Origin of the sequence: Pseudovibrio sp. W64, assembly GCF_001623145.1 — a bacterium.
Classification (GTDB): domain Bacteria; phylum Pseudomonadota; class Alphaproteobacteria; order Rhizobiales; family Stappiaceae; genus Pseudovibrio.
Genome location: NZ_LMCI01000005.1, coordinates 68,724 through 126,394 on the forward strand (window position 1 = coordinate 68,724; position 57,671 = coordinate 126,394).

Below are 57,671 nucleotides of genomic sequence, written 5' to 3' on the forward strand. Positions count from 1 at the left end.
CCTCCCGCTCGCCAGCGGGCCGTCGAAAGCCTTGTTGTCGCGCGGTTGTTCAACACCCTACTTACAGAGGGATTGAGAATGATCGACTCCGCATGTGCCTGTGGCACCACAAATACTTTCCAAAATGAAATTGACGAAGTCATCGTCGCTGTCTCGGATTTGCAAAACCTCTCGTATATTCAGCATCTTGTGCTGACAGAGAGAATGCAGCACTCCAGTGAGCGCGATGCCCTGTTCACTCTGCATCACGCCTTCCGCGATCGCCTCGAAGCGCTCAAGAAAAGCTGCGGAATGTTAGAGCGAGTCGCTCATCCGCAGCCAATAAACACAAAAACTCCGCTTCCTGATTAAGCCGTGCAGCTCTTTGCTCGCTGGCACCCGCCCGAAAACCCCCATCGGTTTTCAATCAGGGAGATGCACAGGAGCAAAGAAAAAAGCCAGCCTCGTAAAAAAGGACTGGCTTAGAAAATGGCTTGATCGTGCAGCGCGCTCTACGTGATCGGTACCCCTGACCACGCAGAGCTCGTTCAACAGCACTGTGATGGGTAAATAGCACGAACCCGTGCCACTTGCCTCCGGTACCAATGGCGAAACGCAAATACACCCCGCATCCTCGCCAATTGGTGCCCTGCTGGTCTGCGGCAATACCACCCCGCTGCAGGCCAGCGCCTCCCTAAAAATACCAGTGCCACCCACATGACGTCCACCCCCTGAAAAATCAGGGGTTACGTTCTCCCTAACGTGCCCACCCACTGGATCCCGCATCAAGTGCGGGAAGACGGCATTGAAGCAATCGCAACAGCGTCACCAATACATTATTGTCGAAGCAGATAATCAAAACGCAGATCTCAACTTCTCTTTTGCTTGGACTGAGTACGTGGGCCACATGAGGTACTCACAGAGGTAAGGCGTGATTTCGATAAACTGAGATAAGTAGTAATGGCCAGTTAATTTACTTCCCCAATAACGTGTGATATCCGCCGGTATATTACCTATGGGGAAGTGTTATGAAAAAGCAATTGTTCGCTTTATGCGCTGCTTCTATGTTGATTGCTGGCTGTTCTAGCAGTGGAAGTAATAGTGTAGAAGTCCGCGCTCGAAAGGCTGCCAACCTTTCTATCTGGAAAACCCGTCAGGAGGTTCGCTTTGCAGGGAAGCCATTTGAGGTGGCCGTTGCAAAAGATAAAGCCTTTTCATTTGTTGCTCCCAAAGGCTCAGGATTTCCTTATTCGCCTGCTGAGGTTGAAGGCGTTGCACGCGCTGTAACTGGATGTAAAGCAGAATTTGGGGCAGGAATACTGGCTTTTGTTGGTGGCTTCTCAAAGAAGTCGGATCTGCGAGAGATTCAATCTAAATACTCAGGCTTTGATTATTGGCGTGTGGATCTCAAATGTTAAAAATATTGAAAGCAGTGGGCCTAACTGTTCCATTTATTATGATTGCAGGACTAGTTGGGTGTTCTAATCAATCTCGACCAGCCTTTGAAGATGTGGTGGACCGCGAGATAGTATTTCCTGAGTACCCGAGTAGTGGTTGGACTTATTTAAGTTTCTCTCAGGCTCATGGATATCAGGTCAACTATCTTGGCAAAAATGGTCGTGCTTGGTTATGGTATCCGGGGAACTCAGTGGTAGTCCCGGAGGAATGGAAGCGTGATACTGTTGCAGGACAACAAGCTGTTTGTTGGCGGCATCCAGCGAAGAGCTATAACCCAGTCACGAATCGATATGGTGGGTCTTTTGCATGCCAGTCGCTGGCATTGTCGCAACGAAGAATCATCGCAAGACTAAAGGGTGATCCTTTTGCGCTTTCTTCTGACAAAATTCCTTATCGGCTCTCGAAGTGTTCCGCACCTAAAGAGTTTGACTTCAATCGTGACCAGTTTCGATGCTGATTAGCGATTGAGCTCTGTGTTTCTGGCTGCAGGTTGGTTTAGGTAAGCGCAAATAATCCGGCACAACCTGTTGCCAACTCACCCCAAATCAAACCGCTTACAAATCCGGTCTACCGGGGTGCCGTCAGAGAGCGGGATGGCTTCCAGCACTTTGTAGTCTTTGAAGCCGCGGGAGGTGTAGTAGGCGCGGCCGCCGGTGTTGTCGGCGCGGATGGTGGCGTTGATGGCGACGAGGCCTTTGCCCTCCAGATTAGCAAGGGTCGCTTTGAACAGCGCACTGCCAATGCCGCTTTTGTGCAGACCCGGTTTCACAAAGGTGCCGATATCAACCCAGTCAGCGGGGATATCTCCGTAATGGCTGGCGATCTGAAAGCCGAGTGGCTCGCCGCTGTCACGGTCAATCGCGCAAACAGTGCTCTCCAGAATTTTGGCTTCAAGAAACCACTCGATGAACTCACCTTTGTTCAACGGCTTCTCGAGTCCAGTTGTTCCCCCGGTCTCAATAATCCGGTTAAGCAGAGCGAGCAGTTCGTCCACATCGTTGCGTTGGGTTTTGCGAATGAAAAACTGGGTTGGTTTGGCGGAAGACGTGTCCATTTTCAAAAATCCTGTTCAACGCAATAAATACGCAAATCTTTCAAATCAACGCACATAGCAACGCAAACGACTTATGCGGCGGAAATGCCCGCATAAGCACAGAGCAAGAAACCTGCTAAAACTTTGTTCTTGCTCGCAAAGCCTGCGCCAGAGTGCCTTCGTCAAGGTAATCCAATTCCCCGCCAACCGGCACGCCGTGGGCAAGACGAGTCACTTTCACATTCTCAAATCGCGCAAGCTGGTCCGTAATGAAATGCGCAGTGGTCTGTCCTTCAACGGTCGCGTTAACGGCGAGGATAACTTCGCTCACTGCACCGCCTTCAATCCGCTCAACCAGCTTGGAAATGTTGAGGTCATCCGGCCCAATCCCGTCCAGCGGAGACAGGGTGCCGCCGAGGACATGATAATGCGCGCTGACAGCAGATGCCCGCTCCAGCGCCCAAAGGTCAGAGACGTCCTCAACCACCACGATGGTTGCTCCATCCCGGCGCGGATCAGAACAAATCGTGCAAGGATCACTGGTGTCGACGGTGCCACACTCAGAGCAGATGCCGACCTGATCAACCGCCACGCCCATGGCTTCGGCCAGCGGGATAAGCAATTGATCTTTCTTCTGAACCAGATGCAAAGCAGCACGTCTGGCCGAGCGCGGGCCGAGGCCGGGCAGCTTGGACAGCAGCTGTATCAGGCGTTCAATTTCGGGACCAGCAACCCTGCGTGTACTCATCTAAAATCTATGCTCTCTGCGAGAAAGAAAAGGCACCCGCAAAGCAGTTTTGCGAGACAATGCCAGATAAACTATGCCCGCCTGAAGAGGCGGGCAAGAGGGAATAAATCCGTTTCAGGCCTACCGCCAAATCTGCGCAGGACCGCGGTGATTTGGCAACAGATAGCCTTGAAGATATTAAGAGCCGAACGGGAGTTTCATGCCAGCTGGCAGACCCATACCGGACATCATGTCCTGCGTACGCTCCTGCACCAAAGCCTCGCCTTTTCCCTTAGCATCGTTATGCGCAGCGAGGATAAGATCTTCCAGGATCTCAACTTCATCCGCATTGATGAGAGAAGGATCAATTTTCAAACCAGTCATCTCACCTTTACCATTCAGCGTAACGGTGACCATGCCTGCGCCTGAGGTTCCCTCAACAGAAAGGTCGTTTACAGTCTCCTGAAGCTCGCCCATTTTTTCCTGCATCTGCTTGGCTTGCTTCATCATTTTAAGAAAGTCCATCGACTCGCTCCTTAAACGTCTCTTGAGCGCACATCAGCGCTCTATCAATTCGGTTCATAAGGTTTCCTAGCACAGAAGCCTTAGAAATCTTGGGTGAAATCCATAGAGTCCATGCCTTCTATGTCGACAGACTCGGACGCCGCTTCAAGGGGGAGATCTTCCTCCTGCTTCAATATGCGCACGTCAACAACCTTAGCCCCGGGAAAGGCAGAAATAAGTTTCACCACTTCCGGATCAGAATGCGCGTCAGAAACCAACTGTCTTTGGTTAGCTTCTTTTTCTTCATGCAAAGTCGGTCGGCCCTGGTCACGACTAACCGCAACAATCCAGCGACGACCCGTCCATTCTGTCAGTTTTCGGCCCAGTTCTCCAGCTGCATCAGCTGTCGCAATCTCAGTCGGCTGCACTTCAATACGGCCCGGCTGGAAGTTGACAAGACGCAGTGCGCGCTCAACCGAAACCTTGACTGGAATGTCCTTCATGCGGGCCGCAAGTTGAGCAACCTCAGCCCAGGAGCGGATCGCAATCTTCTCTTTAAGTTCCTCAGCCTGTCGCATCTGAGGGGCTGATTGCGGTGCAGCGCCAATAGCTTGCGTCATCGGCTGGCCGCCAGCTACAGCACGTAACTGGGGGGCTGAGCCGCCACCGGATGGAACAGCGCTGGCGCTTGATCCGCCACCGCCCTGTGGCGCGTTACCCGCAGGCGCATTGCCACCAGCAGGGGAGAACTTACCAGATTTCAGCAGCTTCAGTGCCTCTTCCGGATCAGGTAAATCAGAGGCGTAGCACAAGCGCACCAAAACCATGTCAGCCGCAGCCAGCGGTTTAGGAGCGTTCTGTACTTCATTAATTCCCTTCAGCAATATCTGCCATGTCCGGGAAAGAACGCGCATCGATAGCTTTTCAGCAAAGTCCCGCCCACGTTGCCGCTCACTCTCAGTGACAGAGTTCTCTTCACCCGCCTTCGGCACCGCTTTCAGGCGAGTCACCAAATGGGTAAAGTCTGCAAGGTCAGAGAGGACAACTGCCGGATCGGCGCCCACATCGTACTGGGCTTTGAGCTCATCAAGAGCGCTGGCAATGTCGCCGCGCATCACGTGCTCAAACAAATCTATCACCCGGCTGCGGTCAGCAAGGCCTAGCATCTGGCGCACTTCATTCGGCTCAATGCGGCCTGCACCATGCGCAATGGCTTGATCCAGAAGGGATAAACTGTCTCGCGCAGAACCTTCGCCAGCGCGTGCAATCAGAGCCAGCGCCTCATCAGAAATTTCTATCCCCTCTTTGCCGGAGATCTCACGCAGCAGAGAAACAAGCGTAGAGCTCTCAATCCGGCGCAGGTCAAACCGCTGACAACGAGAGAGGACAGTCACAGGAACCTTACGGATTTCTGTGGTCGCAAAAATGAATTTCACATGCTCCGGCGGCTCTTCCAGCGTCTTCAACAACCCGTTGAACGCCGACTTGGAGAGCATATGCACCTCATCGATGATGTACACTTTATAGCGCGCACTCGCCGGACGGTACCGCGCTGCTTCGGTAATCTCGCGAATGTCGTCAATGCCGGTATGAGAAGCCGCATCCATCTCGATCACATCGACATGACGGCCTTCCATGATCGCCTGACAGTGAACGCCGGGTTTATCTAAGTGTATGGTAGGTTTATCAATTTCGCCGGGGATCTCGTAGTTCAGGCCACGGGCCAGAATACGCGCAGTGGTCGTTTTACCGACACCGCGAACCCCGGTCAGCATCCAGGCTTGAGCGATACGTCCAGTCTCAAATGCATTCTGCAGAGTCTGAACCATCGGCTCCTGACCATAAAGATCATCGAACGAACTAGGTCGGTATTTACGGGCGAGAACGCGATATGCACCATCGCTGCTGGAAGAATTATCTTCCGCGCCTGTTGTTGTCTGGTGCTCGTCTTGAAGGTCTATTCCGTCCATATCGCCCAAATCCTCAGCCACTTCAAAGGCAAGGTAAAACTTACTCCCGGCCATTCAAGACGAAGACCGGCCGCTTGTCGAGTATGGGCGCGGGGAAAATTAGGTGGGAGGCTGGCACGATGACCCGTGCCATGGACTCGTTAGGGCTGCTTCCTTCCGGATCTGACCCGGTTGGCGAGTGGCTCGTCCACCACCAACCTCCCGAAGGTGTATATGGTCGTTTTACCTGTATTTTGCAAGCGTTCATTGATGTTTACCGCTTGCTACTGTGGACGAGACTGTGAATCTTCTAAGAGTTCTGCCAAATCTTAATTCAGAAAATATCGCCACAACATTGCATTTCAGTGCTATCTCGGGTTCACTTTACATAAGTTTATAGTTTAAGGAATTCGAAATGCTGGCTGAAACAACTGAGGTGTACGACGCCTCTGCATCTCTTTGTTACTCTGCCAACTCGCTTAATCGCTGTGGTGAAAAACGTAAAGACACTGAATGGGTTAACTCATTAAGGGTGCGCTCGGATACCCGCTTTTTAATTCAGGCAAACGATGCTTTCGTCTTCAACAAAGAGGTCATGACTGAGCCTTTCATCCATCCTATTGAGATGCTCAACCGATTACAAGTCACGGATGCGACGACCATCTTTCTTGGTATTGACGAGACCGACGGAGACCGCCCATACTTTGGCGTGCGTTACACAGCAGATGCTGAAACGCTTGATGAGGAGCTGGAAAAACTCGGATCATTTGCAGCCTATGGACTGCGCGGAATCGCAATGAAACGAGCAACCAGCCAGAGAGTGCTTGGAATGATGGCACAGGCTGCTTCTGTAGGCCGGTGGCATTCCTCCCATAAGATGTGTTCTCAGTGTGGTAAGCCAACAGAACTTGCCGAATCTGGCTATCGACGGGATTGTCCGTCTTGTTCAGCTCAGCATTTCCCAAGAACGGACCCCGCTGTGATAATGTTGATCACTCACGGGGACAAATGTCTGATGGGGCGTCCTTACCATCTGATGGAAAATGTCTACACAACACTCGCTGGGTTTGTAGAACCGGGTGAAACCTTTGAAGACGCCGTCCGCCGAGAAGTTTTTGAAGAAGCGGGCGTTAAAGTCGGCAAAGTAGAATACGTCGCCAGCCAACCATGGCCATTCCCATCAAATATTATGATCGGGTTTCACGGTGAAGCGCTGACGACTGACTTGAATATCGACTATGAAGAAATGGAGGATTGTCAGTGGTTTTCTAAAGAGGAGACACTGAAGATGCTCCAAGGCGAAGCAGAGTCGGGATTAATTTGCCCCCCTGACATCTCTATCGCGCATCATTTGATCAAGAAATATATCGAGGAAAAATGACCCATGGACGAGTAGAGCCAGTGGTTATTTAACAGGTGCCTGATGGCACCGGGGAGGTGCCATGACTTACTGTATATATTTGACCCACCCAAATGTTGACATCGACCCGGCAACCCCAGTTCCGCACTGGGATTTGTCGGATAAAGGCCGCGAGCGTCTAGAACAAGGTCTACGCCAGCCGTGGCTTCTGGAAATTGATCACGTCATTTCCAGTCGCGAGAAAAAGGCAATCGAAACTGGTCAGATTATCGCGAGCCACCTGGGTATGGAGCTGATCACATCCGCAGGCCTTCACGAAAATGATCGCAGCTCAACCGGTTTTCTTGAGCCAGATGAGTTTGAGTGTGTCGCTGATGAGTTCTTCAGCCGCCCTGCTGTGAGCGTTCGTGGTTGGGAACGGGCGTTGGATGCGCAAAGTCGTGTCGTCACTGCAATTAAACAGGCGCTCACCGCGATTCCAAGCGGCGAACCTGTTCTATTCTCTGGCCACGGAGGCGTGGGAACGCTGCTCAAATGTCACCTCGCCAACAATGCAATCGACCGCGCATTCGATCAGCCTCCAAATGTTGGAGGTGGTTGCTGGTTCCGTTTTGATCCAGTCGATCTTGAGAAGTGTTCCGCTAGTCTCGAGAACCTGAAGTGGCAGCTGATCGATGAGATGGAGCTCGCGCAGTAAACTTGGGAATGTTCTGGCGCAAAGAATTGAAGCAGCCTGTTGATCCTGATGGGTGGCAAGCTGCTTTACAAGCGTCAGCTCTTGTTGCGGCTCGGGGAAATGCTTATCTAAGTGCCATCTGTTTTCATAAATTTGGCACAAGAGATGTTATCGGCAGCAATAAAATCATTTTCGCAGGTTTTTGAACCGCATTTCAGAAGCATCTTTTTCAAAGCCTTAGGGCTAACATTGCTTCTTCTTCTTCTTGTCTGGATCGCCATTCAAGGCGTAGTCGGGTATTTCATAGACTTACCACAAGACTGGCAGGATACGACCGTTAGTATCGTAACAGGCATCGGCGCATTAATCGGTCTCGGCTATATCCTAGCCCCGGTTTCAGCGATGGTTGTAGCCTTCTATCAAGATCAGATTTCCGAACTTGTTGAAGAGCACTCTTATCCCAATGAAAGGCGAGGCAAAGCGCTGCCGCTTGGCGAGTCTATTGTAACGGCTCTCCGTTTTGTCGGCGTTATCATTGTCGCCAACATTTTCGCTCTGATGCTGTTCTTCATTCCTGGTATCGGCCAAATCGCATTTTTGCTCGTGAATGGTTATCTGCTGGGCCGGGAATATTTTGAGTTTGTCGCAATGCGCTTTATGTCGCCGCAAGAAGCAAAGGCTTTTCGTAAATCGCAAGGCGGAACCGTATTTGCAGCTGGACTCATTGTTGCATTCGTTCTCGCAATTCCAATCGTGAACCTGATCACGCCACTCTTTGCGACGATCTTTATGGTGCACGTTTTCAAGACATTGCGAACAAAACGCAATCTATCCGTCTAGACTCAAAAATAACTACAATTTTAGGAAATAACAGGAAGTAGCTACGTTGCCTATTCGAAGCTTTATTGCTGACGATCTAACCTGGACGCACGCCCTGAACGAAGAGCATGCTGTCGAATTGTCCTCTCTGACACGTGATGGCTTTGCAGAGCTGATCAAGAAAGCAACCTATGTAAGGATTGCTGACAAGGAAGCTGGCCTTCTCATCGCATACGACCAGGACGGCGAGTATTCTTCAGTTAATTTCAAATGGTTCTGCGTAGCTTACGATAATTTTCTCTATGTCGATCGGATTGTGATTTCTAAAGCTGCACGAGGACAAGGCATTGCAGGCAAACTCTACGATGACCTGTTCAACTTCGCGAAAGTGAAGGGATACGAGCGCATTGTATGTGAAGTAAACTCAGATCCTCCTAACCCGGCATCAGACGCATTCCATGCTTCACTAGGCTTTCAAATCGTCGGGGAAGCTAAGCTGGAAGGAAAAGGAAAGACCGTCAGATACATGGAAAAAGCGCTCTGAAGAGTGTTGTTCTATGAGATTTAAGGGAGCGAAGCTTGGCTGTCCCTTGTTACTCAAACATCACATCAACTCTCTTTTCCCCCCATTTGACTGCTCTTCGTATCGTGCAGGTTGATCCGGAGAGAAATCTGTTTCAGCATGTAATCCGGCAATGAGGAGGACTCTGTCGGTGAACAACTAAGGCAACACAATTCTGTTGAACAGCACTCCCACAATCAACGTGGGTGGTGTTTGATGCCTGTCTGTTTTTGATGGAGTCTTTATGAGACGCGTTATCTATGACGTCGCCGTTAGTCGCGACGGTTTTATTGCTGGCCCGAATGGCGATGTTTCAATCTTCCCCCATACTGGTGATCATGTAGACGCTTACAAAGAGCGATTAGCGACCTATGATACTGTGATCATGGGACGCCATACCTATGAGTTTGCCTACCAGTATGGTCTTCCCGCAGGCGCTAAAGCTTACCCGCATATGCGGCATCTGATTTTCTCAGAAGGAATTCAGCTGCCTGAAGACACTCAGGTTGAGGCAGTGCGAGCAGACTTCACCACGCACATCTCTGCGCTGAAGAATGAGCAGGGTGGCGATATCTACCTGTGCGGAGGAGGGATGTTTGCAGGTTTGCTGGCTGCGTCTAAACTGATCAATGCCCTACGCCTGAAAGTTGCACCTATCATATGCGGGGTGGGGACACCGTTATTTGCGAATGTCTCTGAGCTGATCGATCTCAAATGCACCTCTTCAACGCTGTATGATAGCGGCGTTGAGTATTGTGAGTTTGATCTGCAGTAGCTTATTACCAACACGGGGCAGGCCATACCTGCTCCGTCTCTTTTTACCAGTGAATAGAGCACGGGATAGTTGCCTAAACTGGAAATCAAGATCGGCTGCTCTAAATTTGAAGTAGAGGGTCGCGTCAGCTCGCTCACATTAAATAAAATTTACGTAAACGTAATTTGACTTTAAGTGATTTTCTGAAAAATTTCGCACAATTTCAGTAAATTAAAATATGACTACAAAACTCAAGATAATAAACTACCAGATTCTTGTTACTTGATCAGGTAGAAACCAACAAAATTTACACCGCAAAATCTAATCATTTCGGCCAATTTTAAGGGCAAACCTAGTAGAAAAAGCATTTAGTCGCATAGGATGCTTTGACGCACCCCGAAACTGAAGGTATTAGAACCTCATACAACGCCTTGTTTTGTTACGTTTACGTAAGCGTAACTGTAACCAGGGACGGGAGAGAGATTTATGGCGAACGCTGACCTCAAGGCCAACCGGCCATTATCGCCCCATCTTCAGATCTATAAGCCGATCGTGACGATGGTGATGTCCATTCTACATCGCATCACCGGGGCGGCGCTTTATTTTGGAACGATTTTGATGGCGTTCTGGCTCATCTGCGCAGCAGCAGGTCCTGAGTCCTATCAATTCGCAATGGACGTTTTCGGTTCCTTCCTGGGCCGTCTGGTCCTCTTCGGCTTCACATGGGCACTTGTGCACCACATGATTGGCGGATTGCGTCACTTCATCTGGGACATGGGGCATGGCTTTGAATTGTCTGCAGCGAACTGGATGGCTCGCGCGACAATCGTAGGCTCTGTTGCTCTTACCGTGATCCTCTGGATCATCGGTTTCATCGTCGCTTAAGGAGAGATCAATGACCGATATGCGCACTCCGCTCGGGAAAGTTCGCGGCCTTGGCTCAGCTAAGGACGGCACGTCGCATTTCTGGCGCCAGCGTTTGACCGCTGTAGCAAATGTGTTCCTTATTACCTTCTTTGTTATCCTCGTTATCGCGCTGCAAGGCGCTGATTATGCGAGTTTCACTGAAGCACTTCAAAACCCGATCATCTCCACCTTGCTGCTTTTGGTGATCTTGGTCGGCTGCCTGCACATGAAGCTGGGCATGCAAGTCATCATCGAAGATTACTTCCATTCAGAAGGGCTCAAGCTTCTTCTTCTTATGGGAAACATTTTCTTCGCTTCTTTTATCGCACTCGCTTCCGTGGTTGCAGTGCTTAAAATCAGCTTCGGAGGCTGATCTAGATGGTTGAACAGACCGGTGTATCGACAGCGCCAAGCCAGAGCGGCAAGGCCTATGAGTTTGTAGACCACAAGTTTGACGTTGTGGTTGTAGGTGCTGGTGGTGCTGGCCTTCGGGCAACGCTCGGTATGGCTGAGCAGGGATTGAAAACAGCTTGTATCTCCAAGGTGTTTCCAACTCGCTCCCACACTGTGGCAGCGCAGGGTGGTATTGCAGCAAGCTTGAAGAACATGACGCCAGACTGCTGGCAGTGGCATATGTATGACACTGTTAAAGGCTCTGATTGGCTCGGTGACACGGATGCGATGGAATACCTTGCGCGTGAAGCTCCAAAGGCAGTTTATGAGCTTGAGCACTACGGTGTGCCTTTCTCCCGTACGGAAGAAGGCAAGATCTATCAGCGCCCATTCGGCGGCCACATGCAGAACTACGGTGAAGGTCCCCCAGTACAGCGCACCTGTGCTGCTGCTGACCGGACTGGTCACGCGATCCTGCACACGCTGTATGGCCAGTCTCTGCGCCACAACGCTGATTTCTTCATCGAGTACTTCGCACTTGATCTGATCATGTCAGAAGAGGGCGTATGTGAGGGCGTGATCGCCTGGAACCTCGATGACGGCACAATCCACCGCTTCTCTGCGAAGATGGTTGTTCTGGCCACTGGTGGTTACGGACGTTCGTTCTTCTCCGCAACATCTGCCCACACCTGTACAGGTGATGGCGGCGGCATGATCGCTCGTGCGGGTCTGCCTCTGCAGGATATGGAGTTCGTTCAGTTCCACCCAACCGGTATCTACGGCTCAGGCTGTTTGATCACGGAAGGTGCTCGTGGTGAAGGCGGTTACCTCGTAAACTCCGAGGGTGAGCGCTTCATGGAGCGTTATGCTCCTTCCGCGAAAGACCTTGCCTCTCGTGATGTTGTTTCCCGTTGTATGACGATGGAAATTCGCGAAGGTCGTGGCGTTGGCAAAAACAAAGACCACATCTTCCTGCACCTGGATCACCTTGATCCTGATCTGCTAGCAGAACGTCTTCCAGGCATCTCCGAAAGCGCACGCATCTTTGCTGGTGTTGACGTGACTAAGGAGCCGATCCCGGTTCTGCCAACTGTTCACTACAACATGGGTGGTATTCCAACCAACTATTGGGGTGAAGTACTGAACCCAACCAAAGAAGATCCAAACGCAATCGCGCCGGGTCTGATGGCTGTTGGTGAAGCTGGGTGTGCGTCCGTTCACGGTGCAAACCGCCTCGGTTCAAACTCCCTGATCGATCTTGTTGTGTTCGGCCGTGCAGCAGCAATCCGCGCTGGTGAAGTTGTTGATCGTGAAGCTCCAATTCCAGAGCCTAACGAAGCTTCCAGTCAGAAAATCATGGCTCGCTTCGATAAGCTGCGCTTTGCTAAGGGCTCTACCCCAACTGCTGAGTTGCGCTCCAAGATGCAGAAGACCATGCAGGAAGATGCAGCTGTGTTCCGTACTCAGGAAAGCCTGGAGCAGGGATGTAAGCGCATCTCCGCTATCTGGGATGAAATGAGCGAACTGCACGTCTCTGACAGCTCCATGATTTGGAACTCTGATCTGGTCGAAACGCTTGAGCTTGAAAACCTTATGGCCAACGCAATCACCACTGTTTATGGCGCTGAAGCGCGTAAAGAGAGCCGTGGTGCACATGCTCGTGAAGACTATAAAGATGGTCCTCTCGGTGGTCGTAACGATGACGAGTGGCGCAAGCACACCATCTCCCACCTCTCTGAGGATGGTAAGGTGACCTTGAGCTATCGTCCGGTTGTTCTCGAGCCGCTGACTACCTACGATCAAGGTGGCATCGACATGAAGAAGATCGCACCGAAAGCCCGCGTCTACTAAGGCGCCGAAATCTGGAGTAACTGTTATGGCTGAATTCAAACTGCCACAAAACTCCCGGATGGGAGAGGGCAAAGTCTGGCCAAAGCCGGAAGGCGCCACTAACACCCGTGAGTACCGCATCTACCGCTGGTCTCCGGATGACGGACGCAATCCACGCATCGACACCTACTACGTTGATGCGGACGATTGTGGCCCAATGGTGCTGGACGCGCTCATCTACATCAAGGATAAGGTCGATCCAACATTGACCTTCCGCCGGTCTTGTCGTGAAGGGATCTGCGGATCCTGTGCGATGAACATCGACGGAACCAACACACTGGCATGCACAAAGGGTGCTGACGAATGCTCTCACGAGATCGTCAAAATCTACCCTCTGCCGCACATGCCTGTTGTGAAGGATCTTGTGCCGGATCTGACACGTTTTTACGCGCAGCATCGCTCTATCGAGCCATGGTTGAAAACCACGACACCTGAGCCTGAGAAAGAATGGCTGCAGTCCTATGAAGATCGCCAGAAACTGGATGGTCTTTATGAGTGCATTCTGTGTGCTTGCTGCTCCACCTCTTGCCCAAGCTACTGGTGGAATGGTGATCGCTACCTCGGCCCTGCAGTCCTTCTGCAGGCTTACCGTTGGTTGATCGACAGCCGTGATGAGGCAACTGGTGAGCGTCTGGACAATCTTGAAGATCCGTTCCGTCTGTACCGCTGCCACACCATCATGAACTGCTCTCAGGCATGTCCAAAGGGTCTGAACCCTGCAAAGGCAATTGCTGAGATCAAGAAGATGATGGTCGAGCGCCGCGTATAATCAGCGTGTAAGCACGTTGTAAAATCAAGAAAAGCCGCCTCACTGAAATGAGGCGGCTTTTTTCATTTGAGGCTAATAGCCTAAAACTTATAGGAAACACCGATCCGGATAGCGTCGCTGTCAATGTCTTCCTTGAAGCGCGTTCCACCAACGGTAAAGCTACGACCGGGAAAGACAATGCGCTCATAGTCCAGGCGTACAATCACCCGCTCGGTGACGAACATCTCAAGGCCAGCACCGCCAACCCAGCCAAGCATCGTGTTGCTGTCAGAGCCAGGACCGAAATTCGGGTTAGAAGCACGGAAGGTGGAAACAGCTGCACCACCAGTCACATACGCCATGAACCAATCGTAGGTGAGGCCGGCCCGGATCTTTGCGGCAGCGAAGTAATCAGAGCGCAATGACATTTCACCGCGAGAACGCTCACCAAAAGACCAGTAAGCGCCTTCGCCTTCTACGCCGATCAGAATGTTCTGATAAGTGTAGTTGTAGCCGCCGTATAACCCAACGGTCCCGCCGTTATACTGCGTACCACTGTTGTTGAAGCGGTTCGTGCCATGAAGACGGGCCCAGCCACCCTGCACACCGAGATAGAAGCCATCCCAGTCATATTGAGGTGGGGTGATCAGCCCATCGACAACTTCTTCCTCGTAAACCTCATAGGGCTCTTCCACCTCTACACCAGGCGGATATTCAACAGCATAGGAATGGCTGCTGAAGCCGAGCAATCCCAATACCGCAAACGCAAATACTCTTAAGCGACTCATTGGTTCCCCCAAAATACGCAAGAGGATGACACGGCTAAATAATCAGACGTGATAGGTAACTTGATACAAATAAGTCTAGAACTGCGATCTTTATAAATGCTTGATTTTAAAAAGGAAAATTTGCGTTAAGGCTAGTCGGAATTGACAGGCACTGATGTGCTGATTTCTCAATCTTAAGGGGGTGATACCTGCAATCCTTACGAAATCGTCAATGAGCTCATGGCGGGTTTACGAAAAAGTCAGCAACTCTCTAGCGTCGCTCAACGCCTCGCAGAACCAGCTTGATAACGCCAATGCATTCTTTGCGCTGTATCTCATAGGGTTCGTGGCTGTGCAGTTGAGGAAAGCGGAACTTCATCGTTGCAGCGTGAATGTGTCTTGCCACCTGACTGACTTCTCGTAGGTCAAATTCCTCAGCAAGGTTGCCGGAATGCAGGATAGTGTGCATTGGTTGTCGCACAAGCCGGAACAGTTCTTCAAAGTCTTCCGGGCGCTTCTGTTCCAGCACCTGCAAGCAGTCTGCCAGACCCTTGTTGAGTTCCAGCAGGCGATATGTCTCTTCAAATTCCATCATGAGAAACTTGCTCAGACGTGCTGAGGCACTGGCGTTGGGGTCAGTCGCTGTTTCAAGGCGCGCAACCAGCTTCACCACCTCTGCAGCGACAACAGCACAGGCAAGGTCTATCTTGCTTGGGTAGAAGTTATAGATGTGTGCCATTGAGATACCTGAGGCATCTGCAATCTCGCTCACCGAGGTTTTCTTGTACCCTTGGGTGAGGAATGCATCACGGGCGGCAGCGAGCAGGTCAGCAGCCCGGCCCTTTGCAGTCAGGATTTCTGCGATGGACATATCAATTTCCGAAAATGAAAAAACGAGAGTTCCTTCAGTAATCATAGCTGAGTAGAGATTGCAATGACGTATGCGTCATATTAACGGGCAAATTATGTAAAAACACGAATGATATTAATGCGCTAAGCGCGATTTCTTTGATTTTAGTCATTGTTGGATTTTTGCGAATTATTAGTATTAGTAATATCTAATATAAAAGGAGTCGAAGCATGGCTGTAGAAAATTGGCAAGAATTCCTCACCCAAACGGATGGTCGCATCGCTGAACTGCGCCCGGGTATTCCTGGCGTTATGAAGGGATTTGGCGAAATCGCGAAAAGCGCGATTGGAACTGGTGCTCTTGAACCGAAGCAAAAAGAGCTCATCGCGATCTCCATCGGTGTTGCTGCACGCTGTGATGCTTGCCTTGGATACCATGCAAAAGCCTGCATCAAGTATGGTGTAACCCGTGAAGAGTTGATGGAAGCTCTCGGTGTGGCTGTTTACATGGGCGGCGGACCTTCTCTCATGTACGCAGCAGAAGCGCTCAGTGCATATGATGCTCTGTCTTCAGAAGCAAAATAAGAAGTGATGTATCTTCACCCAATCTCTCTGTTTTCCTAAAACTTAGAGAGCAAACTGCTTGCGTGCACTTGCCCTGAATTGCGTTCAAGGGTAAGTGCAACGAGGGAAAGCCTCTTAGATTTCAGGTAGGCAATATTGGTGGGTGCACCTTCACAGGTTGGTTCGGAAAGCTCTTCTGTTTTTATGGAGCTGGAAAAGAACTTTCGTGACTTGGAAAACGAAAGAAATCTGCGTGTTCTGCACGCGGGCGATCTTTCACACCTGTATCTTCATAAAAAATCTGAAGCTCACTACGCCAATTGTCGGTTCATCTACATTCGATCAATTGAGCACTACCTTTCCCTTTTTCCGGTCGATGAGACGGTAGACGTTGATGTGAATGTCCCGGCAAATGTGTCTGGCTGGGACTTGAAAAAAACGCTCATTGCGCTGTTAAAAGGCAATCCTGAACCGCTTGATTGGGTTCAGTTGAAGGATCCATATGCGGGGCATGACGAATTTCCGAAGTCGTTGATCTCCTTTGCCCTTGAGCATTGTGACCCGGTTCGCTTCGCGCTTTATCATTACAATCGGATTGAGCGACAGAAACACCGGTTTGATGGTGTATCACTGGGCGAGATCGTACCTGAACGCTTGTATGACCTCATCCGCTCATCACTGGTGCTGCGCTGGTACAATCAGCATCGCTATCAGGGTGTTCCGCCTTCTCGCCTCTCAGATATTGCCGAGGCGACCTTTATTCGCCCTGTGCTACGTGGTGAGATTGAGGAGTTGGTAGAACGTAGCGAGGCTGGGATGATCAAGGATGTCGTTCGCCCTGCTGGCGCTATCAATGATCTGATCTTGGCTGAATTGGAGGCTGGCCCTGCATTGCTGGCCCGCCGTCGTCGCCAGTTTACTCAGGAAACGGCTGCCCAAGCAGATCGTTTCTTCCTGAAATGGGCGGTCATCCCTAAAAACTAAGGGTCTCACAGGGCCTTCTGTTTACTTCTCTCACCTGTAGTCCTGCAGAAACAGCAGAACCGTGCCAGTTTGCGTGAGAAAGATCTTTACCTTTCTCACAATACCTTGAAATCGCGGGGATTATGACCCCCAGCGCTTGCTGTTATGACCACGCCGGAGACGTGAACAGCGCAACAGCGCAAATCAAACCAACGAACCAGACAAGAGAACGCAGGGTGGCGCGGTTAAGCCAATAGCATGCGACGAACAGCACGCGCATTGCGATGAACAAACCGCACAGTCTTTCAATCCAGTCTGGGTCACCGCCATAGGCGAGGGCAACGAGCACAGATACTGCATAAAGAGGGAAAGCTTCGAGGCCGTTGATCTCTGCGGAGCGCGCGCGCAAGCGAAATCCTTCTTTCCAATATTCTGGGTCTCTTGGGTTTGAGTTGTCGAACTTGCGGGAAAATTTGGCAGGAAGAACAGAAAGCCATGGCATCAGACCGGCAATCAGTATGGTCCATAAAGGGAAAGACATTGTGCAGCTCCAAATAAACTCAGAAAAATCGGAGCCTTTATACAGGCATAAAGAAGCAAAGTGAACTGAGTTCACTTAGGTTTGAAGCCTCCATTGCGAATATTTCCGCACTTTGGCTTCGCTCATTCCAATTCTAATCGCAATTATTTTAAGCGCATCGTCTGGTTGTCATCGATCCGAAGAAAAAGGGCACTATGAAGTGCTGGAATCGAGTGATACCGAATGATTGGACATTGTCCGGCGCTCCAGTGGAGACGTGCCTATGACTAAGGCAAATGTACTGTTTGTTTGCGTAGATAATTCATTTCTGAGTCTGGCTGCAGAAGCCTACTTAAACCATACTTCCATGGGAGAGTTGCGTGCCTTCTCTGGTGGCCCCTTGCCACGAGAGGAAATGGTTTCGCTCACCAAGAAAGTTCTTTTCGCCAACGGTATGGATGAGGGAGGATTGCATCCGAAGCCCTGGACGATTTTTTCGCTGCCCCATGCGCCTCAACCCGACTACATAATAAGACTTCAGACAAGTGTGCTTCTTGACAAGCAACCAATGTGGCCCGGTCATCCAGTAAAGTTGAACTGGGATATCTGCCTAGATGAAGATGTTCCTCGAAACATAAAAGAGGCAACAGATGCATTCCGCAAAATTAAAGAATCTATAGATCTTGCAACCTCCTCTAAGGTTTTTTCTAGTGATTCTCTAAATTGGCGTGCTGCTTGTTAAGGTTGGCTGGCCCAATGCTTTATGAGAGTTGTCAGATTTTCCCATGTTTCCCTTAGGAAATAGGGGTTTCAGTGGGAAACTCACATTTTTTTGAGTGGTAAACCTTTCACCTGCCTTGTTTTAGGGGCAGTTTCTTAAGGTCTTTATGGTTAATACGCCTTAATTCACAAGGCTGGGATGACACCACTATGAATCGTAGTTTGACGATTGCATTTGTTTCTGTAATTGCACTTTCCACAATAGCGTGCCAACGGACGACGTATACCCGTAGCTATGTCTCTCCGTTGCCTGCTTCTCCGATCTCACCAATCGAAGGTCAGACTCTGTCGCCGATCACTCCTGGTCAGCCAGGCTCTGAAGGCCAGATCTTGGTTGACGGTCAGGACGCGAACGCTAATTCGCAGGTTGTTTCTGCACCTCCTGCTCCAAACGTCAATGCAACAGGTGGCTCTGTGGGCCGTACCGATCTGCTTGGCGGCTGGAGCGTCTCTTCGGGTGGCGACAACTGTAAGCTCTTCATGACGCTGACCAAGTGGAGCGGCGGCTACCGTGCGAACACACGCGGCTGTAGCGACGCAACGCTCTCTCAGATCTCTGCATGGAATCTGAATGGCAGTCAGGTTGTCTTGAAAGACGCTGGCGGCGGAAATGTTGCGACGCTCTCTGGCGCTGGAACCAACTTCTCTGGTCAAACAGCGAACGGCGCTCCAATCAACTTCGCCCGCTAATCATCATCTGATGATCCTATAAATTTCGAAGCGTTGCGCCAATATCAGGTGCAGCGCTTTTTGTGTTTGCTTAAGTGCGCCGCAGAAGTTGATCGGATGTGAGACGTTGGTTTTACGAATAAACCCTATTGTACTTGCGTCTGGGTAGCGCTCTCCATTATGCCATGGGCAAATATAGCCCATCGGATCGGCGTGATTTGCCCTCTGAAATACAGCTTAAGGAATGTGAGCTCCGTGCTTGAGAATACGTCTAACCTAACAACCGTCCTTGCCCACTACGAAGCGATGGTCGCACGGGGCGACCTGGAGGCCGATCCGGCGCAAATTCAGGTGGCAAAGTCTCTGGATGCTTTGACTGCAGAAATGGTGCAGCGAAAGCCGGAAGAAAAGAAGGGGCTGTTAGGTCGCCTGCTTGGAAAAGGCAAGGAAGAGCCAGACTATATCAAAGGCCTGTATATTTGGGGATCTGTAGGACGCGGCAAAACCATGCTCATGGATCTGTTCTACGATCTAAGTCCTGAACCTAAAAAGCATCGTTCCCACTTCCATGAGTTTATGGAGGAGATCCACGATCGCATATTTATGGTCCGCAAGAAGATCAGTGCTGGGACGATCAAAGACCGCGATCCGATCATTCCAGTTGCTGAAGAGATCATCAGCACAACGCGGCTCCTGTGCTTTGATGAGTTCACTGTAACTGACATCGCTGATGCAATGTTGCTTGGACGGCTTTTCGGTAAATTGTTCGAGGCTGGCGTTGTCGTCGTGTGTACCTCAAACGTGGTGCCGGATGAGCTCTATAAAGACGGACTGAATAGAAATCACATTCTTCCATTCATCCGTTCTTTGAATGAGCGAATGAGTGTCATTCACTTGGATGCGCCGACCGATTACCGCCTTGAGAAGCTCTCCGGCTCAGATACCTACCTCGAGCCGCTTGGTCCTGAGAGCCTCCAGAAGATGGAGAAACTTTGGGCCAGCATGACCTACGGCCTTCAATGTCATCTTGTTGAGTTAGAAAACAAAGGCCGGAAAATACCAGTAAGCCGCACTTGTAGTGCGATTGCCTGGTTCACATTTCAGGAATTGTGCTGCACCCCGCTGGGGCCCTCTGATTACCTGCGTATTGCACATGCTTTCAACACAGTTTTCCTCGAAGGTGTGCCCGTACTGGACAAGGCGCGTAGGAATGAAGCAAAGCGATTCATCAACCTGATTGATACGCTCTACGACAATCACGTTCATCTCGTGATTCAGGCAAGCGCAGAGCCGCAGGACCTCTATGTTGCCTCATCTGGAACCGAAGCATTTGAGTTTGATCGAACAGCTTCGCGCCTGATCGAAATGCGTTCGGAAGAGTACTTGATGCGTGAGCATAATACCGAAAAATGAAAAAATTTAATTTTATTCAGAAATGACGTATTGAGAGCTTATCCAAACTGCTAAAAAAACGTCATTTTACGGAAAATAACGCGGATGTGTGTTTCATTTGGGTTGCGCACATCCGTCAAAACCGCTACCCACTGCGACAAATAGGCACCATATATCATGGTTCTATGTTACGTAAAGGGGAGCTCCTCATGGCGCGCAACAAGATTGCTTTGATTGGATCCGGTCAGATTGGTGGCACACTTGCACACCTCGCTGGTCTGAAAGAACTGGGTGATATCGTTCTGTTCGACATCGCTGAAGGTATGCCTCAGGGCAAAGCTTTGGACTTGGCAGAATCTTCTCCAGTTGACGGCTTTGACTCTGGTCTGTCTGGCACAAACACCTATGAAGGCATCGCTGGTTCTGATGTCGTCATCGTGACTGCAGGTGTTCCTCGTAAACCTGGCATGAGCCGTGATGATCTGCTTGAAATTAACCTGAAGGTTATGGAGCAGGTTGGTGCTGGTATTAAGAAGTACGCTCCAGACGCTTTCGTAATCTGCATCACCAACCCACTCGACGCGATGGTTTGGGCTCTGCAGAAATTCTCCGGTCTTCCAGCAAACAAAGTTGTTGGCATGGCTGGCGTATTGGATAGCGCTCGCTTCCGTTACTTCCTTGCAGAAGAATTCAAAGTATCCGTAGAAGACGTAACCGCATTCGTTCTTGGCGGTCACGGCGATACAATGGTTCCACTGACACGCTACTCCACTGTTGCTGGCGTTCCACTCACCGATCTGGTGAAAATGGGCTGGCTCACTGCTGAGCGTCTCGAAGAAATCGTTCAGCGCACCCGTGATGGTGGCGCAGAGATCGTTGGTCTTCTGAAAACAGGTTCCGCATTCTACGCACCAGCTGCATCTGCTATCGCAATGGCAGAAAGCTACCTCAAAGACAAAAAGCGCGTTCTTCCATGTGCTGCATACCTTGATGGCCAGTATGGTCAGAAAGACATGTACCTTGGCGTGCCAACTGTTATTGGCGAAAACGGCATCGAACGTATCATTGAAATTGATCTCAATAGCGATGAAAAAGCGATGTTCGACAAATCTGTTTCTTCTGTAAACGGCCTTGTTGACGCTTGTAAGAAAATCCAGCCTGCTCTGGCATAAGCCACGCAAGCTATGATCTGAAAGACTGGCAGCACTAGGCGTTGCCAGTCTAGCTCCCTGCTTCGGCAGGGCCCCTTAGAATGGGAAGGGCAGATGAACATACATGAATACCAGGCCAAACAGGTCCTGAAGGAATACGGCGCACCTGTTGCTGAAGGTGTTGCAATTTTCTCCGCTGATGAAGCTGAAGCTGCTGCAAAAAGCCTTCCAGGCCCGTTGTGGGTTGTGAAGTCCCAAATCCACGCAGGTGGTCGCGGTAAGGGTAAGTTCAAAGAACTTGGCCCAGAAGCAAAAGGCGGCGTTCGTCTTGCATTCAACTTGGATGAAGTAAAGTCCCACGCTGCTGACATGCTCGGCAACACTCTGGTGACTGCACAGACCGGTGATGCTGGTAAAGTCGTAAACCGTCTCTACATTGAAGACGGCGCAGACATTGACCGCGAACTGTACCTCTCTCTGCTCGTCGACCGCACGTGTGGTCAGGTTGCTTTCGTAGCATCCACCGAAGGCGGCATGGATATCGAGGAAGTTGCGCACAACACGCCAGAACTTATCCTCACTCTGCCAATCGATCCGCTTCAGGGCGTGACCGAAGACAAAGCATCCGCTCTTTGTGACACCCTCAAGCTTGAAGGTGAAGCACGCGCGGATGGCATGAAGCTGTTCCCAATCCTCTACAAAGCATTTGTAGAAAAGGATATGGCGCTTCTCGAAATCAACCCACTGATCGTTATGGAAAATGGTCGTCTGCGCGTTCTGGATGCGAAAGTGTCCTTTGACGGCAACGCACTGTTCCGCCACGAAGACATTGTTGCCCTGCGCGATAAGACCGAAGAAGACGAAAAAGAGATCGAAGCTTCCAAGCACGACCTCGCTTACGTTGCTCTCGACGGTAACATCGGCTGCATGGTGAACGGTGCTGGTCTGGCAATGGCGACCATGGACATCATCAAGCTGTATGGTGCTGAGCCTGCAAACTTCCTCGACGTTGGTGGCGGTGCGACCAAAGAGAAAGTAACCTCTGCGTTCAAGATCATCACGTCCGATCCAAACGTACAGGGCATTCTGGTTAACATCTTCGGTGGCATCATGCGTTGTGATGTGATCGCAGAAGGCGTTCTGGCTGCTGTTAAAGAAGTTGGTCTTCAGGTTCCACTCGTTGTGCGTCTCGAAGGCACCAACGTTGAGCTTGGTAAAAAGATCATTAGCGAAAGCGGCATGAATGTTATTCCTGCTGACGATCTCGACGATGCAGCTCAGAAAATCGTGGCTGCTGTGAAGGAGGTCGCATAATGTCTATCCTCGTCGACAAAGACACCAAAGTCATCGTTCAGGGTCTGACTGGTAAAACCGGTACATTCCACACTGAGCAGGCACTGGCTTACTTCGGCACCCAAATGGTTGCTGGCGTACACCCTAAAAAAGGCGGAGAAACCTGGTCTTCCGGACTTGAATCCGCTGCTGAACTGCCAATCTTTGCTTCCGTTAAAGAAGCTAAAGAAGCAACCGGTGCAAACGCTTCTGTTGTTTACGTCCCACCAGCAGGTGCAGGCGCAGCAATCATCGAAGCTATCGACGCTGGCATTCCTTTGATCGTTTGTATCACTGAGGGTATCCCGGTTGCAGACATGGTGAAGGTTAAAGCTCGCCTCGACGCATCCGACAGCCGTCTTCTCGGTCCAAACTGTCCAGGTGTTCTGACACCTGAACAGTGCAAGATTGGCATTATGCCAGGCTCCATCTTCCAGAAGGGCTCTGTAGGTATTGTTTCCCGTTCAGGTACACTTACTTATGAAGCAGTCTTCCAGACTTCGCAGGAAGGCCTCGGCCAGTCCACTGCAGTCGGTATTGGTGGTGACCCTGTAAAAGGCACTGAGTTCATCGATATGCTGGACCTGTTCCTGGATGATCCAGAAACAGAATCCATCATCATGATCGGTGAGATCGGTGGTTCTGCAGAAGAAGAAGCAGCTGAATGGCTCAAAGAACAGGCTGCAAAAGGCCGTTCTAAGCCAATGGTTGGCTTCATTGCTGGTCGTACAGCGCCTCCAGGCCGTACCATGGGTCACGCAGGTGCTGTGATCTCTGGCGGTAAAGGCGGAGCGGACGACAAGATTGCTGCAATGGAAGACGCGGGCATCCGTGTATCTCCATCCCCAGCTAAGCTTGGCAAGACCCTTGTTGCTCTTCTCGAAGAGTTGAAGCAGGGTGCTTAAAAATTACACCTCCTATACCATTTAGGAGGCATACTAAATCGACTGTCGGTGAATCACTTTCATCGACAGTCTTGAGAAGGCAGTAAGTCCCCAGGCTTGCTGTCAGTCGCGGGACCCAAGGGTATGTGGTGTGTGACACCCGCCCAAAGAAAGTAGGGCGGATCAACAGTCCGCTTAAAAACGATGGCTCGGCAGGACGCGAACAACGTATTCGCGCTGACGTCGTTTCTTTACGGCGCCAACGCTCCTTATATTGAAGAGCTTTATGCTCAATATCAGGAAAACCCGAATTCACTCGACCCCGAGTGGAAAGAATTCTTTTCTTCGCTTCAGGACAATCCAGAAGACGTAATCAAGGAAGCTCGCGGAGCAACCTGGCAGCGTTCTGATTGGCCAGTTCCAGCAAATGGTGAACTGGTTTCAGCTCTTGATGGCGACTGGCCCGCTGAAAAAGAAGTCAGCAAAAAGATCAAGTCCACGGCCAAGAAGAATGGTGTTGAGCTAACTGAAGATCAGGTGCTGCAGGCAACTCGCGATAGTGTTCGTGCGATCATGATGATCCGTGCTTACCGTATGCGCGGCCACTTGCATGCTGATCTTGACCCGCTCCGCCTTGCTGTTCCTGGTGACCATGAAGAGTTGCATCCCGCGACCTATGGCTTCTCTGAAGCAGACTGGGATCGGAAGATCTTCCTGGACAACGTTCTGGGCATGGAATTCGCCACCATCCGTGAGATGCTGGAAATTCTGAAACGGACCTATTGCTCCACCCTTGGTGTTGAGTTCATGCACATCTCTGATCCTGCTGCAAAAGCATGGATCCAGGAGCGCATTGAAGGTCCGGACAAGCATGTTGCCTTCACACCGGAAGGTAAGAAAGCGATCCTCAATAAACTTGTTGAGGCCGAAGGCTTCGAGAAGTTCCTTGATGTAAAATACACCGGTACAAAGCGTTTCGGTCTGGACGGTGGTGAAGCACTGATCCCGGCGCTTGAGCAGATCATCAAACGCGGTGGTGCCCTTGGTGTTAAAGACATCGTTTTGGGCATGGCACACCGTGGCCGTTTGAACGTTCTGTCTCAGGTGATGGGCAAGCCACATCGCGCGATCTTCCATGAGTTCAAGGGCGGTTCATACGCTCCTGATGATGTGGAAGGCTCTGGTGATGTGAAGTACCACCTTGGTGCTTCTTCTGACCGCTCCTTCGACAACAACAACGTTCACCTCTCTTTGACAGCGAACCCGTCTCACCTTGAGATCGTAAACCCGGTTGTTCTGGGTAAGGTCCGCGCCAAGCAGGATCAGCTTTCTGATTGGAAAGAGACATCGGAGATTGATCGCAGCAACGTCCTTCCATTGCTTCTGCATGGCGATGCCGCGTTTGCTGGTCAGGGTGTTGTTGCTGAGTGTTTCGGTCTGTCCGCACTTCGTGGTCACCGCACTGGTGGTTCGATCCATGTGATCATCAACAACCAGATCGGCTTTACAACCAACCCACGCTTCTCACGGTCTTCACCTTATCCTTCTGACGCCGCGAAAGTGATTGAAGCGCCGATCTTCCATGCAAATGGCGATGATCCGGAAGCTGTTACTTTTGCTGCAAAGATCGCGACTGAATATCGTCAGAAGTTCGGACGTCCGGTTGTGATTGACATCATCTGTTATCGTCGCTTTGGCCATAACGAAGGTGACGAGCCTGCGTTTACGCAGCCGATCATGTACCGCAAGATCCGCAAGCATGAAACAACCCTTCAGATCTATGCTGACAAGCTGGTCAAAGAAGGTCTGATGTCTGCTGAGGACGTTAATAAAGCAAAAGCTGACTGGCGTTCGCATCTGGATCGTGAATTCGAAACAGGCCAAACCTACAAGCCAAACAAAGCCGACTGGCTTGATGGCCGTTGGTCTAAGATGAAGGTTGCGAAGGAAGTTGACGAGCCGCGTCGTGGTTCGACTGGTCTTCCAATGGATGAACTTAAGGAACTCGGCGGCAAGCTGACCAATGTTCCTGATGACTTCAATGCACACCGCACGATCCGCCGCTTCATGAACAACCGTGCCAAAATGATCGAGACCGGAGAAGGTATCGATTGGGCAATGGGTGAGGCAATGGCATTCGGTGCATTGCTGAAAGAAGGCCATTCCGTTCGCTTGTCCGGTCAGGATTGTGAACGCGGTACCTTCTCTCAACGTCATTCCGTTCTGTATGATCAGGAAGACGAAGGCCGTTACATCCCGCTGAACCACGTTGGTGAAAAGCAGGGCCGTTATGAAGTCATCAACTCAATGCTTTCTGAAGAAGCAGTGTTGGGCTTTGAATATGGTTACTCGCTGACAGAACCAAATGCGCTGACCATGTGGGAAGCACAGTTCGGTGACTTTGCAAACGGTGCGCAGGTACTGTTCGACCAGTTTATCTCCTCTGGTGAGCGTAAATGGCTGCGTATGTCCGGTCTGGTCTGCTTGCTGCCGCATGGCTACGAAGGTCAGGGTCCTGAGCACTCCTCAGCACGCCTTGAGCGTTTCTTGCAGATGTGCGCAGAAGACAACATGCAGGTAGCCAACTGTTCGACACCGGCTAACTACTTCCACATCCTTCGCCGTCAGTTGAAGCGTGACATTCGTAAGCCACTCGTTCTGATGACGCCAAAGTCTCTGCTCCGCCACAAGCGTGCAGTTTCCAAACTGGAAGACTTCGGCGCAGACGAAAGCTTCCACCGTCTCCTTCACGATGATGCTCAAACGAACCCAGGTTCAACTGTTGAGCTGAAGAAGGATGAAGACATCCGTCGCGTGATCCTGTGTACAGGTAAGGTCTACTATGACCTGCTCGAAGAGCGTGAGAAACGTAACATCAACGATGTTTACATCCTCCGCGTTGAGCAGCTCTACCCGTTCCCGACCAAGTCCTTGTGCGTAGAGATGGGCCGCTTCAAGAATGCAGACGTAGTCTGGTGTCAGGAAGAGCCAAAGAACATGGGCTCATGGTTCTTCATTCAACAGTACATTGAATGGGTTCTGGAGCATGTGAATGCAAAAGTGCATCGCCCGCGTTACGTTGGCCGTCCACCAGCTGCTGCAACAGCAACCGGCTTGATGTCAAAGCACTTGGCTCAGCTACAAGCTTTCCTCGACGATGCATTCGCCGAGTAAGTACCTCGTAATCAGGTAAGTCCGACAGGCCTTTCAGGGGCCCTGAAACGAAAAGAGATAGAGACAATGGCGACGGAAATTCGAGTACCCACTCTGGGTGAATCCGTAACCGAGGCAACAATCGCTCAATGGTTCAAAAAACCGGGCGATGCGGTGAATGCAGATGAGCCACTGGTTGAGCTGGAAACAGACAAGGTAACTGTTGAAGTACCTGCGCCTGTAGCCGGTAAACTGGACAGCATTGATGTGAAAGAAGGCGATACTGTTGAAGTTGGCGCCCTTCTTGGTTCCATCGCAGAGGGTGCAGCTGGTGCTGTGTCCGCTCCTGCTGCCGAAGCTGCACCGGCTGCTAAAGCTGCGCCTGCTGCAGCTGCTGAAACAGTTGAAGTTCTGGTACCACACGCTGGTGAAAGCGTTACCGAAGCTGAAGTTGGCGAATGGTCAGTTAAAGTTGGTGACGTTGTAAAGGCTGACGATATCCTCGTTGAGCTGGAAACAGACAAAGCTGCTCAGGAAGTACCTAGCCCAGTTGCTGGTACCGTGGTTGAAATCGCTCAGGCAACTGGCGCGACTGTTGAGCCTGGTAACCTGCTCTGCAAAATCGCTAAAGGCGACGGCGCAGCTGTTGCCGCTGCTGCTCCGGCAGCTGCCGCTCCTGCACCAACTGTTTCTGGCACAAGCATGCCAGCAGCACCTTCTGCTGCAAAGATGATGGCTGAAAAAGGCCTCTCTGCTGATCAGGTTGCAGGCTCCGGTAAACGCGGTCAGGTTCTTAAAGGTGATGTTCTCGCAGCTGTTGCTGCTGGCGTTTCTGCTGCTCCGGCAGCTGCTCCAGCTCCTGTTGCAGTGCGCGTCGTTTCAGCTCCGACTGACGAAGTGCGTGAAGAACGTGTTCGCATGACCAAGCTACGCCAGACGATTGCGCGCCGCTTGAAAGATGCTCAGAACACTGCGGCTATGTTGACCACTTACAACGAAGTGGACATGAAGCCGATCATGGACCTGCGCAAGCAGTACAAGGACATCTTTGAGAAGAAGCACGGCGTAAAGCTCGGCTTCATGGGTTTCTTCACCAAAGCAATTACCCATGCTCTTAAAGAAATCCCGGCTGTAAACGCTGAGATCGATGGCACTGACATCATCTACAAAAACTACGCTCATATCGGTGTTGCTGTTGGCACTCCGAAGGGTCTCGTGGTTCCTGTTGTTCGTGATGCAGACCAGATGTCTATTGCTGAAATCGAAAAAGAAATCGGCAACCTCGGTCGTAAAGGCCGTGATGGCAAGCTCTCCATGGCAGACATGCAGGGTGGCACTTTCACCGTCTCTAATGGCGGTGTTTACGGCTCCCTGATGTCCTCTCCAATCCTGAACGCACCGCAGTCCGGTATTCTCGGCATGCACAAAATTCAGGAGCGTCCGGTTGCGATCAACGGTCAGGTAGAAATCCGTCCGATGATGTATCTGGCTCTGTCCTACGATCACCGTATCGTAGACGGCAAAGAGGCAGTGACCTTCCTGGTTCGCGTTAAAGAGAGCCTTGAAGATCCACAGCGTCTGATTCTGGACCTCTGATATAAACGTGCCCGGCACTGGCCGGGCACATTTGTTTTAAGGGAAATTGGCGCACTTCTCTTCGTTGCAGCCTTCTCCCGCCTACTTACAGGGATTTGCAAATGTCCTACGATCTCGTCGTCATCGGTACCGGCCCAGGCGGTTATGTTTGTGCAATCAAGGCAGCTCAGCTCGGCATGAAAGTTGCTGTAGTTGAGAAGCGTAAGACCCATGGTGGTACTTGCCTGAACATCGGTTGTATTCCATCCAAAGCTCTGCTGCATGCCTCTGAAATGTTTGAGGAAGCAAACCACAGCTTTGAAGCCCTGGGCATCAAAACTTCCAAGCCCAAAGTGGACTGGAAGGCAATGCTGGCGCACAAAGACAAAGTGATCGACGGCAATGTGACCGGTATCGATTACCTCTTCAAAAAGAACAAGATCGACGTTCACTTTGGTACTGGCCGCGTGCTGGGTGCTGGTCGCGTAGAAGTAAAAGCTGAAGACGGCTCAACTTCCATCGTGGAAACCAAGAACATTGTTATCGCAACAGGTTCTGACGTAATGCCTCTGCCAGGTATCGAGATCGATGAGAAAACTGTCGTCTCTTCAACTGGCGCCCTGTCTCTTGATAAAGTGCCGAACCGTATGACCGTTGTCGGCGCTGGCGTTATTGGCCTTGAGCTTGGTTCTGTCTACGCCCGTCTTGGTGCTGAAGTGACCGTTGTTGAGTTCATGGACAAGATACTCGGCCCAATGGATGCTGACGTTTCCAAGCAGTTCCTGCGTATGCTGAAAAAGCAAGGCCTCAAGTTCAAGCTGTCCTCCAAGGTAACTGCGGTTCAGAAAAAAGGCCGTGCTCTGGAAGTGACCGTTGAGCCAGCAGCAGGTGAAGCCGCTGCCGCAACTCTGGATGCAGACGTGGTTCTCGTCGCAATCGGTCGCCGTCCATATACGGAAGGTCTTGGTCTGGCAGAAGCAGGTGTTGAGCTGGACGAGCGTGGCCGCGTGAAGACAGACAACCACTACAAAACCAACGTTGACGGTATCTTTGCTATCGGTGATGTGATTGCTGGCCCGATGCTTGCGCACAAAGCGGAAGACGAAGGCGTTGCTGTTGCAGAAATGCTCTCAGGTCAGGCTGGTCACGTAAACTATGACGTCATTCCTGGTGTTGTTTACACTTCTCCTGAAGTGGCCAGCGTTGGCAAAACTGAAGAAGAGCTGAAAGCTGCGGGCATCAAATTCAAGTCCGGCAAGTTCCCATTTTCCGCAAACGGTCGTGCAAAAGCAATGCTGCACACCGACGGTTTCGTGAAAGTGCTGGCTGACGCTGAAACAGATCGTGTGCTCGGTGTTCATATCGTTGGCTTCGGTGCAGGCGAAATGATCCACGAAGCATGTGTTCTGATGGAATTCGGCGGTTCCTCTGAGGATCTGGGTCGCACCTGTCATGCGCACCCAACCATGTCCGAAGCGGTGAAAGAAGCCGCTATGGCAACATTCGCCAAGCCAATTCATATGTAATCTGGAATTTCTGGATTAAAAAAAAGCCGCTTCAGGAAACTGAGGCGGCTTTTTTGCTACTGGCGGACCAGAATGTAACTGCGGGTCTTGTTCGGAATTGTTGGGTCATGGTTTTCGGTGCGGACATATGCCTGAATGCGCTCTCCCATTGGCCGCAGCTCAATATGCTGGGCTTTGAAGAAACCACCAAACCGGAACGTGAGTACACCAGAAAAACTAAGCTGTCCTGCAGCCCAGCCCCACTTGCAGTCGCGAGGGGAGCAACTGGTGAAGGCACGAGCGCGCACAATCAGCTGCCCGTCAAGGCATTGCCCTTCAACTTCAATCTGGGAGAGCTCTTTCAAACGTGCTTTGGGATTTTCCCAATCCCCCAGCTCCGCCATTTCTGATTTGCGGACTTCACAGGCGGTTTGCGCTTGAGCTGCTGAAACAAGAAAAGCAAACGTGCAGAAGAACATGCACAGAAATGATGTTTGTCTAAGTTTCATGACTAAAAGCTCCCCGCCTAGTCCTCTCATATATCAATGTAGATGGGCTCTGCGAGGAGTAAATGCGTGTTTTATCCTATCACCCTAGGTCTTTTACGCTTTTGACGATGTCTTGAAGCTTGCGCGTAGCTGCGGATGGACTGGATGCCCCACAGATTGCTGAAATAACTGCAATCCCATCAGCTCCAGCTTTGATCACCTGATCCGCATTAGCAAGTGAAATTCCGCCAATTCCAACCACAGGCAACTGAGATTGAACCGTTAAACCGGCAAAGCTTTGCATACCCATATCAGCCGCATCATCCTTACTGTTCGTCGGGAAGCAAGCGCCTATGCCAAGGTAATCACAGGCTGAAATGTCCGCAGCATCCAGCTCATCCTGAGTGCTGACCGAAAGACCTAGCAGCTTATCAGAGCCGATCAACTCCCGGGCTTTCGTGGCATCCATATCATCCTGTCCAACATGAACGCCGTCCGCATCAACCGCTAAGGCAACATCTATGCGATCATTGACGATTAGCGGCACATTCAGCGGCTTCAACGCTTGCATCAACCGCTCTGCCAGCTCAATTTGCTCGCGCGTGCTGCTAGTCTTGTCACGAAGCTGCACAACAGTAGCGCCATTTTGTGCGGCTGCGATTGCTATGTCGACGGGGTCCTGACCGGGGCAGTCTTGCGGCCCCAGCACCAGATAAACGGAAAGATTAAGCAACGGCTTCATGCATTTCAATCCGTGCTGTTGTGTTGAGGATATCGCTGTTCAGCTGATAGAGGCCGTTAATGATATCCAGCTGCAAGCTTGCTGGTCCTGCTGAATTTTTTGCAGCAATCTCACCAACAACCCCGAGAAAGACCATTGCATCAACTGCGGCATCAAACGGGTCGTCGCAAACAGCCAGTGTTGCGCCAGTCAAAGCCGTTGCCGTGCAACCAAGGCCGGTCGCATAAGGCATCATCTTATCCCCGTTGGCGACTTCAGCAGTGCGCGCACCATCAGTGATAAAATCAACCGGACCAGAGACGACAACAACAGCGCCCGTCTGCTTCGCCAGTTCTTTCGCTCCTGCCAGTGCAGCCTGAGAGCTATCCGTGCTATCAACGCCTTTTCCACCTGCACCCTGACCAGCAAGTGCCATGATTTCAGAGGCATTGCCACGAATGACGCTCGGCTTATTCTCCAGCAATTCACCAGCAAGCTTGGTGCGGAAGGTCAACGCTCCAACAGCCACCGGGTCCAGTACCCAAGGGCGACCAGCTTTGTGGGCAGCAGCAGTTGCCAGCTTCATCGCCTCTGCCTGAGCAGGGGTAACCGTGCCAACGTTGACCACTAATGCACCTGCAACACTTGCAAGTTCAGGGGCTTCTTCCGGGCCATCCACCATGGCAGGGGAGGCGCCAATGGCCAGCAGGGCGTTCGCTGTGGTGTTGGCCACCACGATGTTCGTCATGTTATGGACGAGTGGACTGTTGTCACGAATTGCAGAAAGAGTTGCGCAAGCGCTTTCGACACGACCCATTTTTATCCTCGGTCTTGTTGTGCGAAAGAGAGCTGGTATCAGGGACTTGGCAAACTGCCAGACAATCTATCCCCCAACACGGCGTGAGTGCTCCCTTCGCTGGAATTATCCAGAGCAGGTTCTTCGAGTATGATCTCAGCCACAACACACGTGTCGGGCACCCCGTTTCACATCGACGAACCTAGGGGATCTGCTAAGGGAGATCAAGGTGATGTGAGGGAGGGGGACAACCTATCAACGACGCGGGTGTGCCTTGTCATAAGCGTCCAACAGCTGTGCACTGTTCACTTCCGTATAAATCTGTGTGGTAGAAAGGCTTGCGTGCCCCAGTAGCTCCTGAATGCTCCTCAAATCCCCGCCTTCAGAGAGCAAATGAGTTGCAAACGAATGGCGTAAAGCGTGAGGAGTTGCGGTGTCTGGTAGACCAAGAGCACTGCGGATTTTTTGCATGGCCAGCTGGATCATACGCGCATTCAGCGGGCCACCACGAACGCCGCGAAACAGCGGTGAGCTGCCCGACAGATCATAAGGGCACTGCTTTTTGTAGGCTTCAATAGCTTCTATTACCACTGGCAGAACCGGAACAAGCCGTTCTTTGTTGCCTTTACCGCGAATCTTCAGCGACTTATCCCCCTCCTTCGGCGCTGAGGCCGATGTCAGAGACAGCGCTTCAGAAATACGGAGACCGCAACCGTAGAGCAGTGTGAACACCGCTGCGTTGCGGGATTCAACCCAGGGAGTGTCCTCAAAAGCGAGATCGCTGCTGACAATCGCTTTGGCTTCCTCAACGGGGATAGGCTTGGGCAGGCTGCGGGGAAGTCTCGGCGTACGAACAGCTGCAGCACCAGCCGCATTCACCTCACCGCGCTCCTCCAGAAACGAGAGGAAGGAGCGGATGCCAGCCAACCCGCGGGCAAGCGTCCGCGTCTGCGCGCCATCCCTCCGACGCGTCGCCAGAAATGCGCGAAAGTCCTTTGGTTTCAAAGACTCCAGATGCCGCAGGGCAACCGGTTCGCCTTCATAACTGGTCATGAAGCGCAGGAACTGACGGGTGTCGCGCTCATACGCTTCCAGTGTCCGTTCAGCCAGTCGCCGTTCAGAGCCCAGATGATCAATCCAGTCTTCTATCGCTGCGGTAACATCTGGTTTGCAGATGATGAGTAAGTCTTCGCCGCTATCAAGGGAATTTGCCATTCGCAAAGTGTAAGCGCCAAATCTGGCTGAATGGTTACCAAAAGATAAACATACACGCCTTTGCGAAATGCCTGCGCAAATTCAGTTGATGACGATTGGCTGCCCGTGATCACTGATGATCCGGTCAATTTCCTGCCGAGCGGCCATCGCAAACCGTTTCTGGTTCTCGGTTGGCACCACAGAATCCCCCAAAACGACGATGTTCTCGTCATTAAACCGGTTCGCCGGGCCTGTGTAATTGAAGCTGCCGACAATCATAATGCTATCATCAATTACCATAAGCTTATGATGAAGCTTACCAATTCGGCTTGAACCGCGAACGAAATGCAAATCAGCACCAGCTTCTGCTAAAGGCTGAGTGGCTGCCCAGTCCTGTCCGCCTTGCCGGGCATCAAGCGCACCACGCACCTTTCGCCCAGCCTCCATCAGCAGCAACATGGCATCATCAATGCCGGAGCTTTTGGAGAAGGTGAAGATAGCAAAGTCCACTCGTTCCTTAGCTTTTGTCATCTGTTTGGTGACTTCCATCTCTGGTGCGTGGTCCGGTGCAAAGCAAACTTTCACGCGGATGTCGTCAACAATCACTTCTTTCGGTGTGTTCTCGGCTTCGTTGTCATCAACGCTGTATCGGCCAAATCGCCCCCGTTTAATCTCCCTGAATTCCCGTTCAAAGATATCGGCAACCTTCTCATTCTTGATGATGAGAAGATGGTTCAGGTTGCGATGTGTGCCGGTCTCAGTGAAGTTTGTGGAGCCGGTCAGAACAGCATTGCCATCGCGAATGATGAATTTCTGATGGAATATCCGTGGGTTAAAGTCAGTCCGAACCCACACCTTAGAGCGCAGCAACGCCGCGTGAAGTTGCCGGTTCACCTCGTTCTCAACACGAGGGTCGCTTGAGTGCGGGTCGTCTGCTGGCTCATCTACGCTCAGGTAATCCGCCTCGGACACCACTCGCACCCGCACCCCGCGTCGCTTTGCGTTGATAAGTGCGTTGGTTATGCGTTTATTGTCTATTTCTTGAATTGCTATGTCGAGCGAGCGCTCTGCAGCATCAATAAACCCGATAATCTCTCCCTCAAGATCATCCAGCGGGTTATCCGGTAAATGATCGAGGACTGTCTTCGGACCAACAAGGAATTTAAGATTCTCAGTTTCAACTGCCATTGTACCCTCCCACCGTCATAACACCTTACCCTAGGGTAGATGATGTGTCGGTACACAATTATGACGGTAGGAAGCGAAAAGAGGACCTAGCTAGAAACCAACCGAAATAAGTGGATTGGTGTTGCCTTGAATTTCCAGGATGCGAGCATCACGCAGCTGCTCTTCTTCAGAGACCGGATCCTCTGCCATCCAATTGTTGAACATCTCCACTTCAGTCTCTGTCAGAGGCATGCCGTAGGTGGTCTGCATGTACAGATAGATCCGCGCAATATCACCGCGCGTCTCAGCCATCGGCTCGGCAACTTTCCGGCTGCTGTCAATCTCAAAGTCACAAGCACCGTAAGTCCGGTCTTCGCCAGTAATAACGGCCATGCGATAATTGGAGCGGTCTCCGTTTAACTCACCAACGGCTGGAACGAGGTTATGGAGATCAGCTTCCATGCGCTTGAAATCTGCATCAACTTTAGAGCAGCACCGGCGGCCCTTATAGGATTTGCCCTTCTTGGTGGTGCAGGCAGGGTCGCCTTCACTCCAGCAAGCCCGGGTTTTGCCAAAACGGGAGGCCGGAACAATATGCTCCCACTCAATCCGCTTGCCGCGCTTGGCGTTTTTGCGCGGAGTATACCCGCAACTGTCCGCATCAACCTGCTTCTTTCCATTGTAGGTGCAACCACAATAGAAGGTCTCGCGATACTCTTCTGACGGATAAATATGCTTCTCCAACAGGCGCTTGGCCTGAGAGAAGCTGGTTGGCGGCGCAGAAAAGGCTGCAGTTGTCCAGATGCAAGCTAAAAGGGCAGCAGAGAATACGATGAGGTTACGCATGAAGGAGTCTTTCGCAAGCGTATCCCTGAAAAGTGGTCTCCGGTTTTCAGATAAGGATACGCATTAATAAAGATCTTGAATGAGGCGCGTGAATGAAATGCACGCGACATATTCAAGTTCACCATCAGAAACTGGCGAGGGAGAGTTAAGAAAACCCTGCCAACACTGTTTGACGCGGTGGATACTGGTTTGTGCTGGTCCACTTTGACCGAATGAATGGGTGTGAACCTTGCCAAGCAAGATGAGGGGAGGAGAGATTGAGGGTTAAACGGAGGTTCTAAGAGCGCAATCGCGCTGCTAATTCACGAATTTGATGCTGAGCAAATACCTCAACGCCGTTCTTGAGCAGATCAGCAGCGACGACACCCAGGCCAGAACGAGTTTGCCCATCATGATGCCCACTATAGATAAAAGTGCTCCCGCAGGATGGGCTGCCATCCGTCAGCAAAGCAAAACGGCAACTTTCTTCAAGAGCGGTCTGTACCGCGATGCTAGCACCAAGGCGAAACTGGTTGGTGACGTCGCGCCCATTGTCTTCAAAAATTCCGCCATGGCCTTCGAGAACATCTGTGCCCAATTGGTTCTCTTCAATCTCAGCTGGTGGGCGCGGTGTTGGAAATCCTGCTGCGACTTCCGGGCAAAGGGGCACCAGAATACCGGCTTCCTTCCAACCAGTTAGAATACTGCTTTCAAGTGGTAGGCCACTGCCGTTGTAGCGGACTGGCTCACCAAGCAAGCACGCACTTATCAGGATTTTCGTGGTCATACTGCGGATACCTGAATTTTAGATAGGCTTGGGCTGGCTGAGACTGCACGATAAAACAAAAAACGCGGACCCAATGGCCCGCGCTTAATATCATCGCGATATGCGAAAACGAAATGAGCTTAAACGATGCTCTGACCGGTTGCTGCCCAGTCCTTCATGAATGCTTCCAGACCTTTGTCGGTCAATGGGTGCTTCACGAGGCCCTTCAGTGTTGAAGGTGGGATAGTTGCAACATCAGCGCCGATGAGCGCGCAGTCTTTTACGTGGTTTGCGCTACGGATAGAAGCTGCAAGAATTTCGGTGGTGAAGCCGTAGTTATCATAGATCTGACGGATTTCAGCAATCAGGTCCAGGCCTTCAATGTTGATGTCGTCCAGACGGCCGATGAATGGAGAGATGAAGGTCGCGCCAGCTTTTGCAGCCAGAAGAGCCTGGTTTGCAGAGAAGCAAAGGGTCACGTTGGTCTGCACGCCTTTGTTCGCCAGAACGCGGCAAGCCTTCAGGCCTTCCAGTGTCAAAGGCAGCTTGATGCAGATGTTATCTGCAATTGCGATCAGCTCTTCAGCTTCTTTCAGCATGCCTTCAGCGTCGGTTGCGACAACTTCAGCAGAAACAGGACCATCCACAAGCTCGCAGATCTCTGCGATGACTTCTTTCATTGGACGGCCAGATTTCATGATAAGAGATGGGTTAGTGGTAACACCATCGAGAAGACCGGTTGCAGCCAGCTCTTTAATGTCGTTGGTGTCAGCAGTATCAACGAAGAATTTCATGCCGGAAAGGCTCCTGATTTCTTAGTAGCCTCTCGTAGGGTACCGGAGGCCTAGGGGGGAATTCCGGTATGTGTTTAGCCCAGAGTGTATAGAAACAACAAGAGTAAAACCCGCTAAAGCGTATTCCCGAAAACTGGATTTCGGTTTTAGGATAAGAATGCGCGGCAAAACCAGCAAGTGCTCAACAAGGAATGGAGTTTCGTGAGTCAGCAAACTGAGTTTTTTGGCAACGGCCAGATGTGTGAACCAGAGGTTATTGTACCTGTGCTGGTTCCTGTCGCTGTCGCAGGTGCTTATTCCTATAAAGTACCCGCTGACATGGACGTACGCCCCGGTTCCATCGTGCGTGTGCCTCTTGGCCCGCGTGAGGTGATCGGCGCTGTTTGGGATGGAGAACCGGATACAAAGGTTAATCCCAAAAGGCTGAAAAGCATCCTGCATGTCTACGATACGCCCCCAATCGCTGAAGATCTTAGGAAATACATAGACTGGGTTGCCGCATGGACGCTGGGCGCTCCCGGCATGGTTTTGCGCATGGTGCTGCGTTCTGAGGAGGCTTTGGAACCAGAAACGCTGCTCTCTGGTGTGCGCTACATTGATGGCATGCAGCCGGACCGCATGACACCTGCACGCTCAAAAGTCATGGAACTCGTCGAAAATGGCATGGCATGGACACGCCCCGGCTTGGCGGGAGCTGCTGGTGTCAGCTCCTCAGTCATCGACGGCCTTAAAAAGCAAGGCGTGCTGGAAGAAGCAATGCTGCCAGCAACCCCGCCACTGCCTGATCCTGATCCATCTCTTCCGGGCAGAAAGCTGACGGATCTTCAGGAAGGCGCTGCGAATCAGTTGTGTGAGTCCATCGGAAAAGGCTTCAAAGCCTTCCTTATCGATGGGGTGACAGGGTCAGGAAAGACCGAAGTTTATTTCGAAGCCGTCGCCGAAGCTCTCAGAAACAACGAGCAAGCTCTGGTTCTCATCCCCGAAATTGCGCTCACCAACCAGTTTTTGGAGCGGTTTGAGCAGCGATTTGGGGTCAGACCAGCCGAATGGCACTCGCAAGTACCCCCAAAACGACGCGCAAGAACGTGGCGGGGAGTCGCAAATGGCGAAGTGAAGGTCGTTGTTGGTGCGCGGTCAGCACTTTTCCTTCCTTTTCACAGGCTAGGTTTGCTGGTCGTGGATGAAGAGCATGATACGGCCTACAAGCAAGATGATCGCGTTCCCTACAACGCTAGGGATATGGCCGTTGTTCGGGGGCATATCTCTGGTTTCCCTGTCGTGCTCGCCAGTGCAACACCATCTGTGGAAAGTCAGGTAAATGCAAAGCTCGGCCGATACACGAAAATCGTGCTTCCAGTGCGTGCTTCCGGTGCGGAAATGCCAACCATCAAAGGCATTGATATGCGCTGCGATGGGCCTGAGCGAGGCAAATGGCTGGCGCCTGCACTGGTCAATGAGATTCAGGAAACACTGACCAACGGTAATCAGGTTCTGCTCTTTTTGAACCGTAGGGGTTATGCCCCACTGACCCTGTGCAGAACCTGCGGCCATCGGTTCCATTGTGAAAACTGCTCAGCTTGGCTTGTGGAGCACCGCTTTAAGGGTAAATTAGTGTGCCACCACTGCGGCTATTCACAGCCTATGCCAGATAAATGCCCCGAATGCAGCAAGCCTGATATGCTGGTTGCGTGTGGTCCTGGCGTGGAACGAATTGCTGAAGATGTCTCAGCGTTATTTCCCGAGGCACGCGTCCTTGTTCTCTCCTCGGATTTACCGGGCGGAACAGAGCGCATAAATCGCGAAATGAAACTCGTTGAAACGGGCGAAGTTGACATTGTCATCGGCACGCAATTGGTCGCCAAAGGGCATAACTTTCCATTAATGACCCTTGTAGGGGTGGTTGATGCTGATTTGGGTCTTGCAAATGGCGATCCAAGGGCAGCAGAGCGCACTTTCCAGCTTCTGGCTCAGGTGACGGGACGTGCTGGCCGAATACACGGAAAAGGCAGGGGATTGCTGCAAACTTACAACCCTGACCAGCCCGTTATAAAGGCACTTCTCTCCGGAAATCCCGAAGAATTTTACGCTGCGGAAATCGAGTCGCGAGAAAACGCCGGCCTGCCTCCATTCGGCAGACTCGCAGCATTGATTATCTCTGGAGCGGATAGAACTCTCACCGAAAAATTTTCCAAAACTCTTGCAGTAAATAGTCCTAGTTCGGAAGGCGTTCAAATCCTCGGTCCGGCAGAGGCTGCAATGGCGCTGGTGAGGGGCAGATATCGGTTCCGTTTGCTCGCAATCGCACCCCGGAGTGTTGATTTACAAGGCTTTCTGAGAAACTGGTTGTTTGCCGCTCCCAAGCCAACTGGCGGTATCAGAGTGCAGGTTGATGTTGACCCCCAAAGTTTCATGTAGTGCTGCGCAGAAAGTTTGATACCTCAATGTATGCGTTGGAATACCTACGCCATGTTGCAAGGTGTTCAAGCGTGTGCTATGCGAAGCGCGGCTTTATCGGCACGGTTATCTCAGATTGTGCCATTCAAATTGAATTAGACGCGACTTATCAAGGATTTGGATTTCCGGCGAGCCAGCCGCCAGAATCTTGTATGCGCGGGAGAGCACGGATCCAGTGACTGACAACGTATCTCTCATTTCGGGCGTGGCCTTGCGTTATGCTTCTGCGCTGTTGGACCTTGCTGAGGAGCAGGGTGCGACGGCAGAGGTGGAGAAGGGTCTCGACCAGTTTGAGGCACTCTTGAACGAGAGTGCTGATCTTGATCGTCTTATCAAGAGCCCCGTTTTTAGTGCAGACGCTCAATTAAAGGCGATCTCTGCTATTTTGGAAAAGGCCGGAATTTCCGGCCTGACCGCAAATTTTGTGAAGTTGGTTGCCCAAAACAGGCGCCTCTTTGCCGTTCCAGGCATGATTCAGGGTTTCCGTGAGCAGCTTGCTGCAAAGCGTGGAGAAGTTACTGCTCTAGTAACCTCTGCAACGGAATTAAACGCTGAGCATGTCGCAGCTCTTAAAGAAGCACTCAACGCTTCTACGGGCAAGAATGTGAAGATTGTAGTGAAGGTGGACTCATCCATTCTTGGTGGTCTGATCGTGAAGATCGGCAGCCGGATGATTGATACGTCACTGCGAACCAAGCTCAACTCTCTTAAGTTCGCGATGAAAGAGGTCGGTTGATGGATATTCGGGCTGCGGAAATTTCCGCTATCCTCAAGGACCAGATCAAGAACTTCGGCCAAGAAGCTGAAGTGACTGAAGTTGGTCAAGTACTTTCCGTAGGCGACGGCATTGCCCGCGTTTACGGCCTGGACAACGTCCAGGCGGGTGAAATGGTTGAATTCCCAGGTGGTATCCGGGGAATGGCATTGAACCTTGAAACTGACAATGTCGGTGTTGTTATCTTCGGTAGCGACCGTGACATTAAAGAAGGCGACACGGTAAAACGTACCGGCGCTATTGTGGAAGTTCCAGTAGGTAAGGGTCTGTTGGGTCGCGTTGTCGATCCACTCGGTAACCCAATCGACGGCAAAGGTCCGATCGAATCTACTGAACGTCGTCGCGTTGACGTGAAGGCACCAGGCATTCTGCCTCGTAAGTCCGTTCACGAGCCAATGTCTACAGGTCTTAAAGCGATTGATGCTTTGATTCCAATCGGACGTGGTCAGCGCGAATTGGTGATTGGTGACCGTCAGACCGGTAAAACCGCTATCATCCTCGACACCTTCCTCAACCAGAAGCCTTTGCACGCATCTGACGACGAACACGAAAAGCTGTACTGCATCTATGTTGCGGTTGGCCAGAAGCGTTCAACTGTTGCTCAGTTCGTGAAAGCTCTGGAAGACGCTGGTGCTCTGGAATACTCCATCGTTGTTGCTGCAACAGCGTCTGATCCTGCTCCATTGCAGTATCTGGCACCGTTCGCAGGCACCACAATGGGTGAGTACTTCCGCGACAACTCCATGCACGCTGTGATCGGTTATGATGACCTTTCCAAGCAGGCTGTTGCGTATCGCCAGATGTCCCTGTTGCTCCGTCGTCCACCAGGACGTGAAGCGTACCCTGGTGACGTGTTCTACCTGCACTCCCGTCTGCTCGAGCGTTCTGCGAAGCTGAACGAAGATCACGGCCTCGGTTCTCTGACCGCGCTGCCAGTGATCGAAACTCAGGGTGGTGACGTTTCTGCGTTTATTCCGACCAACGTGATCTCCATCACCGACGGTCAGATCTTCCTTGAAACCGATCTGTTCTTCCAGGGCATTCGTCCAGCGGTTAACGTTGGTCTGTCAGTTTCTCGTGTGGGCTCTTCCGCTCAGATTAAAGCGATGAAGCAGGTTGCTGGCCCGGTTAAGGGTGAGCTGGCTCAGTACCGTGAAATGGCTGCGTTCGCGCAGTTTGGTTCTGATCTGGATGCAACCACTCAGAAGCTTCTGAACCGTGGTGCACGCCTGACCGAATTGCTGAAACAGCCGCAGTTCTCTCCGCTTAAAACGGAAGAACAGGTTGCAGTGATCTTCGCTGGTGTGAACGGCTACCTGGACGATCGTCCGGTTGGTGAGGTTCGCGAGTTTGAAGCTGGCCTGCTGCGCTTCTTGCGTGCAGAACATGCAGACCTTCTCTCCGCTATCTGGGAGAAGAAGGCACTCGACGCCGATTTGACTGACAAGCTGAAAGCTGCAGTGGAAGCTTACGTCAAGACCCTCGGTTAATTCGAAGCAACGGGATAAGGAACGAGAGCGCCCATGGCGAGCCTCAAGGACCTAAAAAACCGCATCGCTTCGGTCAAAGCGACGCAGAAAATCACCAAGGCCATGAAAATGGTGGCCGCGGCGAAACTGCGTCGTGCCCAGGATGCTGCAGAAGCAGGTCGTCCCTATGCTGAACGCATGGGGACAGTACTTGGCAATCTTGCAGCTGGGTTCGAAGGTCGGGATGATGCGCCGAAGCTGATGACGGGTACAGGACGGGATCAGACACATCTGCTCCTCGTCTGCACAGCAGAGCGTGGCCTCTGTGGTGGTTTCAACTCGTCGATAGCACGTCTGGCACGTGAGCACGCAGACAAACTTCTTTCCGAAGGTAAGACGGTCAAGATCGTCACCGTTGGTAAGAAGGGGCATGATGCCCTGAAGCGTGGCTACGGTCAGCACATTGTAGAGAATATCGAACTACGCGGCCTGAAATCTGTTGAATTCAGCGACACAAAGCACATCGGCGATCTCGTCATGGAAATGTTCCAGGATGAGAAATACGATGTTTGCACACTGTTTTACGCGCAGTTCCAATCGGTAATCAGTCAGGTTCCGACCGCCAAGCAGCTCATCCCAGCTCAGTTTGAAGCGAAAGATGAAGCTCAGGACGGTTCCTCTGAGGACGCGCTTTATGAATACGAACCAGGTGAACAGGAGATCCTTGAGACCCTTCTGCCACGTAACGTCGCTATTCAGATTTACAGCGCAATCCTTGAAAACGGTGCCTCCGAGCAGGGCGCGCGCATGGCCGCTATGGACAGTGCAACGCGTAATGCCGGCGAGATGATCGACAAACTGACAACGACGTACAACCGTCAGCGTCAGGCGCAGATCACGACGGAACTGATTGAAATTATTGCGGGCGCGGAAGCGCTCTGACCGAGTTGAGACGAGGATTTAAGTGATGGCTGACACGAAAGTCGGACAGATCACGCAGGTAATCGGCGCTGTTGTCGACGTTCACTTTCCAGGTGAACTCCCTGCAATTCTGAACGCTCTGGAAACTGACAACGGCGGTAACCGTCTGGTTCTCGAAGTTGCTCAGCATCTGGGCGAAAATACAGTACGTACAATCTGCATGGACGCGTCCGAAGGTCTCGTTCGTGGTCAGGAAGTACGCGACACTGGCGAACCTATCGCAGTTCCTGTTGGTGACGGCACTCTGGGCCGCATCATGAACGTGATTGGTGAGCCTGTTGATGAAGCTGGTCCAATTGAACATGATGCCAAACGCGGTATCCACCAGGAAGCTCCTGCATTTGTAGAGCAGTCTACAGAAGCTGAGATCCTTCCAACCGGCATTAAGGTTGTTGACCTTATCGCTCCTTACGCAAAGGGTGGTAAGATCGGCCTGTTCGGTGGTGCGGGCGTTGGTAAAACCGTTCTCATCATGGAATTGATCAACAACGTTGCTAAAGCACACGGCGGTTACTCCGTATTCGCTGGTGTTGGTGAGCGTACTCGTGAAGGTAACGACCTTTACTGGGAAATGATCGAATCCGGCGTTAACAAGGAAAAAGGCGGCGAAGGTTCTAAAGCTGCTCTTGTTTACGGTCAGATGAACGAACCTCCAGGAGCACGTGCACGTGTTGCTCTGACAGGTCTGACCATTGCGGAAGACTTCCGTGATAAAGGCCAGGACGTTCTGTTCTTTGTGGACAACATCTTCCGCTTTACGCAGGCTGGTGCTGAAGTATCCGCACTTCTCGGCCGTATTCCTTCTGCTGTGGGCTACCAGCCTACACTTGCTACCGATATGGGCGGCATGCAGGAGCGTATTACGACCACATCTAAAGGTTCAATCACTTCCGTTCAGGCCGTTTACGTTCCTGCGGATGACTTGACTGACCCTGCACCTGCTTCCACATTTGCTCACTTGGACGCGACTACGGTTCTTAACCGTGCGATCGCTGAAAAAGGCATCTATCCTGCAGTGGATCCTCTGGATTCCTCCTCTCGTATGCTTGACCCGCGCATCATCGGTGACGAGCACTACGAAGTTGCGACCCAGGTCCAGGAAACACTTCAGCGCTACAAAGCCCTTCAGGACATCATCGCCATCCTTGGCATGGATGAACTTTCTGAAGAAGATAAGCTGGTTGTTGCTCGCGCACGTAAGATCGAGCGCTTCATGTCCCAGCCGTTCTTTGTTGCTGAGGTCTTCACTGGTTCCCCAGGTAAGCTGGTTGCGCTCGAAGACACCATCAAAGGCTTTAAAGGCCTTGTTGCTGGTGAATACGACCACCTGCCAGAAGCTGCATTCTACATGGTTGGCTCTATGGAAGAGGCAATCGAGAAAGCGGCTAAGCTGGCTGAGGACGCTGCTTAATCTCGGTTCTTTTGAACCGGTGACTTCTTTGGGTGACGCTTTTGGCGTCACTCTTAGAAACGGATAGAGGATGAGCTAAATGGCTGAAGCATTTCAGTTTGAGCTGGTTTCACCAGAGCGCCTTCTGCTCTCGGCAAAGGTTACTGATGTAATCGTGCCAGGCACTGAAGGTGAATTTGGTGTTGGCGCTGGTCACTCGCCGTTCTTGTCAACCATGCGTCCGGGTGTTGTTAAAGCGCTCAGCGAAGATGGTTCCAAGCACGAATACTTCGTGCGGGGTGGTTTTGCTGACGTTTCCGCGTCTGGCATGACTGTTCTGGCGGAACAGGCGATCCCGATGGCCGATCTTGATGCAGGTTACATCGCACAGCAGATTCAAGATGCGAGTGAAGATGTAGCTGATGCTAAGGACGAAGATGCACGTCAGGCTGCACGGCTGGTACTTTCCCAGCTGCAAGAGCTGCAGGCAGCTATCAAAGCTTCCTGATTGCACTTCGATGCCAAGAAAAACAAAAGCCTCGGCAGTGCCGAGGCTTTTTTGTATCTGCCTATGCAGAAAGCAGGCTCTTTAAACCGTTAGCGGGAGAAAAGAGCACAGGATGAACGAGCAGCCCAGTCGATTAGGCTGCAAGTCTCTTTTTATTTGCTGCTGCGTTTGCAGCGCGCATTTCCTCAGCACGCGCTTTGCGCTGCTCAGGTGTCTCGTAAACAATCGTGCGATGGTGGTCGCAATAAGAGCCATTTTCAGCGCGGTTCTTGCAAGGGAATGTATAGCTCCCGCTGTCACCTTCAGTCCACTTACACTGGCCCGCCTTAGGCATAACTGGTGCTTTCATTTACCTACCCTTGTTCTTTGGAGCCAGTCGATCAACACTTGCATGCACGCGGGAGGAGCGTGAATACCATGCTCGCCGTTGGATCGTTGGAACCATTTTTGATTATGGGATCACCGGAATTTTCTTTTGCTACATTAAAAGCAAACAAATTTACCGGACGGGAAAAAGATTATCTCTCCCCTTTCCAAATTGCTAGATATTTTTAGCTGTGTAAAAATGCTTACACAAGAAAATCTGGATAAAATATTTTTCTGATTTTTAATTGTGTAAGTAAAACAAATAGATAACAGAGTGGATGTGTATGCACCAATATTAACCACCACGCGAATTCTGCTGAATTGTTGTGGTTACTGCACTAAATTGATTCATCAATTGTGGCGAATTATGGTTTTTCAGAGTGCCTTCCCAGTACACCACCGGCATTGTGAAGTGCTTCGGGATCATCCAAATCACGTCGCGCAGCTTCTCCAAGCTCCACGGTATAAACCACCGAAGGATTCTGTTGAATGATTGGTTTGCCGCCAATATCACCTCGCAGACTGAGGAGATCATCAAAAAACGCACGATCCCAAAGCACTGGATTGCCTCGTTTGCCATGCGTTGTAGAGACGCCGATCAGCTGATCCTGCTTGGAATCGTGATTCTTTAAAAGCTTGTTGATGTCATCCGTGGATACGAAAGGCATATCACCGAGCAGAATGAGTGCAGCCTGTGATTGGTCGTTGACGCTCTCGATTCCCTTTTTGACGGAGGATGAAATACCTTCATCGTACTCAGCATTATGTCTGAACCGGATCGGCAACCCGGAAAGCGCCTCTTCCACCTTAGAGGCCATCGCACCTGTGACGACAATGAGCTCATTCAACTCACTCGCAAGCGCATGCTCGGCAACAAGCCGGACGACAGGCTTCCCATCAATAAGCGCCAGCAGTTTGTTGTGGTCTCCCATGCGAGAGGAGTTACCTGCCGCTAGTAGAATGCCGCTGCAGGTGGCTTTATCAGCCTCCTCAGAGAGAGGATGGTCTCGGGGGTGAGGACGACTATGGATTTCTTTCAAAAGCCCGCCAACCCCCATCGACATGATGTCTCTGCTGGTAACGCGGATATTGGCCAGCAAGCGCTGCAGGATCCAGTCAAATCCGTTCTCTTGCGGACTCCGCGCACATCCTGGCGCACCAATAACTGGGATGCCATTCAGCTCCCCAAGTACGAGCAGGTTGCCCGGATCAACCGGCATCCCAAAATGGATGAGCTCCCCACCAGCTGCTTGAAGAGCAGCAGGAATAACATCCCCTTGGTCCACCACCGCTGAAGCACCAAACACAACAATCAGATCAGCATCCTGCACTTGCTCTGTGCCAAGCGCATTCGTAAGAGCCTCTTCTTCGTGGGGCACACGCACATCCGCAGCAATCGTACTTGCTGCAATGTCCAGCCGCTCCTGCAAAACACGAAGGCTCTTTGCAATGACTGTCTCTTTCAGGTGCGGAAGCGTCGTGGAAATGACTGCAACCGATTTCGGTGCATAAGCAGCCACGGAGATAGCCTCGGAAATCTTGTCCGCTGCGCTCTGTGCCAGCTTCTGATCAACAGCCAACGGAATAATCTTCGCAGTCGCAAGCATGCGCCCTTCGCGAACTTCTGTGAACGGAGGCAGGCAGGCAAACGTGATGGCCGGATCAATCAGGTTAGCTTCTGTCACTTTCTCGGCGTCTACCTGCAAAATCCCGCTTTGCGAGGCATAAAGATTGGACCGTCCTGTAAAGGGGGGAGAAGCTGAAACAGCTGCGCCGCAAGCATGGGTGGCCAGCAAAGCAGCAGCGTCATCTTCGTGCAGATCAGTTGCCTCAACTTGCGCAACAATAACCTCCGCAAACCCTGTTGCAATCAACTGGTTCACATCCGCATCACTGAGCTGATGTCCTTTGGAGAGGGAGAGGCCATTATGTTTGATGGAGTGGGCAAGGTAACATCCTGCACTCTCTGCGGCTGATCTGCTTCCAAATTTCACGTCAGCCCGCCTTCTTCTGGTCTGCCTTCGTCCCACGCAAGGTCACAATGATCTCTGCGAGCAAGGCCACCGCAATCTCGGCTGGGTTGGCAGCGCCAATATCAAGACCGATTGGCGCTTTGATACGGGCAAGGTCCTCTTCGCTCATGCCAGCAGCGAGAAAGCGCTCACAGCGTTTTGCATGGGTCTTGCGGCTTCCTAATGCGCCGACATAAAAGCAGCCAGCTTTCAGCGCTTCCATCAGTGGCACATCATCAATTTTCGGGTCGTGGGTCACAGCAGCAACGGCGGTGAAGGGATCTAACTTCAACTGTGCCATCACATCTTGCGGCCATTCAGCAAGCAGCGGCACCTCAGGGAAGCGCTCTTCAGAGGCAAACGCAGTGCGTGGGTCAACAATCGTAATGTCAAACCCTGCCGTTTGCGCAATTGGAACCAGTGCCTGCGTGATGTGAACAGCACCCACAACCACAATCCGCGTGGCCGGAACCTGCATACTCAGGAAGTACTCTTCGCCGTCTTGCGCCTGCACCCGTCCAGATTTGCCACTGCGAACACCGTTTTCAAAAGCAGCGGCAATGGCACCATCCTCTGCATCATCTCCATAAAGCATCACAGAGGACAGACCGGTTGCCAGATTAGTGAGCAACGCTGCAGGTTGGCGTGCAGCTCTGGAAGTGTTCAGCAAGCGAACATGTCCGTGATCCGCCTCTGATGTCAGAGGCTCCAGATAAACGCCAATCTTGCCACCACAGGAAAGGCCAACGCGCCACGCAGTTTCATCGGCGACACCAAACTCAATCTTGCGCGCCTTGCCATCTTCCAGCACATCCATGGCCTCAGCAACCACAGCGCCTTCCACACAGCCGCCGGACACTGATCCCTCGAACTCTCCACTCTCATCAATGATGAGATGGCTGCCAATAGGGCGCGGCGCTGAACCCCACGTCTCAATCACCGTCGCCAGCACCAGTCTGCGCCCCTCTGTTTGCCAGCGCTCAGCAACACCAAGGACGTCGAGGTTTTTGGAAAGCTCTTGAGGCAGAGTGGAAACAGACATGACAGGCTCGCAAATAAACAGGGTCCCTAAGCGTCCTCCTATGCGAAAAACCTGAGAGATCTCGCGTAGGACGATGCCCTAATAGAATGAGGAGCCTAGCCTGCTTGTTCAAGGGGATGCAACAACAGAACAGTGTTCAGTAAAACAAAAAAGCGCCGGGGCTTTCGCTCCAGCGCTCTCTTCGGGGGACTGATGATTACTATTCAGCAGCAATTTTGGTGATCGGGCCTGCATGAAGGACCAGATCATCAACGTGATCCTGGAAGATCTGGAAGTTCGCAGCGAACATGTCGACAAGCTTGCTCGCCTGCACGTCATATTCAGCCGGATTGCTCCAGGTGCTGCGTGGATCAAGGATACTGGTATCAACACCTGGCACCGCAACGGGAACCATAAAGCCGAAGTTCTCATCCTTGCGGAATTCAGCGGTGTTCAAAGAACCGTCCAATGCAGCACGAAGCAGGGCACGGGTTTCTTTGATTGGCATACGGTGACCAACACCATACGCACCACCGGTCCAACCGGTATTCACCAGCCAGCAATCCACGCTGTGCTCACGGATCAGATCTTTCAGCAAAGCACCATATTCTGATGGATGACGCGGCATGAACGGCGCACCAAAGCAGGTGGAGAATGTTGCCTGTGGTTCAGTGACCCCACGCTCTGTGCCAGCAACTTTCGCGGTATAACCGGAAAGGAAGTGGTACATCGCCTGAGCATCACTGAGCTTCGCGATTGGAGGCAAAACACCAAACGCATCAGCCGTCAGCATGATGATGTTCTTAGGGTTTGGCGCACGGCCACTTTCACTAGCATTCGGAATGAAGTGAATAGGGTAGGAGCAGCGCGTGTTTTCCGTTTTGGAACCATCGTCAAAGTCTGGAACACGAGCTTCATCCAGCACAACATTCTCAAGAATGGTGCCGAAGCGCTGCGTGGTCGCAAAAATCTCTGGCTCGGCTTCTGCAGAAAGGCGAATGGTTTTTGCGTAGCAGCCACCTTCAAAGTTGAAGATGCCTTCTGGCCCCCAACCGTGCTCATCATCACCGATCAGCGTGCGGGCTGGATCAGCGGAAAGCGTGGTCTTGCCGGTGCCGGACAGGCCGAAGAAAACAGCAGCATCGTCGTTATCGCCAACATTCGCGGAGCAATGCATTGGCATCACACCGTCTTCTGGCAACATGTAGTTCAGCATGGAGAAGACGGATTTCTTCATTTCACCGGCGTAGGCAGTACCGGCGATCAGAACGATCTTGTTGGTCAGATCACAAGCAATAACCGTCTCGCTCCGGCAACTATGACGCTCTGGGTCAGCCTTGAAGCTTGGCAGATCGATGATGGTCATCTCTGATTCAAAGCTTTTCAGGTCTTCGCGGGACGGGCGAAGAAGCATGTTGCGAATAAAGTGGTTATGCCATGCCAGCTCGTTATAAACGCGAACGTTCAGCTGATGCGCAGGGTCAGCGCCTCCATAAAGGTCCTGTACATACAGGTCCATGCCTTCAGCATGGGCCAGCATGTCTTGCAAAAGAACATTGAAGTTCTCCGGGCTCATCGCGCCACTGTTGTCCCACCAGATCGTATCTTCGGTCTTGGTATCACGAACAACAAACTTGTCTTTTGGAGAGCGTCCTGTGTGAGCACCTGTTTCGGCACACAGAGCACCACCAGCGGCGATCTGTGCTTCACCGTTCCTGATAGCATGCTCATAAAGTTCAGCTTCGGTCAGGTTCCAGTACACACTGTTGAGGCCCTTCAGTCCGAAGGTGTCACACCCAAACGCGGAATTCCGTAGTCCGAACTCGTTCATGTTCAGTAGTCCTTAATCGGCTCACTATTAAGCTTGCGTCATTCAATGGCACTGCGCCAGTGAATTTAGCGATAACGCCCCTTGGATGGGACAGTCATGCTTACAAAAGCAAGACCAGAAATCCTGCGTTTTTCTATTAAACCGATTGAAATACGACCTTTTGCTGGCATAGATTTATTTTGCTTATAAAAATAAACTCTACACAAACTTGGTTTTCACTTTTAAGCGTTTAACGATACACTTCATGAAGAACACGTGGCACTTGGCAGGCGAAACCTTGTCAAAAGTAGCGCTAAATAAGGAATTTTTCCGAGTATCTTGCTAAAACAGGGTTTTGCCTTATTTCGAGGTTAGGGATCGCGCAAGTTAATCTCAAATCCCAACTAAGTAGCGAAACGTGCAAGAGAGGAATAAGGTCTCTGATATGCCAACGATTGCTCTGGTCGATGACGACCGTAACATTTTGACATCCGTCTCAATAGCTTTGGAGGCCGAAGGATATCGGGTCCAGACCTATACAGACGGAACAGTCGCACTGGAAGGGCTCCAGGCCGACCCGCCGGATCTTGCCATCTTTGATATCAAGATGCCGCGTATGGATGGAATGGAGCTGCTGCGCCGTTTTCGCCAGATGTCCGATCTGCCTGTGATCTTCCTCACGTCTAAAGACGACGAGATTGATGAGTTGTTTGGCCTGAAAATGGGCGCTGACGACTTTATCCGCAAGCCATTCTCCCAGCGTCTGTTGGTTGAGCGTGTGAAGGCTGTTCTGCGTCGTGCTGCACCGCGAGATCCTGCAAGTGCTGCGACTGAGACTTCCAAGTTGCTGGAACGTGGCAACCTTGTCATGGACAAAGAACGCCATACCTGCACATGGCTTGCAAAGCCGGTCACGCTGACAGTGACAGAATTTCTAATTCTCTTTGCTCTCGCTCAGCGTCCGGGCGTTGTGAAAAGCCGTAATGCGCTCATGGATGCTGCCTACGATGATCAGGTCTATGTTGACGATCGCACCATCGATAGCCATATCAAGCGCCTTCGCAAGAAGTTCAAAGTGGTTGATGATGACTTTGATATGATCGAAACACTCTACGGTGTAGGTTATCGCTTCCGCGAGAACTAATCTTAAGCAGCTCGTACAGGGCTGTCTGAAGGTTGGAAAAACCTGAGAACACACGTTCCTGAGAATTCGATAAGAGCGAATGTCGGAAAATAAAGAAGAACAAAAGCGGGAAGACATCGAAGCAGACGACGCTTCTGATACTCTTGACCCGCAACATACAGGTGCGTTCCGTTGGTTGGGACGCAGGCAAGTGCGCCAACGTGTCTTTACGCGCTGGATCTCGCTCGCCGGTATCTATGCCTTTTCTTCTTTGACCCGCCGCATTCTGGTGCTCAACCTCGTCGGCCTTCTGGCGATGGTGATCTCTATTCTGTACTTGAACCAGTTTCAGGCCGGTCTGATCGATGCACGCGTTCAGTCACTGCTGGTTCAGGGCGAGATCATTGCAGGTGCCATCGCGGCGTCCACCACAAGCGATGGCGATTCTCTTATGGTTGATCCGGAGATGCTGCTGCGTCTGGAAGCTGGAGAATCCACCAGTGCTCGCTCAACGCTGGGAAGTCTGGACTTCCCGATCAACCCTGAGATTGTCGGACCTATACTCCGGCGACTGATATCGCCCACCAAAACACGGGCCCGAATCTACGACCCAGAAGGCATGTTGATGCTGGATTCACGCCAGCTCCATGCCCAAAACCAGATCTTCCGCTTCGACCTGCCACCACCGGACGAAAGCAAGGATCCCTTCTTCCAGAAGATGTGGGAGGAGCTGAAACTCTGGATCCGTCGTGGCGAGTACCCGCCATATAAAGAAGTAGGACGGACGGAAGGACGCGAATACCCTGAGGTCGAGGCCGCTCTGGCTGGTTCCCCTGCATCCGTTGTACGTGTTGGCGCAAAAGGCGAAATGGTTGTCGCCGTTGCCGTGCCAATTCAACGTTTCCGCGGTGTTCTAGGTTCACTGCTCCTGTCGACACAAGGCGGAGACATTGATGATATCGTCGCCGCAGAGCGCAATGCGATCCTAAAGATCTTCCTCGTTGCTGCTGTTGTGGTGATGATCCTTTCCGTGCTGTTAGCCGGCACCATCGCAGGGCCAGTCCGCCGTTTGTCTGAAGCGGCGCAAAAAGTGCAGTCTGCGATCAACACCCGAGAAGAAATCCCTGAGTTTGAAGATCGTTACGATGAGATTGGTCATCTGGCGCGTGCGCTGAGGAATATGACCAAGGCTCTGTATGGCCGTATGGATGCGATCGAGAGCTTTGCCGCAGATGTGGCACATGAGCTGAAAAACCCGCTGACATCCCTTCGAAGTGCCGTTGAAACACTGCCTTTGGCGAAGAACGAGCGATCACGCGAACGCCTGCTTGAAGTCATCCAGCATGATGTAAAACGTCTTGATCGTCTGATCACGGACATCTCTGAAGCATCGCGGATTGATGCGGAAATGTCTCGTGCAGAATCTCACGATGTTGATATGGCAACGCTGTTGCAGGCTGTCGTATCCATTGCCAATGAACGCGCTTGTGATGATATCGCCCATGTCGATTTGAAGTTTGAGCCATCCAAGACTGACAAGAATTTCCAGATGCACGGCAATGACCAGCGTCTCGGTCAGGTCATCAATAACCTGATCGACAATGCGCGCTCATTTGCACCAGAAGGAACTCCTGTTACAGTTACGGCCAAGCGCAAGAGCAACCAGATTATCATCTGGGTCGAAGATTCTGGTCCTGGTATCAAAGAAGAACTCCGCGAACGCGTCTTTGAGCGCTTCTATACGGATAGACCGGAATATGAGGGCTTCGGAAACAACTCCGGCTTGGGTCTCTCGATCTGCCGGCAGATTATCGAAGCACACCGGGGTGAAATCTCGGTCATGAACCGAACCTCTGAGGAAGAGGGGCAAGAGCCGAAAGTGCTTGGTGCCCGGTTCGTGATCAAACTGAGGGCCAAGACAACCTCATGACGACACTGGATCAGAAGCAAAGTGTACAGGCAGCAGAAGGTCAGGCGATACACGCGACCTGTCTGGTGGTTGGCACGAAAGGCATTCTGATCCGCGGTCCCTCTGGAACCGGCAAATCAGCGCTGGCGCTGGAATTGATACAGCGCGCACACCTTAAAGGCAGTTTTGCAGCCCTCGTTGCTGATGACCGTGTCTACATTGCTGAGAAAAATAGTCGCTTAATAGGGTCTTGCCCAAATCCAATTAAGGGAAAGGCCGAGCTGCGAGGCTATGGCGTTGTCGATGTTCCTTACCTCGATACTGCAGTAATCCATATGGTTCTGGATCTGGAAGCCCGAGAGGAAATCGATAGATTGCCGGAGGAGCAGGCGCAGACCTGTGAACTTTGCTCAGTCAAATTAATTCGACAACAAGTACCTAAAGAAGATCATTTAGCCGCTCTTCGGCTCGCGAATGCACTTATTTTTACTAATCCAGTGCACAACTATTAGCCCTCTGTGTATGAGCATGCTGATTTTTCTTGCACTGCAGCGTGTCCTTCAACAAAGTAGGATTGGAATAACCTAAGAGTAGACACTCTGTTAGTTCGCGGGAAATATATGATTGGTCTAGTTCTTGTCACCCATGGTCGGTTGGCAGAAGAGTTCAAATCGGCTCTTGAGCATGTTGTAGGTCCACAGGACCGGGTAGCAACCATTAGCATCGGCCCAGATGACGATATGGAACAACGTCGTCAGGACATCCTGCGTTCCGTTGAAGCTGTCAACGACGGCTCTGGCGTTGTCCTTCTTACCGACATGTTTGGCGGTACGCCTTCTAATCTCGCTATTTCTGTGATGGATGGTGGTAGCGTTGAGGTCGTAGCTGGTGTAAACCTGCCGATGCTCATAAAACTGGCAAGCGTTCGAAATGAAAAATCGCTCGCCGAAGCGGTAGAAGAAGCCCGCAGTGCAGGACAGAAGTATATCTCCGTAGCTTCGCAGGTCCTGTCCGGGCAAGGCTAAGAAAATATGGATGAATGCACAGTGTTAGCTCGCGATCTGACCATCGTGAACACCCGTGGTTTGCACGCGCGCGCCTCAGCTAAGCTGGTCAAGCTGGTTGAGACTTTTGATGCCCATGTAAAAGTTTCCAAAGATGGCCAAACTGTTGGTGGAACTTCCATCATGGGATTGATGATGCTTGCAGCCAGCACAGGCTGCTCGATCCACGTTGTCGTAACCGGCAATCAGAAAGAAGAAGCCATCTCCGCGATTGCGCATTTGGTGGAAGATGGTTTCGGTGAAAGAGACTAAATAAGTCAAGCATCTAGAGGATCTGATGAAAAAGCGGCCAGCTTCACGTTTGTTGGTGGTTGATCCTCAAGACCGAATTCTCCTCTTCAATTTCAAGTTCGATAAAGGCCCTCTCAAAGGCCAGGACTATTGGGCCACCGTTGGCGGTGGTATTGAGCCGGGTGAGAGCTTTGAAGAAGCCGCCCGCCGCGAACTTCTGGAAGAAACCGGAATCACCGAACCTGTCGGTGAGGTGATCCATGTTGGAAGAGCGGTTTTTCAGACACCATCCGGTGAGATGGTAGATGCCGAAGAGCATTTTTTCTTTGTCACGGTTTCTGACTCGAAAATCGACTATTCCAACCACACAGAGATAGAAACTCAGGTAATGAGAGAGCATTGCTGGTGGACGCGGAAAGAACTCGAGACAACATCTTTGACAGTCTTCCCTGAAAATATCCTAGAAATTCTAGAGCCTTATCTACCCAGACGCACATAAAGCATTCTGCACGCCTGCATTTGTTTGCATTTTAGGCTGATATAAAGAAACCTTTATATCTTTATTGCTTTCTGACTTCTCTGTGATGTATAACAGCATACAGTGGGCGCTCATTGTGCGAGCACTCATCAATCATGCGGGAGGGGACTATGGGCCCGGGCTTTCAGGAAGATTTAATGACTGCGTCTAACGATTACTACGTCAAAGACATCTCACTTGCAGAGTGGGGTCGTACTGAAATTGAAATTGCCGAAACCGAAATGCCAGGCCTGATGGCTTGTCGTGAGGAATATGGTGCAAGCAAGCCTCTCAAAGGCGCACGCATCGCTGGTTCCCTGCACATGACCATCCAGACAGCGGTTCTGATTGAGACCCTCATTGAGTTGGGTGCAGAAGTTCGCTGGGCATCTTGTAACATCTTCTCCACGCAGGATCAGGCTGCAGCTGCAATCGCAGCTGCCGGTATTCCGGTGTTTGCTGAAAAAGGCGAAACCCTTGATGAATACTGGACCTATGCGGACAAAATCTTCGATTGGGGCGACGGCCAAACCGCAAACCTCATTCTGGATGATGGCGGCGACGCAACTCTGATGATTCTTCTCGGCGCAAAAGCAGAGAAAGACCCATCCGTCCTCGACAATCCGTCTAATGAAGAAGAAACCGCTCTCTTCGCAGCGATCAAGCGTCGCCTCGAAAAAGACCCGGGCTTCTACTCCAAAGTTAAGGGCAATATCCAGGGCGTCTCCGAAGAGACAACCACGGGTGTTATGCGCCTTTATGAAATGCAGAGGAAGGGCGACCTGCCATTCCCTGCAATCAACGTGAACGACTCTGTCACCAAGTCCAAGTTCGACAACCGCTATGGCTGCCGTGAATCTCTTGTAGATGGTATCCGCCGTGGTACTGATGTCATGATGGCTGGTAAAGTTGCTGTTGTCGCTGGTTACGGCGACGTTGGTAAAGGCTCTGCACAGTCTCTGGAAGGCGCTGGTGCCCGTGTGATCGTGACTGAGATTGATCCGATCTGTGCGCTTCAGGCTGCCATGGATGGCTACGAAGTGAAGACGATGGAACAGGCCATCGGTGAAGGCGATATCTTCGTCACCACCACCGGCAACAAAGACGTCATCACAGCTGACCACATGCGCGACATGAAAGACATGGCGATCGTCTGTAACATCGGTCACTTCGATAACGAGATTCAGGTTGCTGCACTGCGTAACTACAAATGGCGCAATGTGAAGCCACAGGTCGACCTGATCGAGTATCCAGATGGCAAGCGTCTGATCCTTCTCTCCGAAGGCCGTCTGGTTAACCTTGGCAATGCGACAGGTCATCCATCCTTTGTGATGTCCGCCAGCTTCACCAATCAGGTTCTGGCGCAGATGGAGCTGCACACCAAAGGCGACGACTACAAAAACGAAGTCTACGTGCTGCCAAAGCATCTGGATGAGAAGGTTGCGCGCCTGCATCTTAAGAAGCTTGGTGCAACCCTGTCTGAACTGACTGACGATCAGGCCAACTACCTTGGTCTCGACAAATCCGGTCCGTTCAAGGCTGAGCACTACAAGTACTGATACGCGTCCGTCGCAATTGCTGTTAACGCTAAGGGACTTAGCGTTAACAGCTCCATGAATTCTACTAGGCCCAATAAGCACACTTTCAATATATTGGGGGTGCGCTTGTTGGGCTTACTACAGATTGTAGTGGATGATTATTTCGCCCACAGAATTTGTTTACTTTTTGTAAAGATCCTCTTCTTCCCAAAAATCAATCAGGTTATGTTGATTGTCGAATCAGTCGTTAAGTTAGGCAGTTGAGCGACTTATTCGCGATTCGTGACACCAATGCGGCGTGTGATGCGAATCTGAGGCGGCGAAGAAAGGGGCACAACATGCCAGCATCCTGGCATAAACACGCGCGTGTTAACGTGCTGTGGCGTAGAAGGTTTAGACTCGTTCTGAACCTGATGGGCGTTGCTGTGTTTGCTCTCCTGGGTGCTGCTGGTTTCTCTCAGGCTATGGATATTCTGCCAGCTCTTTCAGGTAGTTCAGTTGACGCCTTCAAGGTTGTCTGGGTCGCGGCAACGGCCGGCATCGCCTTGTACGCAGTCGCAGCCTCCGTTGTGCTTGTCCGCATCCGCAGGAATGACTCTTTGTCCATCCTGCAATTGCGTCAGGACCGAGCCGATGCGATGGCGCGCATTGACCGCCTTGAAAGCTTACTGGAAACAGAAGACAGTCTCCTTTTAGTCTGGGATGGTGAGGCCAAACATCCCGGTGTTGCCGGACATCTGCCTGAAAACCTTGAACTTGCAGGCGGCCTTTCGCAGTTGGTCGAGTTCGAGACATGGTTGGACGTCAAATCCGCCGAGGCCCTGCGCGCTTTTCTAGAGCATTTGCGCGGCCATGGTGAAGTCTTCCGGTTAACCTTAACGACCACCGAAGGGGTCTATCTGGAAGCCTCCGGCCATACCGCAGGTGGACTGGCAGTCCTGCGCCTGCGTGATCTGACCGGAGACCGTCAGCTCAGCGCCCGCCTTGCTGAGCAAAACAAAGAACTGCGTGAGCAGATCTCCTCGCTTCATAGCCTGTTGGACGCACTGCCGGGGCCTGCATGGCAGCGCGACAACCATGGCCAGCTCGTCTGGGTCAACTCTGCTTATGTGGATGCTGTCGAGGCCGAAAGCACCCGCACTGTGGTTGATGAGCAGATTGAGCTGCTGGAAGCAAAAGGCCGCAACAAACTCAACATGATGCGCCAGACCGACGGTGTCTATCATTCGCCAATGCCGGTTGTGGCTGCGGGTGAACGGCGTGTCTTTGAGTTGACTGACGTGAATTCTGAGCATGGCAATGCCGGTCTTGCTCAGGATATTTCCGAGCTTGAACGTGTACAGGGACAGCTTCGCCGCACACTTGAGTCCCATACGCGTACGCTCGATCAACTTCAAACACCTGTGGCCGTGTTTGGTGCTGATCATCGTCTCCAGTTCTACAATGCAGCCTATCGCTCCCTATGGGATATCGATCAGAGCTTCCTGGAGACCAAGCCGGAAGAAGGCGAGCTGCTCGACGCCCTGCGCGCAGCTCGTAAACTGCCAGAGCAGGCTGACTATCGTGGTTGGAGAACCAAGCATCTGGAATGCTACCACGCCTTGGATGCACAGGCGTATTGGTGGCATTTGCCAGATGGACGGACACTCCGCGTGATCGCCAGCCCGCATCCGCAAGGTGGTGTGACGTACTTCTACGAGAACGTGACCGAGCAGCTGGATCTGGAAAGCCGCTTCAACGCACTGACCCGGGTACAGCGGGAAACGCTCGACCACCTGACAGAAGCTGTCGCCGTGTTCGGCTCCAACGGGCGCATGCGCCTGTCCAACCCGGCCTTTGCCGAGGTCTGGGGCCTGTCTCAGGAGTTCCTCGAAGGTGACCCGCATGTCA

The 57,671-nt window shown here is 51.6% G+C and carries 56 protein-coding genes and 1 other RNA gene (1 of these 57 only partly in view); 37 read left to right on the forward strand and 20 right to left on the reverse strand.

Translation table 11 applies throughout. The features are described from left to right. Positions 1–78: 78 nt before the first annotated feature. The 3 genes from PsW64_RS03100 (at position 79) to PsW64_RS27315 (ending at position 1,894) form a co-directional block, all read left to right on the forward strand. Positions 79–351, forward strand: coding sequence for a hypothetical protein (locus PsW64_RS03100; protein WP_057463006.1), 273 nt, complete (start codon positions 79–81; stop codon positions 349–351). A 656-nt stretch (positions 352–1,007) separates the two neighbouring features. Beyond that, entirely contained in the window at positions 1,008–1,397 is a 390-nt protein-coding gene (locus PsW64_RS03105) for a hypothetical protein (protein ID WP_057463005.1), read from the forward strand. Further along, positions 1,391–1,894, forward strand: a complete 504-nt coding sequence (locus PsW64_RS27315; RefSeq protein WP_153042332.1) for a hypothetical protein — start codon at positions 1,391–1,393, stop codon at positions 1,892–1,894. Before PsW64_RS03105 ends, PsW64_RS27315 begins: the two co-directional genes overlap by 7 nt. A gap of 78 nt (positions 1,895–1,972) precedes the next feature. Here PsW64_RS27315 and PsW64_RS03110 read toward each other — a convergent pair whose 3' ends face one another. The 5 genes from PsW64_RS03110 to ffs all read right to left on the reverse strand — a co-directional run bounded on the left by PsW64_RS03110 (position 1,973) and on the right by ffs (position 5,873). Then, positions 1,973–2,491: a GNAT family N-acetyltransferase gene (locus PsW64_RS03110; RefSeq protein ID WP_063302661.1), complete on the reverse strand. Its 519-nt coding sequence runs from the start codon at positions 2,489–2,491 to the stop codon at positions 1,973–1,975. A 115-nt stretch (positions 2,492–2,606) separates the two neighbouring features. Beyond that, positions 2,607–3,218, reverse strand: a complete 612-nt coding sequence (gene recR, locus PsW64_RS03115; protein ID WP_063302662.1) for a recombination mediator RecR — start codon at positions 3,216–3,218, stop codon at positions 2,607–2,609. Between the two features lie 177 nt (positions 3,219–3,395). Then, positions 3,396–3,722, reverse strand: a complete 327-nt coding sequence (locus PsW64_RS03120) for a YbaB/EbfC family nucleoid-associated protein (protein WP_057463002.1) — start codon at positions 3,720–3,722, stop codon at positions 3,396–3,398. 80 nt (positions 3,723–3,802) lie between these two features. Next, positions 3,803–5,671 (reverse strand): DNA polymerase III subunit gamma/tau, encoded by a 1,869-nt coding sequence (locus PsW64_RS03125; RefSeq protein ID WP_193757743.1) that lies wholly within the window; start codon positions 5,669–5,671, stop codon positions 3,803–3,805. A 103-nt stretch (positions 5,672–5,774) separates the two neighbouring features. Beyond that, an RNA gene (gene ffs / locus PsW64_RS03130) (signal recognition particle sRNA small type) lies at positions 5,775–5,873 on the reverse strand. A gap of 192 nt (positions 5,874–6,065) precedes the next feature. On the opposite strand from ffs, the gene nudC reads away from it, so the two are divergent. From nudC to PsW64_RS03175, 9 genes are all read left to right on the forward strand, one after another. Further along, complete coding sequence (nudC, locus tag PsW64_RS03135; RefSeq protein WP_063302664.1) at positions 6,066–7,031, forward strand: NAD(+) diphosphatase; 966 nt, start codon at positions 6,066–6,068, stop codon at positions 7,029–7,031. Between the two features lie 61 nt (positions 7,032–7,092). Continuing rightward, on the forward strand, positions 7,093–7,707 hold the full coding sequence (locus PsW64_RS03140; RefSeq protein ID WP_063302665.1) for a histidine phosphatase family protein: 615 nt from the start codon (positions 7,093–7,095) through the stop codon (positions 7,705–7,707). A 111-nt stretch (positions 7,708–7,818) separates the two neighbouring features. Further along, the gene (locus tag PsW64_RS03145) at positions 7,819–8,526 is read left to right on the forward strand and encodes a sulfate transporter family protein (protein WP_446737458.1); all 708 of its coding nucleotides are present in this window, start codon (positions 7,819–7,821) and stop codon (positions 8,524–8,526) included. Between the two features lie 46 nt (positions 8,527–8,572). Continuing rightward, positions 8,573–9,049 (forward strand): GNAT family N-acetyltransferase, encoded by a 477-nt coding sequence (locus tag PsW64_RS03150; RefSeq protein WP_063302666.1) that lies wholly within the window; start codon positions 8,573–8,575, stop codon positions 9,047–9,049. Positions 9,050–9,311: 262 nt separating this feature from the next. Continuing rightward, entirely contained in the window at positions 9,312–9,842 is a 531-nt protein-coding gene (locus tag PsW64_RS03155; protein WP_063302667.1) for a dihydrofolate reductase family protein, read from the forward strand. A gap of 465 nt (positions 9,843–10,307) precedes the next feature. After that, complete coding sequence (gene sdhC, locus PsW64_RS03160) at positions 10,308–10,706, forward strand: succinate dehydrogenase, cytochrome b556 subunit (protein ID WP_057462994.1); 399 nt, start codon at positions 10,308–10,310, stop codon at positions 10,704–10,706. 10 nt (positions 10,707–10,716) lie between these two features. Further along, positions 10,717–11,100, forward strand: a complete 384-nt coding sequence (gene sdhD / locus PsW64_RS03165) for a succinate dehydrogenase, hydrophobic membrane anchor protein (RefSeq protein ID WP_063302668.1) — start codon at positions 10,717–10,719, stop codon at positions 11,098–11,100. A 5-nt stretch (positions 11,101–11,105) separates the two neighbouring features. Next, positions 11,106–12,971, forward strand: coding sequence for a succinate dehydrogenase flavoprotein subunit (sdhA, locus tag PsW64_RS03170; RefSeq protein WP_063286406.1), 1,866 nt, complete (start codon positions 11,106–11,108; stop codon positions 12,969–12,971). A gap of 25 nt (positions 12,972–12,996) precedes the next feature. Next, positions 12,997–13,779 (forward strand): succinate dehydrogenase iron-sulfur subunit, encoded by a 783-nt coding sequence (locus tag PsW64_RS03175; RefSeq protein WP_057462991.1) that lies wholly within the window; start codon positions 12,997–12,999, stop codon positions 13,777–13,779. Between the two features lie 80 nt (positions 13,780–13,859). Here PsW64_RS03175 and PsW64_RS03180 read toward each other — a convergent pair whose 3' ends face one another. Both PsW64_RS03180 and PsW64_RS03185 read right to left on the reverse strand, forming a co-directional pair. Continuing rightward, positions 13,860–14,546: an outer membrane protein gene (locus PsW64_RS03180; RefSeq protein ID WP_063302669.1), complete on the reverse strand. Its 687-nt coding sequence runs from the start codon at positions 14,544–14,546 to the stop codon at positions 13,860–13,862. A 250-nt stretch (positions 14,547–14,796) separates the two neighbouring features. Then, complete coding sequence (locus PsW64_RS03185) at positions 14,797–15,396, reverse strand: TetR/AcrR family transcriptional regulator (RefSeq protein ID WP_057462990.1); 600 nt, start codon at positions 15,394–15,396, stop codon at positions 14,797–14,799. Between the two features lie 209 nt (positions 15,397–15,605). Here PsW64_RS03185 and PsW64_RS03190 point away from each other — a divergent pair, with 209 nt between their 5' ends. Both PsW64_RS03190 and PsW64_RS03195 read left to right on the forward strand, forming a co-directional pair. After that, the gene (locus PsW64_RS03190) at positions 15,606–15,959 is read left to right on the forward strand and encodes a carboxymuconolactone decarboxylase family protein (RefSeq protein ID WP_063302670.1); all 354 of its coding nucleotides are present in this window, start codon (positions 15,606–15,608) and stop codon (positions 15,957–15,959) included. 138 nt (positions 15,960–16,097) lie between these two features. Then, a complete protein-coding gene (locus tag PsW64_RS03195) occupies positions 16,098–16,922 on the forward strand; it encodes a DNA polymerase beta superfamily protein (protein ID WP_208980543.1) in 825 nt (274 codons plus the stop codon). A gap of 142 nt (positions 16,923–17,064) precedes the next feature. On the opposite strand, the gene PsW64_RS03200 is transcribed toward PsW64_RS03195, so the two are convergent. Further along, positions 17,065–17,442: an MAPEG family protein gene (locus tag PsW64_RS03200; RefSeq protein ID WP_063286410.1), complete on the reverse strand. Its 378-nt coding sequence runs from the start codon at positions 17,440–17,442 to the stop codon at positions 17,065–17,067. Positions 17,443–17,704: 262 nt separating this feature from the next. Between PsW64_RS03200 and PsW64_RS03205 the strand changes: the two genes are divergently transcribed. From PsW64_RS03205 to lpdA, 9 genes are all read left to right on the forward strand, one after another. Continuing rightward, the gene (locus tag PsW64_RS03205; RefSeq protein WP_057462986.1) at positions 17,705–18,163 is read left to right on the forward strand and encodes an arsenate-mycothiol transferase ArsC; all 459 of its coding nucleotides are present in this window, start codon (positions 17,705–17,707) and stop codon (positions 18,161–18,163) included. Positions 18,164–18,351: 188 nt separating this feature from the next. Further along, positions 18,352–18,891, forward strand: coding sequence for an AprI/Inh family metalloprotease inhibitor (locus PsW64_RS03210; RefSeq protein WP_057462985.1), 540 nt, complete (start codon positions 18,352–18,354; stop codon positions 18,889–18,891). Positions 18,892–19,125: 234 nt separating this feature from the next. Further along, positions 19,126–20,283, forward strand: a complete 1,158-nt coding sequence (gene zapE, locus PsW64_RS03215; protein ID WP_063302672.1) for a cell division protein ZapE — start codon at positions 19,126–19,128, stop codon at positions 20,281–20,283. Positions 20,284–20,471: 188 nt separating this feature from the next. Continuing rightward, positions 20,472–21,434: a malate dehydrogenase gene (gene mdh, locus PsW64_RS03220; RefSeq protein WP_057462983.1), complete on the forward strand. Its 963-nt coding sequence runs from the start codon at positions 20,472–20,474 to the stop codon at positions 21,432–21,434. 93 nt (positions 21,435–21,527) lie between these two features. Continuing rightward, a complete protein-coding gene (gene sucC / locus PsW64_RS03225) occupies positions 21,528–22,727 on the forward strand; it encodes an ADP-forming succinate--CoA ligase subunit beta (RefSeq protein ID WP_063294851.1) in 1,200 nt (399 codons plus the stop codon). Beyond that, positions 22,727–23,650: a succinate--CoA ligase subunit alpha gene (gene sucD, locus PsW64_RS03230; RefSeq protein ID WP_063294852.1), complete on the forward strand. Its 924-nt coding sequence runs from the start codon at positions 22,727–22,729 to the stop codon at positions 23,648–23,650. Before sucC ends, sucD begins: the two co-directional genes overlap by 1 nt. 183 nt (positions 23,651–23,833) lie before the next feature. Next, positions 23,834–26,803 (forward strand): 2-oxoglutarate dehydrogenase E1 component, encoded by a 2,970-nt coding sequence (locus PsW64_RS03235; protein WP_057462980.1) that lies wholly within the window; start codon positions 23,834–23,836, stop codon positions 26,801–26,803. Between the two features lie 66 nt (positions 26,804–26,869). Next, positions 26,870–28,378: a 2-oxoglutarate dehydrogenase complex dihydrolipoyllysine-residue succinyltransferase gene (odhB, locus tag PsW64_RS03240; protein WP_063302673.1), complete on the forward strand. Its 1,509-nt coding sequence runs from the start codon at positions 26,870–26,872 to the stop codon at positions 28,376–28,378. Positions 28,379–28,479: 101 nt separating this feature from the next. Continuing rightward, positions 28,480–29,883, forward strand: coding sequence for a dihydrolipoyl dehydrogenase (lpdA, locus tag PsW64_RS03245; protein ID WP_063294244.1), 1,404 nt, complete (start codon positions 28,480–28,482; stop codon positions 29,881–29,883). 56 nt (positions 29,884–29,939) lie between these two features. Here the strand turns inward: lpdA and PsW64_RS03250 are convergent, their stop codons facing one another. From PsW64_RS03250 to fsa, 8 genes are all read right to left on the reverse strand, one after another. Next, positions 29,940–30,371 (reverse strand): hypothetical protein, encoded by a 432-nt coding sequence (locus PsW64_RS03250; RefSeq protein WP_063302674.1) that lies wholly within the window; start codon positions 30,369–30,371, stop codon positions 29,940–29,942. Positions 30,372–30,450: 79 nt separating this feature from the next. Next, entirely contained in the window at positions 30,451–31,092 is a 642-nt protein-coding gene (gene thiE, locus PsW64_RS03255) for a thiamine phosphate synthase (protein ID WP_063302675.1), read from the reverse strand. After that, complete coding sequence (gene thiM / locus PsW64_RS03260; RefSeq protein ID WP_063302676.1) at positions 31,076–31,888, reverse strand: hydroxyethylthiazole kinase; 813 nt, start codon at positions 31,886–31,888, stop codon at positions 31,076–31,078. Before thiM ends, thiE begins: the two co-directional genes overlap by 17 nt. Positions 31,889–32,122: 234 nt before the next feature. Continuing rightward, positions 32,123–33,082 carry a tyrosine recombinase XerC gene (locus tag PsW64_RS03265; protein ID WP_063302677.1) on the reverse strand — a complete coding sequence of 320 codons (960 nt, stop codon included), beginning with the start codon at positions 33,080–33,082 and terminating at the stop codon, positions 32,123–32,125. Positions 33,083–33,163: 81 nt separating this feature from the next. After that, a complete protein-coding gene (locus tag PsW64_RS03270; RefSeq protein ID WP_063302678.1) occupies positions 33,164–34,249 on the reverse strand; it encodes a phospholipase D-like domain-containing protein in 1,086 nt (361 codons plus the stop codon). Between the two features lie 90 nt (positions 34,250–34,339). Next, on the reverse strand, positions 34,340–35,074 hold the full coding sequence (locus PsW64_RS03275) for an endonuclease (RefSeq protein ID WP_063302679.1): 735 nt from the start codon (positions 35,072–35,074) through the stop codon (positions 34,340–34,342). 277 nt (positions 35,075–35,351) lie between these two features. Further along, a complete protein-coding gene (locus tag PsW64_RS03280) occupies positions 35,352–35,840 on the reverse strand; it encodes a DUF523 domain-containing protein (RefSeq protein ID WP_063302680.1) in 489 nt (162 codons plus the stop codon). Positions 35,841–35,959: 119 nt separating this feature from the next. Further along, a complete protein-coding gene (fsa, locus tag PsW64_RS03285) occupies positions 35,960–36,613 on the reverse strand; it encodes a fructose-6-phosphate aldolase (protein ID WP_057462970.1) in 654 nt (217 codons plus the stop codon). A gap of 237 nt (positions 36,614–36,850) precedes the next feature. Here fsa and PsW64_RS03290 point away from each other — a divergent pair, with 237 nt between their 5' ends. The 6 genes from PsW64_RS03290 (at position 36,851) to PsW64_RS03315 (ending at position 44,190) form a co-directional block, all read left to right on the forward strand. After that, on the forward strand, positions 36,851–39,028 hold the full coding sequence (locus PsW64_RS03290) for a primosomal protein N' (RefSeq protein WP_063302690.1): 2,178 nt from the start codon (positions 36,851–36,853) through the stop codon (positions 39,026–39,028). A 214-nt stretch (positions 39,029–39,242) separates the two neighbouring features. Continuing rightward, the gene (locus tag PsW64_RS03295; protein ID WP_082830495.1) at positions 39,243–39,803 is read left to right on the forward strand and encodes a F0F1 ATP synthase subunit delta; all 561 of its coding nucleotides are present in this window, start codon (positions 39,243–39,245) and stop codon (positions 39,801–39,803) included. Continuing rightward, positions 39,803–41,332, forward strand: coding sequence for a F0F1 ATP synthase subunit alpha (gene atpA, locus PsW64_RS03300; protein WP_057462968.1), 1,530 nt, complete (start codon positions 39,803–39,805; stop codon positions 41,330–41,332). Before PsW64_RS03295 ends, atpA begins: the two co-directional genes overlap by 1 nt. Positions 41,333–41,365: 33 nt before the next feature. Next, on the forward strand, positions 41,366–42,253 hold the full coding sequence (locus PsW64_RS03305; protein WP_063286421.1) for a F0F1 ATP synthase subunit gamma: 888 nt from the start codon (positions 41,366–41,368) through the stop codon (positions 42,251–42,253). Between the two features lie 25 nt (positions 42,254–42,278). Then, the gene (gene atpD / locus PsW64_RS03310; RefSeq protein ID WP_057462966.1) at positions 42,279–43,703 is read left to right on the forward strand and encodes a F0F1 ATP synthase subunit beta; all 1,425 of its coding nucleotides are present in this window, start codon (positions 42,279–42,281) and stop codon (positions 43,701–43,703) included. 79 nt (positions 43,704–43,782) lie between these two features. After that, positions 43,783–44,190, forward strand: a complete 408-nt coding sequence (locus tag PsW64_RS03315) for a F0F1 ATP synthase subunit epsilon (protein ID WP_057462965.1) — start codon at positions 43,783–43,785, stop codon at positions 44,188–44,190. Between the two features lie 133 nt (positions 44,191–44,323). Here PsW64_RS03315 and PsW64_RS03320 read toward each other — a convergent pair whose 3' ends face one another. The 4 genes from PsW64_RS03320 to PsW64_RS03335 form a co-directional block, all read right to left on the reverse strand. Beyond that, a complete protein-coding gene (locus PsW64_RS03320; RefSeq protein ID WP_057462964.1) occupies positions 44,324–44,539 on the reverse strand; it encodes a hypothetical protein in 216 nt (71 codons plus the stop codon). 382 nt (positions 44,540–44,921) lie between these two features. Then, positions 44,922–46,550, reverse strand: coding sequence for an NTP transferase domain-containing protein (locus tag PsW64_RS03325; protein ID WP_063302681.1), 1,629 nt, complete (start codon positions 46,548–46,550; stop codon positions 44,922–44,924). Between the two features lies 1 nt (position 46,551). Continuing rightward, entirely contained in the window at positions 46,552–47,610 is a 1,059-nt protein-coding gene (locus PsW64_RS03330) for an XdhC family protein (protein WP_063302682.1), read from the reverse strand. Between the two features lie 199 nt (positions 47,611–47,809). Then, complete coding sequence (locus PsW64_RS03335; protein ID WP_063302683.1) at positions 47,810–49,420, reverse strand: phosphoenolpyruvate carboxykinase; 1,611 nt, start codon at positions 49,418–49,420, stop codon at positions 47,810–47,812. Between the two features lie 424 nt (positions 49,421–49,844). Here PsW64_RS03335 and PsW64_RS03340 point away from each other — a divergent pair, with 424 nt between their 5' ends. From PsW64_RS03340 to PsW64_RS03380, 8 genes are all read left to right on the forward strand, one after another. Beyond that, positions 49,845–50,543 carry a response regulator transcription factor gene (locus PsW64_RS03340; protein WP_063286425.1) on the forward strand — a complete coding sequence of 233 codons (699 nt, stop codon included), beginning with the start codon at positions 49,845–49,847 and terminating at the stop codon, positions 50,541–50,543. A 79-nt stretch (positions 50,544–50,622) separates the two neighbouring features. Continuing rightward, complete coding sequence (locus tag PsW64_RS03345; protein ID WP_057462960.1) at positions 50,623–52,452, forward strand: sensor histidine kinase; 1,830 nt, start codon at positions 50,623–50,625, stop codon at positions 52,450–52,452. Next, positions 52,449–52,943, forward strand: coding sequence for an HPr kinase/phosphorylase (locus PsW64_RS03350; protein ID WP_057462959.1), 495 nt, complete (start codon positions 52,449–52,451; stop codon positions 52,941–52,943). The genes PsW64_RS03345 and PsW64_RS03350 overlap by 4 nt, the downstream gene beginning before the upstream one ends. A gap of 108 nt (positions 52,944–53,051) precedes the next feature. After that, a complete protein-coding gene (locus PsW64_RS03355) occupies positions 53,052–53,456 on the forward strand; it encodes a PTS sugar transporter subunit IIA (protein ID WP_057462958.1) in 405 nt (134 codons plus the stop codon). A gap of 6 nt (positions 53,457–53,462) precedes the next feature. Beyond that, positions 53,463–53,747: an HPr family phosphocarrier protein gene (locus PsW64_RS03360; protein ID WP_057462957.1), complete on the forward strand. Its 285-nt coding sequence runs from the start codon at positions 53,463–53,465 to the stop codon at positions 53,745–53,747. 25 nt (positions 53,748–53,772) lie between these two features. After that, on the forward strand, positions 53,773–54,225 hold the full coding sequence (locus tag PsW64_RS03365) for an NUDIX hydrolase (protein WP_063302684.1): 453 nt from the start codon (positions 53,773–53,775) through the stop codon (positions 54,223–54,225). A 176-nt stretch (positions 54,226–54,401) separates the two neighbouring features. Next, on the forward strand, positions 54,402–55,802 hold the full coding sequence (gene ahcY / locus PsW64_RS03370; protein ID WP_057463237.1) for an adenosylhomocysteinase: 1,401 nt from the start codon (positions 54,402–54,404) through the stop codon (positions 55,800–55,802). A gap of 317 nt (positions 55,803–56,119) precedes the next feature. After that, positions 56,120–57,671, forward strand: partial view of a PAS domain-containing sensor histidine kinase gene (locus PsW64_RS03380; protein WP_208980545.1) — the 5' portion only. It continues 965 nt past the right edge of the window; 1,552 of the gene's 2,517 nt are visible here — the first part of the coding sequence; it begins with the start codon at positions 56,120–56,122; its stop codon lies off the right edge, out of view.

Bases quoted from the DNA above. Each gene is read 5' to 3' on its own strand.
- PsW64_RS03345 (WP_057462960.1), top strand. From the start codon at position 50,623: ATGTCGGAAAATAAAGAAGAACAAAAGCGGGAAGACATCGAAGCAGAC.
- thiE (WP_063302675.1), bottom strand. From the start codon at position 31,092: ATGAAGCCGTTGCTTAATCTTTCCGTTTATCTGGTGCTGGGGCCGCAA.
- PsW64_RS03320 (WP_057462964.1), bottom strand. From the start codon at position 44,539: ATGAAAGCACCAGTTATGCCTAAGGCGGGCCAGTGTAAGTGGACTGAA.
- PsW64_RS03305 (WP_063286421.1), top strand. From the start codon at position 41,366: ATGGCGAGCCTCAAGGACCTAAAAAACCGCATCGCTTCGGTCAAAGCG.
- PsW64_RS03185 (WP_057462990.1), bottom strand. From the start codon at position 15,396: ATGTCCATCGCAGAAATCCTGACTGCAAAGGGCCGGGCTGCTGACCTG.
- PsW64_RS03100 (WP_057463006.1), top strand. From the start codon at position 79: ATGATCGACTCCGCATGTGCCTGTGGCACCACAAATACTTTCCAAAAT.
- PsW64_RS03110 (WP_063302661.1), bottom strand. From the start codon at position 2,491: ATGGACACGTCTTCCGCCAAACCAACCCAGTTTTTCATTCGCAAAACC.
- PsW64_RS03180 (WP_063302669.1), bottom strand. From the start codon at position 14,546: ATGAGTCGCTTAAGAGTATTTGCGTTTGCGGTATTGGGATTGCTCGGC.
- PsW64_RS03265 (WP_063302677.1), bottom strand. From the start codon at position 33,082: ATGGCAAATTCCCTTGATAGCGGCGAAGACTTACTCATCATCTGCAAA.
- PsW64_RS03210 (WP_057462985.1), top strand. From the start codon at position 18,352: ATGAATCGTAGTTTGACGATTGCATTTGTTTCTGTAATTGCACTTTCC.
- PsW64_RS03275 (WP_063302679.1), bottom strand. From the start codon at position 35,074: ATGCGTAACCTCATCGTATTCTCTGCTGCCCTTTTAGCTTGCATCTGG.
- ahcY (WP_057463237.1), top strand. From the start codon at position 54,402: ATGACTGCGTCTAACGATTACTACGTCAAAGACATCTCACTTGCAGAG.
- sucD (WP_063294852.1), top strand. From the start codon at position 22,727: ATGTCTATCCTCGTCGACAAAGACACCAAAGTCATCGTTCAGGGTCTG.
- sucC (WP_063294851.1), top strand. From the start codon at position 21,528: ATGAACATACATGAATACCAGGCCAAACAGGTCCTGAAGGAATACGGC.
- atpA (WP_057462968.1), top strand. From the start codon at position 39,803: ATGGATATTCGGGCTGCGGAAATTTCCGCTATCCTCAAGGACCAGATC.
- PsW64_RS03140 (WP_063302665.1), top strand. From the start codon at position 7,093: ATGACTTACTGTATATATTTGACCCACCCAAATGTTGACATCGACCCG.
- PsW64_RS03360 (WP_057462957.1), top strand. From the start codon at position 53,463: ATGGATGAATGCACAGTGTTAGCTCGCGATCTGACCATCGTGAACACC.
- PsW64_RS03365 (WP_063302684.1), top strand. From the start codon at position 53,773: ATGAAAAAGCGGCCAGCTTCACGTTTGTTGGTGGTTGATCCTCAAGAC.
- atpD (WP_057462966.1), top strand. From the start codon at position 42,279: ATGGCTGACACGAAAGTCGGACAGATCACGCAGGTAATCGGCGCTGTT.
- PsW64_RS03340 (WP_063286425.1), top strand. From the start codon at position 49,845: ATGCCAACGATTGCTCTGGTCGATGACGACCGTAACATTTTGACATCC.
- recR (WP_063302662.1), bottom strand. From the start codon at position 3,218: ATGAGTACACGCAGGGTTGCTGGTCCCGAAATTGAACGCCTGATACAG.
- PsW64_RS03190 (WP_063302670.1), top strand. From the start codon at position 15,606: ATGGCTGTAGAAAATTGGCAAGAATTCCTCACCCAAACGGATGGTCGC.
- sdhC (WP_057462994.1), top strand. From the start codon at position 10,308: ATGGCGAACGCTGACCTCAAGGCCAACCGGCCATTATCGCCCCATCTT.
- PsW64_RS03235 (WP_057462980.1), top strand. From the start codon at position 23,834: ATGGCTCGGCAGGACGCGAACAACGTATTCGCGCTGACGTCGTTTCTT.
- PsW64_RS03205 (WP_057462986.1), top strand. From the start codon at position 17,705: ATGACTAAGGCAAATGTACTGTTTGTTTGCGTAGATAATTCATTTCTG.
- odhB (WP_063302673.1), top strand. From the start codon at position 26,870: ATGGCGACGGAAATTCGAGTACCCACTCTGGGTGAATCCGTAACCGAG.
- nudC (WP_063302664.1), top strand. From the start codon at position 6,066: ATGCTGGCTGAAACAACTGAGGTGTACGACGCCTCTGCATCTCTTTGT.
- PsW64_RS03155 (WP_063302667.1), top strand. From the start codon at position 9,312: ATGAGACGCGTTATCTATGACGTCGCCGTTAGTCGCGACGGTTTTATT.
- PsW64_RS03120 (WP_057463002.1), bottom strand. From the start codon at position 3,722: ATGGACTTTCTTAAAATGATGAAGCAAGCCAAGCAGATGCAGGAAAAA.
- PsW64_RS03125 (WP_193757743.1), bottom strand. From the start codon at position 5,671: ATGGACGGAATAGACCTTCAAGACGAGCACCAGACAACAACAGGCGCG.
- PsW64_RS03350 (WP_057462959.1), top strand. From the start codon at position 52,449: ATGACGACACTGGATCAGAAGCAAAGTGTACAGGCAGCAGAAGGTCAG.
- PsW64_RS03330 (WP_063302682.1), bottom strand. From the start codon at position 47,610: ATGTCTGTTTCCACTCTGCCTCAAGAGCTTTCCAAAAACCTCGACGTC.
- fsa (WP_057462970.1), bottom strand. From the start codon at position 36,613: ATGAAATTCTTCGTTGATACTGCTGACACCAACGACATTAAAGAGCTG.
- PsW64_RS03250 (WP_063302674.1), bottom strand. From the start codon at position 30,371: ATGAAACTTAGACAAACATCATTTCTGTGCATGTTCTTCTGCACGTTT.
- PsW64_RS03335 (WP_063302683.1), bottom strand. From the start codon at position 49,420: ATGAACGAGTTCGGACTACGGAATTCCGCGTTTGGGTGTGACACCTTC.
- PsW64_RS03355 (WP_057462958.1), top strand. From the start codon at position 53,052: ATGATTGGTCTAGTTCTTGTCACCCATGGTCGGTTGGCAGAAGAGTTC.
- PsW64_RS03315 (WP_057462965.1), top strand. From the start codon at position 43,783: ATGGCTGAAGCATTTCAGTTTGAGCTGGTTTCACCAGAGCGCCTTCTG.
- PsW64_RS03280 (WP_063302680.1), bottom strand. From the start codon at position 35,840: ATGACCACGAAAATCCTGATAAGTGCGTGCTTGCTTGGTGAGCCAGTC.
- PsW64_RS03270 (WP_063302678.1), bottom strand. From the start codon at position 34,249: ATGGCAGTTGAAACTGAGAATCTTAAATTCCTTGTTGGTCCGAAGACA.
- sdhD (WP_063302668.1), top strand. From the start codon at position 10,717: ATGACCGATATGCGCACTCCGCTCGGGAAAGTTCGCGGCCTTGGCTCA.
- PsW64_RS03290 (WP_063302690.1), top strand. From the start codon at position 36,851: ATGTGTGAACCAGAGGTTATTGTACCTGTGCTGGTTCCTGTCGCTGTC.
- PsW64_RS03200 (WP_063286410.1), bottom strand. From the start codon at position 17,442: ATGTCTTTCCCTTTATGGACCATACTGATTGCCGGTCTGATGCCATGG.
- thiM (WP_063302676.1), bottom strand. From the start codon at position 31,888: ATGGGTCGTGTCGAAAGCGCTTGCGCAACTCTTTCTGCAATTCGTGAC.
- PsW64_RS27315 (WP_153042332.1), top strand. From the start codon at position 1,391: ATGTTAAAAATATTGAAAGCAGTGGGCCTAACTGTTCCATTTATTATG.
- PsW64_RS03175 (WP_057462991.1), top strand. From the start codon at position 12,997: ATGGCTGAATTCAAACTGCCACAAAACTCCCGGATGGGAGAGGGCAAA.
- sdhA (WP_063286406.1), top strand. From the start codon at position 11,106: ATGGTTGAACAGACCGGTGTATCGACAGCGCCAAGCCAGAGCGGCAAG.
- PsW64_RS03105 (WP_057463005.1), top strand. From the start codon at position 1,008: ATGAAAAAGCAATTGTTCGCTTTATGCGCTGCTTCTATGTTGATTGCT.
- lpdA (WP_063294244.1), top strand. From the start codon at position 28,480: ATGTCCTACGATCTCGTCGTCATCGGTACCGGCCCAGGCGGTTATGTT.
- mdh (WP_057462983.1), top strand. From the start codon at position 20,472: ATGGCGCGCAACAAGATTGCTTTGATTGGATCCGGTCAGATTGGTGGC.